Source organism: Solwaraspora sp. WMMA2065 (assembly GCF_030345075.1).
Classification (GTDB): domain Bacteria; phylum Actinomycetota; class Actinomycetes; order Mycobacteriales; family Micromonosporaceae; genus Micromonospora_E.
The window spans coordinates 2,990,527-3,047,306 of the sequence record NZ_CP128361.1; the positions used below are offsets into that span (position 1 = coordinate 2,990,527).

56 protein-coding genes (2 of these 56 only partly in view) are annotated in these 56,780 nt (G+C 71.6%); 13 read left to right on the top strand and 43 right to left on the bottom strand.

Going from position 1 to position 56,780, the window contains the following annotated elements:
* The 6 genes from O7610_RS13475 to O7610_RS13500 form a co-directional block, all read right to left on the bottom strand.
* A protein-coding gene (locus O7610_RS13475; protein ID WP_281551081.1) for a DUF397 domain-containing protein crosses the window boundary here: on the bottom strand, positions 1 to 128 show its 5' portion. The gene continues 73 nt to the left of window position 1, outside the view; only the first 128 of its 201 coding nucleotides appear in the window; the start codon lies at positions 126 to 128; the stop codon falls past the left edge of the window.
* Positions 115 to 888: a helix-turn-helix domain-containing protein gene (locus O7610_RS13480; RefSeq protein WP_289213421.1), complete on the bottom strand. Its 774-nt coding sequence runs from the start codon at positions 886 to 888 to the stop codon at positions 115 to 117. The genes O7610_RS13475 and O7610_RS13480 overlap by 14 nt, the downstream gene beginning before the upstream one ends.
* Positions 889 to 1,111: 223 nt before the next feature.
* Entirely contained in the window at positions 1,112 to 2,005 is an 894-nt protein-coding gene (locus tag O7610_RS13485; protein WP_289213422.1) for a VOC family protein, read from the bottom strand.
* A 21-nt stretch (positions 2,006 to 2,026) separates the two neighbouring features.
* Positions 2,027 to 2,332, bottom strand: coding sequence for a Dabb family protein (locus O7610_RS13490; protein WP_289213423.1), 306 nt, complete (start codon positions 2,330 to 2,332; stop codon positions 2,027 to 2,029).
* A gap of 14 nt (positions 2,333 to 2,346) precedes the next feature.
* On the bottom strand, positions 2,347 to 2,868 hold the full coding sequence (locus O7610_RS13495; RefSeq protein WP_281551084.1) for an aromatic-ring-hydroxylating dioxygenase subunit beta: 522 nt from the start codon (positions 2,866 to 2,868) through the stop codon (positions 2,347 to 2,349).
* 4 nt (positions 2,869 to 2,872) lie between these two features.
* Positions 2,873 to 4,300 carry an aromatic ring-hydroxylating oxygenase subunit alpha gene (locus O7610_RS13500; protein WP_289213424.1) on the bottom strand — a complete coding sequence of 476 codons (1,428 nt, stop codon included), beginning with the start codon at positions 4,298 to 4,300 and terminating at the stop codon, positions 2,873 to 2,875.
* A gap of 275 nt (positions 4,301 to 4,575) precedes the next feature.
* Between O7610_RS13500 and O7610_RS13505 the strand changes: the two genes are divergently transcribed.
* On the top strand, positions 4,576 to 5,682 hold the full coding sequence (locus tag O7610_RS13505; RefSeq protein ID WP_289213425.1) for an acetamidase/formamidase family protein: 1,107 nt from the start codon (positions 4,576 to 4,578) through the stop codon (positions 5,680 to 5,682).
* A 146-nt stretch (positions 5,683 to 5,828) separates the two neighbouring features.
* Positions 5,829 to 6,284, top strand: a complete 456-nt coding sequence (locus O7610_RS13510) for a CehA/McbA family metallohydrolase (protein ID WP_348650050.1) — start codon at positions 5,829 to 5,831, stop codon at positions 6,282 to 6,284.
* Here O7610_RS13510 and O7610_RS13515 read toward each other — a convergent pair.
* The 7 genes from O7610_RS13515 to fdxA are packed head-to-tail and all read right to left on the bottom strand — an operon-like array spanning position 6,281 to position 11,798.
* Entirely contained in the window at positions 6,281 to 7,192 is a 912-nt protein-coding gene (locus O7610_RS13515; protein WP_289213426.1) for a ribokinase, read from the bottom strand. The genes O7610_RS13510 and O7610_RS13515 overlap by 4 nt on opposite strands.
* A gap of 4 nt (positions 7,193 to 7,196) precedes the next feature.
* A complete protein-coding gene (locus tag O7610_RS13520; RefSeq protein WP_289213427.1) occupies positions 7,197 to 7,574 on the bottom strand; it encodes a cupin domain-containing protein in 378 nt (125 codons plus the stop codon).
* A gap of 25 nt (positions 7,575 to 7,599) precedes the next feature.
* Positions 7,600 to 8,397 (bottom strand): HpcH/HpaI aldolase family protein, encoded by a 798-nt coding sequence (locus tag O7610_RS13525; RefSeq protein WP_281551089.1) that lies wholly within the window; start codon positions 8,395 to 8,397, stop codon positions 7,600 to 7,602.
* 11 nt (positions 8,398 to 8,408) lie between these two features.
* Complete coding sequence (locus tag O7610_RS13530; protein WP_289213428.1) at positions 8,409 to 9,605, bottom strand: amidohydrolase family protein; 1,197 nt, start codon at positions 9,603 to 9,605, stop codon at positions 8,409 to 8,411.
* Positions 9,602 to 10,510, bottom strand: coding sequence for a fumarylacetoacetate hydrolase family protein (locus O7610_RS13535; protein ID WP_281551091.1), 909 nt, complete (start codon positions 10,508 to 10,510; stop codon positions 9,602 to 9,604). Before O7610_RS13535 ends, O7610_RS13530 begins: the two co-directional genes overlap by 4 nt.
* Entirely contained in the window at positions 10,507 to 11,487 is a 981-nt protein-coding gene (locus tag O7610_RS13540) for an NAD(P)/FAD-dependent oxidoreductase (RefSeq protein WP_281551092.1), read from the bottom strand. The genes O7610_RS13535 and O7610_RS13540 overlap by 4 nt, the downstream gene beginning before the upstream one ends.
* Complete coding sequence (fdxA, locus tag O7610_RS13545; protein ID WP_278170791.1) at positions 11,484 to 11,798, bottom strand: ferredoxin; 315 nt, start codon at positions 11,796 to 11,798, stop codon at positions 11,484 to 11,486. Before fdxA ends, O7610_RS13540 begins: the two co-directional genes overlap by 4 nt.
* Positions 11,799 to 11,982: 184 nt before the next feature.
* On the opposite strand from fdxA, the gene O7610_RS13550 reads away from it, so the two are divergent.
* Entirely contained in the window at positions 11,983 to 13,332 is a 1,350-nt protein-coding gene (locus tag O7610_RS13550) for a hypothetical protein (RefSeq protein WP_289213429.1), read from the top strand.
* Positions 13,333 to 13,433: 101 nt separating this feature from the next.
* A complete protein-coding gene (locus O7610_RS13555) occupies positions 13,434 to 14,294 on the top strand; it encodes an IclR family transcriptional regulator (RefSeq protein ID WP_281551094.1) in 861 nt (286 codons plus the stop codon).
* Here the strand turns inward: O7610_RS13555 and O7610_RS13560 are convergent.
* The 3 genes from O7610_RS13560 to O7610_RS13570 all read right to left on the bottom strand — a co-directional run bounded on the left by O7610_RS13560 (position 14,291) and on the right by O7610_RS13570 (position 16,003).
* Entirely contained in the window at positions 14,291 to 15,070 is a 780-nt protein-coding gene (locus tag O7610_RS13560) for an IclR family transcriptional regulator (RefSeq protein ID WP_289213430.1), read from the bottom strand. The genes O7610_RS13555 and O7610_RS13560 overlap by 4 nt on opposite strands.
* Before the next feature lie 88 nt (positions 15,071 to 15,158).
* Positions 15,159 to 15,566, bottom strand: coding sequence for a nuclear transport factor 2 family protein (locus O7610_RS13565; protein WP_281551096.1), 408 nt, complete (start codon positions 15,564 to 15,566; stop codon positions 15,159 to 15,161).
* On the bottom strand, positions 15,554 to 16,003 hold the full coding sequence (locus O7610_RS13570; protein ID WP_278170800.1) for a VOC family protein: 450 nt from the start codon (positions 16,001 to 16,003) through the stop codon (positions 15,554 to 15,556). The genes O7610_RS13565 and O7610_RS13570 overlap by 13 nt, the downstream gene beginning before the upstream one ends.
* 167 nt (positions 16,004 to 16,170) lie before the next feature.
* Here O7610_RS13570 and O7610_RS13575 point away from each other — a divergent pair, with 167 nt between their 5' ends.
* Positions 16,171 to 17,199: an aldo/keto reductase gene (locus O7610_RS13575; RefSeq protein ID WP_289213431.1), complete on the top strand. Its 1,029-nt coding sequence runs from the start codon at positions 16,171 to 16,173 to the stop codon at positions 17,197 to 17,199.
* Between the two features lie 50 nt (positions 17,200 to 17,249).
* Here O7610_RS13575 and O7610_RS13580 read toward each other — a convergent pair whose 3' ends face one another.
* From O7610_RS13580 to O7610_RS13620, 9 genes are all read right to left on the bottom strand, one after another.
* Positions 17,250 to 18,287, bottom strand: a complete 1,038-nt coding sequence (locus O7610_RS13580) for a sodium:calcium antiporter (RefSeq protein ID WP_281551098.1) — start codon at positions 18,285 to 18,287, stop codon at positions 17,250 to 17,252.
* Between the two features lie 350 nt (positions 18,288 to 18,637).
* Complete coding sequence (locus O7610_RS13585; RefSeq protein WP_281551099.1) at positions 18,638 to 19,552, bottom strand: ABC transporter permease; 915 nt, start codon at positions 19,550 to 19,552, stop codon at positions 18,638 to 18,640.
* Complete coding sequence (locus O7610_RS13590) at positions 19,549 to 20,865, bottom strand: ABC transporter permease (protein WP_289213432.1); 1,317 nt, start codon at positions 20,863 to 20,865, stop codon at positions 19,549 to 19,551. Before O7610_RS13590 ends, O7610_RS13585 begins: the two co-directional genes overlap by 4 nt.
* Positions 20,865 to 22,460: an ABC transporter ATP-binding protein gene (locus tag O7610_RS13595; protein WP_281551101.1), complete on the bottom strand. Its 1,596-nt coding sequence runs from the start codon at positions 22,458 to 22,460 to the stop codon at positions 20,865 to 20,867. Before O7610_RS13595 ends, O7610_RS13590 begins: the two co-directional genes overlap by 1 nt.
* Positions 22,461 to 22,509: 49 nt before the next feature.
* Entirely contained in the window at positions 22,510 to 23,589 is a 1,080-nt protein-coding gene (locus tag O7610_RS13600) for a BMP family ABC transporter substrate-binding protein (protein WP_233606006.1), read from the bottom strand.
* Between the two features lie 11 nt (positions 23,590 to 23,600).
* Complete coding sequence (locus O7610_RS13605) at positions 23,601 to 25,070, bottom strand: amidohydrolase family protein (RefSeq protein ID WP_289213433.1); 1,470 nt, start codon at positions 25,068 to 25,070, stop codon at positions 23,601 to 23,603.
* Positions 25,067 to 26,086, bottom strand: a complete 1,020-nt coding sequence (locus O7610_RS13610; protein WP_289213434.1) for a zinc-binding dehydrogenase — start codon at positions 26,084 to 26,086, stop codon at positions 25,067 to 25,069. The genes O7610_RS13605 and O7610_RS13610 overlap by 4 nt, the downstream gene beginning before the upstream one ends.
* A gap of 190 nt (positions 26,087 to 26,276) precedes the next feature.
* Positions 26,277 to 27,461: a PucR family transcriptional regulator gene (locus O7610_RS13615; protein ID WP_281551104.1), complete on the bottom strand. Its 1,185-nt coding sequence runs from the start codon at positions 27,459 to 27,461 to the stop codon at positions 26,277 to 26,279.
* Entirely contained in the window at positions 27,458 to 28,927 is a 1,470-nt protein-coding gene (locus O7610_RS13620) for an aldehyde dehydrogenase family protein (RefSeq protein ID WP_289213435.1), read from the bottom strand. Before O7610_RS13620 ends, O7610_RS13615 begins: the two co-directional genes overlap by 4 nt.
* Before the next feature lie 75 nt (positions 28,928 to 29,002).
* Here O7610_RS13620 and O7610_RS13625 point away from each other — a divergent pair, with 75 nt between their 5' ends.
* Positions 29,003 to 30,085, top strand: coding sequence for an NAD(P)-dependent alcohol dehydrogenase (locus O7610_RS13625; RefSeq protein WP_281551106.1), 1,083 nt, complete (start codon positions 29,003 to 29,005; stop codon positions 30,083 to 30,085).
* Between the two features lie 125 nt (positions 30,086 to 30,210).
* Positions 30,211 to 32,457, top strand: a complete 2,247-nt coding sequence (locus tag O7610_RS13630) for a cytochrome P450/oxidoreductase (protein ID WP_281551107.1) — start codon at positions 30,211 to 30,213, stop codon at positions 32,455 to 32,457.
* Between the two features lie 140 nt (positions 32,458 to 32,597).
* Here O7610_RS13630 and O7610_RS13635 read toward each other — a convergent pair whose 3' ends face one another.
* The 3 genes from O7610_RS13635 to O7610_RS13645 all read right to left on the bottom strand — a co-directional run bounded on the left by O7610_RS13635 (position 32,598) and on the right by O7610_RS13645 (position 34,683).
* A complete protein-coding gene (locus O7610_RS13635; RefSeq protein ID WP_281551108.1) occupies positions 32,598 to 33,668 on the bottom strand; it encodes a TauD/TfdA family dioxygenase in 1,071 nt (356 codons plus the stop codon).
* A 168-nt stretch (positions 33,669 to 33,836) separates the two neighbouring features.
* A complete protein-coding gene (locus O7610_RS13640) occupies positions 33,837 to 33,962 on the bottom strand; it encodes a hypothetical protein (RefSeq protein ID WP_255500449.1) in 126 nt (41 codons plus the stop codon).
* A 118-nt stretch (positions 33,963 to 34,080) separates the two neighbouring features.
* A complete protein-coding gene (locus O7610_RS13645) occupies positions 34,081 to 34,683 on the bottom strand; it encodes a TetR/AcrR family transcriptional regulator (RefSeq protein WP_281551109.1) in 603 nt (200 codons plus the stop codon).
* 104 nt (positions 34,684 to 34,787) lie between these two features.
* Here O7610_RS13645 and O7610_RS13650 point away from each other — a divergent pair, with 104 nt between their 5' ends.
* The 5 genes from O7610_RS13650 (at position 34,788) to O7610_RS13670 (ending at position 38,372) form a co-directional block, all read left to right on the top strand.
* Positions 34,788 to 35,780 (top strand): alpha/beta fold hydrolase, encoded by a 993-nt coding sequence (locus O7610_RS13650; protein WP_289213436.1) that lies wholly within the window; start codon positions 34,788 to 34,790, stop codon positions 35,778 to 35,780.
* A 335-nt stretch (positions 35,781 to 36,115) separates the two neighbouring features.
* Positions 36,116 to 36,307, top strand: a complete 192-nt coding sequence (locus O7610_RS13655; RefSeq protein WP_289213437.1) for a hypothetical protein — start codon at positions 36,116 to 36,118, stop codon at positions 36,305 to 36,307.
* Between the two features lie 104 nt (positions 36,308 to 36,411).
* A complete protein-coding gene (locus tag O7610_RS13660; protein ID WP_281551645.1) occupies positions 36,412 to 37,245 on the top strand; it encodes a transposase family protein in 834 nt (277 codons plus the stop codon).
* Between the two features lie 146 nt (positions 37,246 to 37,391).
* On the top strand, positions 37,392 to 37,949 hold the full coding sequence (locus O7610_RS13665; RefSeq protein ID WP_289213438.1) for a hypothetical protein: 558 nt from the start codon (positions 37,392 to 37,394) through the stop codon (positions 37,947 to 37,949).
* A 201-nt stretch (positions 37,950 to 38,150) separates the two neighbouring features.
* Positions 38,151 to 38,372, top strand: a complete 222-nt coding sequence (locus tag O7610_RS13670) for an antitoxin VbhA family protein (protein WP_289213439.1) — start codon at positions 38,151 to 38,153, stop codon at positions 38,370 to 38,372.
* Between the two features lie 8 nt (positions 38,373 to 38,380).
* Here the strand turns inward: O7610_RS13670 and O7610_RS13675 are convergent, their stop codons facing one another.
* The 14 genes from O7610_RS13675 to O7610_RS13740 all read right to left on the bottom strand — a co-directional run bounded on the left by O7610_RS13675 (position 38,381) and on the right by O7610_RS13740 (position 54,820).
* Entirely contained in the window at positions 38,381 to 40,003 is a 1,623-nt protein-coding gene (locus O7610_RS13675) for an amidohydrolase (RefSeq protein WP_289213440.1), read from the bottom strand.
* Entirely contained in the window at positions 40,000 to 41,976 is a 1,977-nt protein-coding gene (locus O7610_RS13680; protein WP_289213441.1) for an oxidoreductase, read from the bottom strand. Before O7610_RS13680 ends, O7610_RS13675 begins: the two co-directional genes overlap by 4 nt.
* Positions 41,976 to 43,496: a gamma-glutamyltransferase gene (locus O7610_RS13685; protein ID WP_289213442.1), complete on the bottom strand. Its 1,521-nt coding sequence runs from the start codon at positions 43,494 to 43,496 to the stop codon at positions 41,976 to 41,978. The genes O7610_RS13680 and O7610_RS13685 overlap by 1 nt, the downstream gene beginning before the upstream one ends.
* Positions 43,497 to 43,515: 19 nt before the next feature.
* The gene (locus tag O7610_RS13690) at positions 43,516 to 44,148 is read right to left on the bottom strand and encodes a cyclase family protein (RefSeq protein ID WP_281551117.1); all 633 of its coding nucleotides are present in this window, start codon (positions 44,146 to 44,148) and stop codon (positions 43,516 to 43,518) included.
* Between the two features lie 32 nt (positions 44,149 to 44,180).
* Positions 44,181 to 44,993: a creatininase family protein gene (locus tag O7610_RS13695; RefSeq protein WP_281551118.1), complete on the bottom strand. Its 813-nt coding sequence runs from the start codon at positions 44,991 to 44,993 to the stop codon at positions 44,181 to 44,183.
* A gap of 62 nt (positions 44,994 to 45,055) precedes the next feature.
* On the bottom strand, positions 45,056 to 45,511 hold the full coding sequence (locus tag O7610_RS13700; RefSeq protein ID WP_281551119.1) for a cytidine/deoxycytidylate deaminase family protein: 456 nt from the start codon (positions 45,509 to 45,511) through the stop codon (positions 45,056 to 45,058).
* Positions 45,508 to 46,272 carry an amidohydrolase family protein gene (locus O7610_RS13705; RefSeq protein WP_281551120.1) on the bottom strand — a complete coding sequence of 255 codons (765 nt, stop codon included), beginning with the start codon at positions 46,270 to 46,272 and terminating at the stop codon, positions 45,508 to 45,510. The genes O7610_RS13700 and O7610_RS13705 overlap by 4 nt, the downstream gene beginning before the upstream one ends.
* On the bottom strand, positions 46,269 to 47,276 hold the full coding sequence (locus O7610_RS13710; protein ID WP_289213443.1) for an ABC transporter ATP-binding protein: 1,008 nt from the start codon (positions 47,274 to 47,276) through the stop codon (positions 46,269 to 46,271). Before O7610_RS13710 ends, O7610_RS13705 begins: the two co-directional genes overlap by 4 nt.
* Positions 47,273 to 48,331 carry an ABC transporter ATP-binding protein gene (locus O7610_RS13715; protein ID WP_289213444.1) on the bottom strand — a complete coding sequence of 353 codons (1,059 nt, stop codon included), beginning with the start codon at positions 48,329 to 48,331 and terminating at the stop codon, positions 47,273 to 47,275. Before O7610_RS13715 ends, O7610_RS13710 begins: the two co-directional genes overlap by 4 nt.
* Entirely contained in the window at positions 48,328 to 49,020 is a 693-nt protein-coding gene (locus O7610_RS13720) for an alpha/beta fold hydrolase (protein WP_281551123.1), read from the bottom strand. Before O7610_RS13720 ends, O7610_RS13715 begins: the two co-directional genes overlap by 4 nt.
* A 7-nt stretch (positions 49,021 to 49,027) precedes the next feature.
* Positions 49,028 to 50,080 carry an ABC transporter permease gene (locus O7610_RS13725; protein WP_281551124.1) on the bottom strand — a complete coding sequence of 351 codons (1,053 nt, stop codon included), beginning with the start codon at positions 50,078 to 50,080 and terminating at the stop codon, positions 49,028 to 49,030.
* Entirely contained in the window at positions 50,077 to 50,946 is an 870-nt protein-coding gene (locus O7610_RS13730) for an ABC transporter permease (protein WP_289213445.1), read from the bottom strand. The genes O7610_RS13725 and O7610_RS13730 overlap by 4 nt, the downstream gene beginning before the upstream one ends.
* 33 nt (positions 50,947 to 50,979) lie before the next feature.
* Positions 50,980 to 52,626 (bottom strand): ABC transporter substrate-binding protein, encoded by a 1,647-nt coding sequence (locus O7610_RS13735; RefSeq protein ID WP_289213446.1) that lies wholly within the window; start codon positions 52,624 to 52,626, stop codon positions 50,980 to 50,982.
* A 181-nt stretch (positions 52,627 to 52,807) separates the two neighbouring features.
* Positions 52,808 to 54,820: a primary-amine oxidase gene (locus O7610_RS13740; RefSeq protein WP_289213447.1), complete on the bottom strand. Its 2,013-nt coding sequence runs from the start codon at positions 54,818 to 54,820 to the stop codon at positions 52,808 to 52,810.
* A gap of 308 nt (positions 54,821 to 55,128) precedes the next feature.
* Between O7610_RS13740 and O7610_RS13745 the strand changes: the two genes are divergently transcribed.
* Positions 55,129 to 55,884, top strand: a complete 756-nt coding sequence (locus tag O7610_RS13745) for a GntR family transcriptional regulator (RefSeq protein ID WP_281551128.1) — start codon at positions 55,129 to 55,131, stop codon at positions 55,882 to 55,884.
* On the opposite strand, the gene O7610_RS13750 is transcribed toward O7610_RS13745, so the two are convergent.
* Positions 55,820 to 56,780, bottom strand: the 3' end of a protein-coding gene (locus O7610_RS13750; RefSeq protein WP_281551129.1) for an aminotransferase class V-fold PLP-dependent enzyme. The gene runs 1,613 nt beyond the window's last position; the window shows 961 of its 2,574 coding nt (coding positions 1,614–2,574); the start codon falls outside the window, past its right edge; the stop codon is at positions 55,820 to 55,822. The genes O7610_RS13745 and O7610_RS13750 overlap by 65 nt on opposite strands.

The window sequence follows — 56,780 nt, forward strand, 5'->3', positions numbered from 1 at the left end:
CCGCCGGCACGGTCCTTGGTGTCGCGCACCAGGACCCGACCGGGAAGGTTGTCGGCCACCTCGACGCAGCTGTTCCCGCCGTTGGCCGATCGGCTGGACTTCCGCCAGCGCGGTTCACTTGCGCTCATCGAGCATCCTCAGCATCAGATCCCGGGACTGCACCACCGGCAGCGCGAGTCCGTCCACGGATTCCCAGGCTAGTTCCAGCTCGGTCACATCGCCATGGCCGGACACCACGGTGCCCTTCAACTGGTTGTCCAGGTAGCCGCAGCGCCGGCCGTCCGGCAGGTTGGCCAGCACGAACGCGCCGCCGAGACCGAGGTGCAGCCCGGCGTCGTCCGGCAGCACCCGGACTTTGACCGACGGCCGGTGGCCGAGGTCCACCAGGTGGCCCAGTTGCTTCGTCATCACCTCGCGGGGGCCACGGCTGAGGGCGAACTCATTGACGATGGCTGAGATCACCACCGGGTTGTCCCGGCCGAGCGTCGCGGCCTGCCGCTCCAGCCGGGTGCGCACCAGCTCATCGACGCGCCCGTCGTTCATCGTGGAGGTCGCCAACACCGCCCGCATGTAGCCCTCGGACTGGAGCAGTCCGGGGACGAGCAGCGGCTCGTAGCTGCGCAGCAGCAGTGCCCGACGCTCGTGCTCGACCCACGGACGCATCCACGGGTACCGGTCCTCCCGCGCCTCCGCCGACAACTTGGCGAACTTGTCATCGGTGCCGAACACCCGGTCCAGGTTGGTGGCGGTGTCGGCCTGCGGAATGTGCCGCCCCGACTCGAATCCCGCGATGAGCGACTTGGACACCCGCAGCGCGGCGCCAAGCTGGCCCTGATTCATCCCTCCCGCGATGCGAAGTCGCCGGATCTCGACGCTGAGTTCACTCACGTTGGATCACCCCGGTTTCGTGATGTGGTGGTTGTCCACCGGGGGCCATCTTGCACTGATCCGGACAGATAGTCCAGGATGGAACAGAAACTCGTGCAGGTTCCTTGGCTGTGCAGAAATTCCAGCCGCCGAATTGATCAACAAGCAGATGCCGTCGCGCCACGAGAAACGACCCCCGGGGGGAAGATTCCCGAGGGTCGTTCACCTTTTCGAACGACGACGGTCAGAAACGGCCCCAGTCGTCGGCGGCCGGCCGCCACACGTCGATGTTGCGCGGGTCGACGGCCATCCGCCGAGCCCGGTGCGTGGCGTGCTCCTCCGGGGTGAACACCCGGTGGCGGTCACACAGCTCGTAGCGCGGGCCGTGCTTCGGGTCGTGCATGTAGAACGCGATCGACGTCGACGCCGAGTGGTTGACCAGGTCGGAGGCGATCGGCACCTTCTTGTACTGGGCCCGCGCCCGACCGCGCATCACGTGGTCGAAGCTCTTCATCTTGAAGCACAGATGCGCGACGTAGAACTCCTTGTTGCGCTGCAACGCCAGGCTGTGGTGATAGCGGTCCTCGCAGCGTAGGAAGACGGTCACGTCGCCGACGTAGTCGCTGGGCAGGAAGCCGAGGACCTTGGTGTAGAAGTCGAGTGACTCCTCGTACTTGTCGGTGGCCAGGAACGGGTGCACCAGGTCCTGTGGGCGCAGCTCGATCAACGGCGGTTCGGCGTACTCGACGAACTCGGTGAACAGTTCGACGATCAGCCCGTTGGGGTCGCGTACGGCGAATCCGCGCTGGCACAGGCCCTTCATCCGCTCGTGCAGTTCGAGCACCTCGTGGCCGGCGGCGACGACCCGCTCTCGCAGATCGTCGAGGACCTCGTCGGACTCGACGCTGAACCCGACCGCGGTGGTCCACGACTCGGTACGGTGCGGTGCCGCGATCAGCTCGATGCTGTGGTGTTCGATGTCGGCGCGCAGGAACGCGTACTCGTCGTCGTGCTGCTCCAACTGCAGCCCGACGTGGTACTGCAGGAACTCGATGGAGGCGGCCAGATCCGGCACCTCGATCCGGGCGTACTCCATGCCGTAGGGCCCGCGGCGGCGGGTGGCGGCCTCGGTGGACATCTGCGACCCCTTCATGGTGAATTACGCGTCCCCGGCGGTGGGGATGCTGACGATGACCTGGCGTTGCACGACCGGACGCCAGCGTTCCCGGACGAACCGCTCGTGCGACTCGCTGTGCAGGTAGTCGAGCAGGTCCTGCTCGGTGGCGAACTCCACGACGAAGCCGTGCGTCATGGTGGTGTCCCGGGTGCTGACGTTGACCCCGCTGCGCCAGTTGCGCATCGCCGGGTACTTCGCCGGGAAGGTGTCCAGCTCGGCGAGGACCGACTCGGCGACCCCGGCCGGCAGGTCGTCGCGGAACTTGAACGCCAGCATGTGGGTGATCACGGCGGCGGTCCCTTCTACAGGATGAAGCTGAGCCGGGCACCGGGGTCCATCGACTCCATCACCGGGATGGAGCGGCGGACCCGGAAGCGCAGCCCGTCGTCGTCGACCTTGAGCACGTGCTCGTAGCGGCCCACGTAGGTGTAGGCGCCGCCGTCGCGGTAGCGGTGGATGAGGAAGTTGGCGCTGATCCACACCGTCTCCGCGCCGGCCTCCAGCAGGATCACGTTGGAGACCATCCGGTGGGTACGCGAGTGCGGGTTCTCGGCGTGCGCCTTGCGGCTCTTGAGCCGCTTCACCCGGGCCCGGATCAGGTCGTAGTCGTCGCAGACGAAGAATCCGGCGGTGGTGGCGTCCCAGCCGGCCCAGTCGGTGGTCGGCACCTCCATCCGGCCGTCCGGCTCGAACATGGTGAACCACTCGTCGAGGCGCCACTCGTCGAGCAGTTGCGCCTCCCGGTAGAGGAAGTCCTCCACCTGCGCCCGGGTCACTTCGCGGGCGCCGACGTTGAGCACTGCTCCGCTGGTCGTCGAGGACATCGGGTCACTCCTTCCCGCTGGCGGTGGGCGCGGCGGAGCCGCTGGTGGCTGCGGATCCGGCCGCGAGGACGGCGGACGGGCCGGGTGCGCCGGGGTCGGCCGGCGGGTCGCCTGCGACGGCGGTGGCCGCCCCGACCCGGTCGGCCCAGTGTCGCCAGAAGCTGCGCATCGCACCCTCGTCGATGGAGCGGCCCTGGTTGCCCTGCTTCTCGTTGGCCATGCCGCGCGACATGTCGGACCAGTCGTGGGCGGGGTCGGCAGAGTCGGCGGTGGCGACGATGCCGCGCTGCACCGCCTCGTACGCCTCGATGTCGTCCGGGGTGGCCAGGCCGCCGGGGCCGACGAAGCTGACCATGGTCCTGATCCGCAGCGCGCGCACCGACTCCGGCTCACCGGTCTCGACGAACTGCCAGGCCCGCACGTCGGTACGGTCCGGGGCGACCGGTTCAAGCTGGCGGATGGTGAGCGCTTCCAGGTCGAACAGCAGCAGGTTGGGGAAGACGAAGAGGATCCGGCTGGCGTCGGCGATCTCGGCGGCGAGCTCCGGCCCGAGCCGGGCGATCATCTCGTTGCGCTTGGCGACGGTACGGGCCTTCTCCTCGTCGCCGAAGCGCGGCTCCCAGACCATGCCGATCCGGCCGTTGTGGCCGGTGAGCACCAGCAGCCCGTGTCCGCCGCCGAGGTCGTATGCGTACTGGTCGTCGTCGGTGACCGCGAACCCGGTCTCCCGCAGGTAGCCGACGAAGGTGTTGTGGGTGGGCGCGAAGTGGTAGCCGTCCATGGCGTTCTCGACGGCGAGTTTCCAGTTGCCCTTGACGCTGTAGAGCTGCACGCCGGGCAGGGTCTGCATGCCATGCTCGCCGATCTTGGCGGTCAGCGACATGTAGTGCGCGGCCGGACCGAGGTGGGTGAGCAGGTCGGGCACGTCGGGGTCGAACGCGATGAAGACGAAGCCCTCGTGGATCTGCAGCCGGGGCACCTGGCGCAGCCGCATCGACTCGCGGAAGCCGGGGTCGTCGGGGTAGCTCTCGTCGCCGGGCAGCGCGGCCAGGTCACCGGAGTTGCTGAACGCCCAGGCGTGGTAGAAGCACTGGAAGAACTTGGTGTTGCCCTCGTTGTGCCGGCACAGGATGGTGCCGCGGTGGGTGCAGGCGTTGAGGAAGACCTTGACCTCGCCGGCGGAGTCGCGGCAGAAGATCAGCGGACGGCCGCCGAGGGTGCGGGTCTTGAAGTCGCCGGCGTTGGGGATCTCGGTCTCGTGGCCGAGGTACAGCCAGGTGTGGCCCCAGATCCTCGCGATCTCGTCGCGGAACACGCCCGGGTCGCGGTACGCCGAGCGGTGCACCCGGAAGCGCATCGCCTCCCAGTCCTCGTCGATCAGCGCGCCACTGTCGGCTCCGCCGAGCGGTCGCACCGGCGTCTGCTGCGTCATCACCCACCGCCCTCTTTCGTCCCGTCCGCCCACCTCGGCGGTGCTACGTCATGCGAGACAGTGTCTCGCTCTCCGATGCTGCTATCAGAGCCCTCCACCTGTCAAGAGCAGGGCATTTTCCGTGATCGGGTTACTCACTGTTAACAGGACAGCAACATGTTCCTGCGGGTTCGGCGGAAACGATCCGGTCATCCACCCATCACCCGGCCCGCCAGCGGCACGCACCGCCGCGCGCCTCTGCGCCCGCCGGCCGGGTACCCCTTCCGGAGGAAGCGATGCTCCAGCCGCACCAGGGACCGATCGCCGGCGCCCACTACCTGCCGACCACGCCCGACACCTGCCTGTGGGGCCGGCTGCCCAACCGCAGCCACGCCCCGGTGCTGCGGGTCCGCTCCGGTGAGACCGTGACCATCGACACCCTCAGCCACGAAGGCATCCTCGAAGACCAGGGCCGCGACCCGGTCGGCTACCTCAAGCAGTACGACGTACCCGCCGACGGCGTCCTCGCCGACGCCCGCGACCTGGCCGCCTCCGACGTCGCCCACGACTACGACGACGACGGCCCGCACGTGGTCACCGGCCCGATCACCGTCGACGGCGCACAGCCCGGCGACCTGCTCCGGGTCGACGTGCTCAACCTGACGATCCGGGCCCCGTACGGCTTCGTCAGCAGCCGGCACGGCTACGGCGCGCTGCCCGGCGAGTTCCCGCTCACCCCGGTCGACACCGGGCCCGACAGCGACCCGCGCGCCTACGGCAGCGTCTGCCACTTCACCGAGGTCGTCTCCAGCGGCGGCCGGCTGTACGGCGTACTGCCGTTCGGCGCCGGCCGGGCCGCCCGGTTCCCCCTCGCCCCGTTCCTCGGCCTGATGGGCGTCGCCGTCGACACCGACGAGATGGTGCACTCGGTGCCGCCCGGCGGGCACGGCGGCAACCTGGACATCAACGAACTGCAGGTCGGCTCCAGCCTCTACCTGCCGGTGCAGCTGCCCGGTGCCGGCTTCTACGCCGGTGACCCGCACTACGCCCAGGGCGACGGCGAGGTGGCGCTGACCGCCCTGGAGGCGCCGCTGCGGGCCACTCTGCGGCTGAGTGTGATCCCGGCGGCGCAGGCCGCCCTGCTGGTCGGTGCCGGCGAGGCCCCGCTGGCCGAGACCGACACCCACTGGATCCCGGTCGGCCTGGACGCCGACCTGAACGAGGCGATGCGCCGGGCAGTCCGGGCCGCGGTCGACTTCCTGGCCCGCACCCAGGGAATGCCCCGCGACACCGCCCTGGCCTACCTGAGCGCCGCCGCCGACTTCGAGGTCAGTCAGGTCGTCGACGCGGTCAAGGGTGTGCACTGCCTGATCCGCAAGGCCGACTTCCCCGCCCAGATCTGACCCCGCCGCCACATCGCGGCACCTCGGCACTCCGCCGAGCGGCCCCTTCCCAAGATCATGTGAGCGCTATGGACGTCACGATGCGATTGTGGCGTACATAACGCTCACATGATCTTGAGCAACCGCAGTCTGGCAGGATCACCGGGGTGCGTCGAGCGTCAGCACCGCGAGCGGCAGCCAGGTGGTACCGGGGCGACTGCCACCTGCACTCGGTGCGGTCGACCGGCGGTGAGCTGACCCCGGCCCAGCTGACCGCCGCCGCCCGCGCGGCCGGGCTCGACTTCGTCGCCGTCACCGAGCACAACACGACCGATGGGTACGCCGACTGGGTCGACGGCGCCGGCGACCTGCTGGTGATCTGCGGCCAGGAGGTCGTCACCCGTACCGGGCACTGGCTGGCCCTCGGCCTGCCACCCGGGCACCTCGTCGACTGGCGGTACGGCAACGACAACAGCGACGGCGACGACCGGATCGGCCGACAGCTCGACGAAGTGCACCGGGCCGGTGGACTGCGCGTCGCCGGAGTCATCCTCGCGCTGTGCCGACCACCCCGCGCCGACGGGCGGCGGGCCGCCGACGACCGACCGGGTCTGGCCAGCTAGCCGACGGTGAGCACCTCCGCCCGGCGCGGGGCGCTGGCCATCGCGCCGGGCCGGGTCACTGTCACCGCCGCCGCCCGGCTCGCCCAGCGGGCCGCGTCTTCGATCGCCGCACCGTCGAGCAGCGCGTCGGCCAGCGCCGCGCAGAACGTGTCCCCGGCACCGGTGGCGTCCACCGCGTCGACCCGCTCGGCCGGCACCAGATGCTCCCGGTCGGCGGTCACTACCAGGGCACCGTCGACGCCGAGGGTCACCACCACCGGCCCCCGGGTACCCAGCGACCGGGCCATCGTGGCGAGCGCGGCGACATCGCCGGTCCCGCCACCGGCCGGCACGGCCGCACCGGCCAGCGCCGCGAGTTCACCCCGGTTGGGCACCAGCACGTCGACCCGGGCCAGGGTTTCCGCGTCGATCGGCCGGGCCGGGGCCGGGTTCACCACGACCAGGCCGCGGGCGGCGGCCACCACCGCAGCCACCACCGCCGCGTCGACCTCCTGCTGCAGCAGTACGGCCGCAGCGTCGCCGATCAGGTCTGCGTACGGCCGCAGGTGCTCCGGGGCGAGCCACATGTTGGCCCCGGAGCTGACCGCGATGGTGCTGTCGCCGTCGGCGGTGACCAGCACGATCGCCTGCCCGGTGGGGCGGGGTGCGCGCAGCACCGCCGAGGTGTCGACGCCCTCGGCGGCCAGCAGCCCGGTCAGCCACTCCCCCTCGGGGTCTTCGCCGACCGCGCCGACCATGGCCACCGACCGGCCCAGTCGGGCGGCGGCCACCGCCTGGTTGGCGCCCTTGCCGCCACCGGCCCGGGAATGGTCGGCGGCGCTGAGCACCGTCTGCCCGACGGCGGGCAGCTCGTCGAGGGGCACCACCACGTCGACGTTGAGGCTGCCCACCACCACAATGTCAGTCATCGGCTCACCCCTGAGCGGCGGGACGCCAGGCATGCGCCAGGAAGTCGGGGCGCGGCGGGGCGAACACGTCCAGGTTGATGCACGGGCCCTCGGTCGGCTCGATGTAGTGCTCGGCGCCGCGCGGCACCAGCAGCATCGACCCCGGACCCATGTCGTGCGGTACACCGTCGACGTAGTAGTTGCACCGCCCGCCGAGGATCATCACCAGCTGGTCGAAGTCGTCGTGGGTGTGCGGGTTGAGCGCCATGCCGACGGCGAGTTCGTGCCAGGCGAGGACCACCTCGTCGGTGGCGTACACCTTGCGTCGCACGCCGGGGCGCACGTCAGTGGCGGGGATGTCGTCCCAGTTGACCGAGGTGCGGTAGAGCTGCGGGTTCAGCACGTCCGGGCTCCCTTCGAGGGCTGGCTCAATTGTCGGTGGCGAGGTGGCGCAGGCCGGCGCCGAGCAGCTGCAGGTCGGAGCCGGCGACCAGGTAGTTGGCGCCGGTCAGCCCGTACCGGCGCAGAATGCCGTCGGCCCGGCCCGGCGCCCACCCACCCAGGGTGACCCCGGCGACGCGGGCAGCGTCGGCGATCTCACCGACCCGGCGCAGCAGCGGCGCCTGGTCGTCGGTGGTGGCCAGGCCGAGGCTGACGGCCAGGTCGGTGGTGCCGGCGAACGCCACGTCGACGCTGGAGTTGCCGTCCGGGCTGGCAAGCAGGTCGGGTAGCGGGTCGTCGGTGTCGGCGGTCTCGATCTGGGCGACCAGCAGCGGCGGGTCGGCGGCCTCGGCGGCCAGGTAGGCGTCCAGCCCGGCGGCCCCGTAGCTGGCGGCCGGGTGGGCGAGGCTGATGCTGCGCCGGCCGGTCGGCGCGTACCGCACGGCGGTGTGCAGCGCGGCGAGCTGCGCACGGGCGCGGACGGTGGACAGCTGCACCCCGGCGGCTCCGGCCTCCAGCAGCCGGTTGACCTGCGCCGGGTCGACCGCTGCCAGCCGTACCAGGGCCGGCAGGCCGAGCAGTGCGGCGTGCCGCAGCTGCCCGGCGGCGGTCCGCTCGTCCAACCCGGAGTGCTCCAGGTCGACCACGACGAAGTCGAGGCCGGCCTGGGCGGCCAGCTCGACCGCGTCGGTGCCGGGCAGTTTCAGGAAGGTGCCGACCACCCGCCGGCCGCGCCGCAGCCGCTCACGCAGCGCGGCCCGGCCGGTGTGCACCCCGGTGCGCATCGGGTCGGTCCTCAGCTGGCCCGGCCGGCGGCACCGGCCTGGTCGGTGGGCAGGCCGCGCCACGGTACGGTCGGCACCCGCTCGCCGGCCAGCAGCACCACTTCCGGCTCCAGCCGGGGCGCGGTGATCTGGTTGCCGGCCGCGTCGGGCAGCACCGCCTCGTCTGCGTCGGCGAGCACGGTGACGTGCGCCGGGCCGCCTTCGACGAGGCTGCCGTAGCCTTCGGCGTCCAGGCCGGTCAGCCGGGCCGGGGCGCTGGTCACCCGGGGCACGATCTGCTCCATGGTCATGCCCAGCGCGCGTAGCTTGGCCATGCTCGTGACCAGGTCGAACACCGGGCCGCGCCAGTTGCGGGCCGAGGTGTCCGAGGTGATCACGTCGGGGTAGAAGCCCTGCGCGATCGCCGGTTCGGCCACCTTGAAGCTGAGGTTGCTCTTGCCGTGCGCCGACTCGAACAGCACACCGCGCTCACGGGCGGCGTACACCTCGGGCAGCACCGTGCCGTCGGCCAGGATGCCGTACGGCTTGCCGGTGTAGCAGTGCGCGACCACGTCGCCGGGGCGCAGCATCTCCAGTACGGCCGGCAACGGCTCCGGGGTCTCCCCGATGTGGATCATCAGCGGCAGGCCGGCCTCGGCGGACAGCTCCAGCGAACGCTTGAGCAGCGGCCGCCAGTTGTGCCCGACGACGTCCTCGGAGAGCCGGATCTTGAAGCCGCGGACCCGGTGCGGGTTGGCGGCGGCGACCGCGAGCGCGTCCTCGGGGACCAGGGTGTCCGGGTTCATCAGCTCGCCGAACCGGAAGTCGATCAGCCCGAGCACGCTGACGTTGAGGAAGTTGACCAGCCGCAGCTTGGCCGGGGCGGCGACGTACCGCTCGAAGGCGGCGAAGGTGGACGCGCCGACGGTGCCGGCGTCGCAGGCGGCGACGACGCCCCGGTGCAGGTGCGCCTCGTCCGGCGGGGCACCGACCTTGGACACCTCGGCGAAGATGTGGGTGTGTCCCTCGACCAGGCCGGGCAGCACGTACCGGCCGGCGCAGTCGACCACCTCGCGGGCGTCGGCGGCCAGGCCGGGGGCGATCCGGGCGATCCGGGCGATCCGGGCGCCGGTCACCGCGACGTCGGCGACCTGGCTGGCACCGGTGGTGGAGTCGAAGACCTCACCACCGGCCAGCACCAGGTCGTACCGGGGAGCATTCTCAGTCATCGGTCAGCGGACTTTCTGTGCGAAGGAGAGGACGGTGCCACCACGTCGGGGGTGCCGTCGGCGGTTTCGGCGCAGAACCGGGTACGCAGCGGCAGCACCCCGCCGACCGAGACCTCGACCAGGTCACCGGGGCGCAGGAAGCAGCCCCGGTCCTGGCCGGTGCCGGCCGGGGTGCCGGTGAGCACCACGTCGCCCGGTTCCAGCACCACGTACCGGGTGATCCAGGCGAGCAGCTGCGGCACCGGGAAGATCAGGTCGGCGCTGGTGGCCTGCTGGCGTACCTCGCCGTTGACGGTGGTCCGCACCTCGATGGCGTCGCGGTCGGCGACGGCGGCGATGTCCAGCACCGACGTGCCCAGCGCGCCGAAGCCGGGGAAGCTCTTGGCCAGCGTCGGGTTGCCCGACGCGGTCATCACGTCGCGGGCGGTCAGGTCGTTGGCGGCGGTGATGGCCGCGACGTGCGACCAGGCCTGCTCGGCCGGCGTACGGTGCATCCGGGCCCCGATGACCAGCGCGATCTCGCCTTCGTAGTCAGGCTGGGCGCTGATCGAGCTGGGCAGCGCCACGGTGGCGTCCGGACCGGAGCCGGCGCTGGCCGACTTGAGGTAGAGCACCGGTTCGGTGGGCAGTGCCCGGCCGGCGGCGCGGGCCTTGCAGTGGTAGTTGAGGCCGACTCCCCAGACCGCCCGGGTGCTGCCCAGCGGGGCGACCAGCTCAGCGGTGAGGGTGTCCAGCGGCAGCCGCTCACGTGTGGGTGCGGTCGCCGCGGGGTCGAGCCCGGTGCCGGCGCGCAGGAGGTCGGCGACGTCGCGGTACGGCAGGTCGAGCAGTTCGGCGGTGCCGTCGCCACAGATCCGGGCCAGCCCGTGCCGGGTGGCCAGCAGCTGCAGTCCGGGGGCGCTCACGCGGCGTCCGACGAGTGGCCGGGCACGGTGCTCAGCGCCGGGTTGACCAGCGGTGCCAGGTTGTTGACGGCGGCGGCGGCCTCACCGAAGCCGACCGAGATCAGCCGCACCTTGCCCGGGTAGTCGGTGACGTCCCCGGCGGCGTAGACCCGGGGCAGGTTGGTACGCATCGACCGGTCGACGGTGATGTGCCGTTTGGTCATCTCCAGCCCCCACTGCTGCATCGGGCCGAGGTCGGCGATGAAGCCGAGGGCGGCCACCACCGCCTGGGCGGGCAGCTCCTCGCGCCCGTCGCCGCGTACCTCGCTGATCGTGACCGAGGTGAGCTGTGGGTCGCCGGCGATGCCGCTGACCTCGTACGGGGTGACCACCCGCACGCTCGACGCGTGCAGCTGCTCGACGCTGCGTTCGTGGGCGCGGAACTGCGGCCGGCGGTGCACCAGGGTGACGCTGGCGGCGTACGGCTCCAGGGCGAGCGCCCAGTCGACGGCGGAGTCGCCGCCGCCGACCACGACGACCTGCTGTCCGGCGAGTTCCTCCAGCCGGGGCACGAAGTAGCGCAGCCCACGGCCGAGGTAGTCGCTGCCGACCGGCAGCTCGCGCGGGGTGAAGGTGCCGATCCCGGCGGTCAGCAGGACCGCCTTGGCGCGCACCCGGCTGCCGGTGTCGGTGCCGAGCTGCACGTGGTCGGCGGCGTTGGTCAGCTCCACGGCGCTCTCGCCCAGCAGGAAGGTGGGTTTGGCAGTGGCGGCCTGGGTGAGCAGGTCGTCGACGAGCTGCTGGCCTTTGATCGACGGTAGGCCGGCGATGTCGTAGATGTCCTTCTCCGGGTAGAGGGCAGCGATCTGTCCGCCCGGTTCGGGCAGCGAGTCGATGATCGCCACGGTCATCCCACGGAAGCCGGCGTAGTAGGCGGCGTAGAGGCCGGCCGGGCCGGCGCCGATGACAGCCAGGTCGACGTCGTGTTCGGCGGTCATGAGCCGGTGCTCCCGGCGACGGCCGGGTGGTCGCGACCGACCCGGCCGATCTTGCGGGCACCGCCGGGGGCGCCGAGCTCGCTGAAGAACTCGGCGTTGATCGGGCCGAAGTGTGCCTGGTCGGCCGGCAGGTCGTCCAGGTGGAAGATCGAGGTGACCGGGCAGACCGGTTCGCACCGGCCGCACTCGACGCACTCGTCGGGGTTGATGTACATCATCCGGTCGCCCTCGTAGATGCAGTCCACGGGGCATTCCTCGACGCAGGAGCGGTCCTGTACGTCCACGCATTCGTCGGTGACCACGTAGGTCATCGGTCCTCCCGCATCAGTGGGCCTCTTCGCCGTCCTGCTCGCGTCTCGCGCCTCTGCGACCTGCGGTTATCTGGTTGGACAGCGGCGTCGTTGATGTGACGTCACGCTAGAGACCCCACCCTGGCTATGTCAACATGCGAGACGTCATCTTGGATAACTGTCACGGGAGTGATGGGATGAGGCAATGAGCGAGGACCGGATCGTCGACGCCCTGACGGTGCTGACCGCCGGGCCGACCCCGTACGGGCAGGAACTGGCCACCGCCGAGCGGCTGGCCGGCTGGGGCACCAGCCGTTGGCCGGACCTGGCCTGGCGGGTCGACCGGCTGCCGGCGACCGCCGAGATGCCCCGCAGCGCCAATCTCGTCGTCACCGCCGGCCGCGACGTCACCGCCGGCCACAACGTCACCGCCGGCTGCGGCGACGCGCCGGAGCTGCTGATCTGCTCCCACCTCGACACCTCCCTCACCGGTGAGCCGGGCTTCGACGAGCCGATCACCGGCGTGTCCGGTCCGACGGGTGGACTGCGCCGCTCGGCCGGACCGGCCGGCGACGCCCTGGTCGACGGCTTCGGCCTCGGGGTCGCCCGGGCCGCCGCCGCGACCGCGCTGGTCGGTTTCGTCGCCGCCGCCGAGGCGCTGCGGGCGGCCGACCGGCCACACCGGCTGACCCTGCTGCTGGCCGCCACCGGAACCCACCGGTACCACCTGTCGCAACCGCCGGAGACTCCTGCGCGCGTGGTCCGGCAGCAGCCCGGCGGTGTCGCCCGACACCTGGACCGGTACCCACCGCCGGCGGCGGCGGTGCTGGCCAAGTCCAGTCCGCCGGGCGTGCTGACCGCCGAACCTGGCGCCCTCTACCTGCGGGTGCGGCTGACCGGCCGGTTCCATCCGGTGCTGGCCCGCGAGCGCGCGGTGCCGCCCGGCGGTCTGATCACCCATCTCGGTGTGGTGATCGAGGCACTGGAGGCCTTCCGGCGGCGGCACCTGGCCGCCCGCGCCGATCCGACCGCTGCGGTCGGCGCCGAAGTCGGCATCGGTGCGGTACGCGCCGGGCAGCCGGCCAAGCCGGATCTGCTGCCGGGCCGGCTTGACCTGCACCTGTACCTGGTGACGGTGCCCGGTGACGATCCGTCGCGGATCCGCGACGAGGTGCAGGCCGCCGTCACCGCCGCGACCGCCGGCACTCCGCTGGCCGAGTGCCCGGTCTCGGTGGACGGGCAACTGGTCCACCCAGCCGCGGCGACGGCACCGGACGCGCCGATCGCCCGGCACGCGTGCGACGCCTGGACAGCGGCGTACGGCGAACAGGCACCGCCGGTCCTCGGCTGGACCGGTTCGACCGACGGGGTGGTGCTGCGCGGCCGGGGCGTGCCGACGGTACGGCTGGGACCGCCCGGCCGGGGTGCCGATCCCGCTGATCCCCGCCGGGACCGGTACGCGCTGGCCGATCTGCGGATGTTCGCCGGCATCTATGCGGACATCGCGGTACGGCACACCGGCACCATCGACAGCGCAGGGTACCGTATGGCATGATGCTGTCTCACTTTCCGTACGCGTCCCGGCCGCTCGCACCCACCCCCGTCCGGTGCGCACGCCCCGCCGCTTCCGACCAGGAAGCCAGATAAGGAAGCCAGATGGCGGACGACAGCTCTCCCGCCGAGGTGAGCCCCCCGGTGCTCGCCGAGCCGAGCACCCCGGCGATCCAGACCGTGCAGCGCGCCGCGGTGATCCTCAACGCGTTCACCGCAGCCCGACCCCGGCTGAGCCTCAACGAGCTCACCGCCAGCCTCGGCACCAGCAAAGCCACCGCGCACCGCTACACCAAGGCGCTGCGGGAGAGCAACCTGTTGCGCTACGACGAACGTGAGGGCCTCTACTCCCTCGGCCCGCAGATCCTCACCCTGTCCGCCGCCGCCCGTGCCGCCATGCCGGTGATCAGCATCGCCGGCCCGCACATGCAGCAGCTGGTCCGCGAGGTCGACGAGACCGTGGTGCTCAGCGTCTGGGACGGCGACACGGCGGTGGTGGTCCGCGCCGACGACAACACCGACCGGGTGATCCGGGTCAGCGTCCGCACCGGATCCCGGCTGTCGCGCACCGAGTCCGCCCAGGGCCGGGTGTTCTGCGCGTTCCTGCCGGCGGAGGACGTCACCGGGCTGGCCGCCGACCTGGCGGCCTCGGCCGAGCTGCGCCACGAGGTCGACAAGATCCGCCGCACCGGCATCTCCGCCAACACGCCGTCGGTCAACGGGGTACGCAGCATCGCCGCGCCGATCTTCCGGGGCCAGACGCTGATCGCCGCCATGGCGATCGTCGGCACCACCACATCGGTGCCGGAGGGCACCGACAGCCCGCTGGCCACCGCGCTGCAGCGCGCCGCCGCTGTGGTCACCGCCGAACTGGGCAGCGTCGCAGGCAACGGCCACCAGCAGCCGGGCGACACCGGGCGCAACGGCCACCGGCCGGGCGGCAACGGCCGGACCAGCCGGAGTTAACCGGCGATCGCCCCCAACGTCTCGGACAACTCCCCCGCGACCTGCCGCAGCTGGTCCGCCGCCGCGGTCTGCGCCGCACCGGCCAGCGCCACGCTGGTGCCGAGCACCGCGAGCGCGGCCACCACCTGGGTACGCTCGAACACCGGTGCGGCGATCACCCGTACCCCGAAATCCTCCGGTGAGTTGACCGCGACGCCGTCGCGGCGCACCTGCGCGACCACCTCCCGCAGCGCGGCGGACAGCCGCAGCTGCCGGGCCACCACCGGATTCTCGGCGGGCGGCAGGTAGGCGCAGAACACCCGGCCCTGGGCCGAGCGGGTCAGCTCCAACGGCGAGCCGGTACGCACGCTGAGCCGCACGTCACCGCTGGTGTTGTCCATGCACCGGACCACCGTCGGCGCCTCGCCGTTCCAGATGCTCAGCACCGAGGTCTGGTTGGTGTCGCGGGTCAGCCGGTCGAGGTAGGGCTCGGCGACCGTGACGATCGGCAGCGCGGCGCGGGCCGCCGCCTCCATCGCCAGGATCTGCGGGCCGAGCGTGTAGGTGGCGGTGGCGACGTCGAACCGCAGCAGATTGGCGGTGCGCAGCGCCCGCGCGTACCGGTGCGCGGTGGCCCGGCTGATCGCCAGGTCGGCGGTCAGCTCGGCCAGGGTGAGCCGGGGCCGTTCCACGGTGAACGCCCGCAGGATCGTCGCGGCGCGCTGCACCGTCTGGATGGCCGGCCCGTCGCCGGCCACCTCGCTCGTCTCACCCGCCGCCCGACCCGTGACCACCACGGCGCCACTCTACCGAGCCCTACGCCACCGGCGGGATAAGCCGGCCGACGGGACCAGCCAGCCGATAGGGACCAGCCAGCCGACAGGATCAGCCGGCGGCGATCTGTCGGTGCACCTCGGCGCTGTCCCAGTAGTCGACCCGGCGGGCGATCAGCCCGTCGGCGTCCACCTCGAAGCGGAACATGCCCCGGATGCGTACCGGCGCGCGGCCGGCCGACACCAGCCGAAACGACATCCGGTACGCCACCGCCGCCCGGTCGCCCTCGACCAGCAGATCCTCGACCTCGTAGTGCAGGTCGGCGAACTCGGCGAGAAAGCCGTCCAGCCGGGCGCGGTACGCGGCCCGGCCGGTGACGGTTCGGCCGAGCGCCGCGGTGTGCTCGTTGACGAACCCGGGACTGACGCAGCCGGCGACCGCGTCGGCGTCCCGGGCGTTGAGCGCGGCCAGGTACCGCCGCACCGCGTCGCGGGTGCGTCCGCCGGTCAGCTCCCCCACAGCCGCCGTACGGTGTCGAACACCTGCTGGTCGTGGGAGATCTCGATGACGTTGCCGTCCGGGTCCTTCAACGCGCAGATGTAGCCGACCGGCGGCGGCATCTGCCGTGGCTCCCAGTGCAGGCAGCCCATCTCCCGGGCCCGTTCGGCGATCTCGTCGACGTCGGACCGGTTCGGCACCTCGATGCCGATGTGCGCGAACGGGTGCAGCAGCCCCAACTGGCCGCCCTTGTCCTTGTTGAACGAGACCAGCACCAGCACGAACGGCGTCTCGACCTGCTTGTCGTTGGAGAGCCAGACGCTCTCGCCGTCGGCGTCGGCGAAGCGCTCCACCACCACCAGCGGGGTGAGCGAAGTATAGAACGAGATGGCCTTGTCAAGGTCGCCGGTGGGCAGTGCCACGTGCGTCCATCGGGCGTGGGTAAGGCCGGTCGCCACGGGAACCTCCAGTTGCCGAAATGTCTGTTGCAGCGCGTCTACCAGGCTATTCGGCACCGTAGCCGGGATCCATGTGCCGGGGACACAAACCCGGCGATCGGCCTTCGAGCCGCTGCGACGGTGCCGCCGTCGGTGGTCGGCTGACAGGCTGGCGGCGGGAGGTTCTGATGCAGTACCGCAGGCTTGGCGGCACCGGCGTCGAGGTGAGCACGCTATGCCTCGGCACGATGATGTTCGGTGCCTGGGGCAACACCGACGAGCAGGAATGCCGGCGGATCGTCGGGGAGGCGCTCGACGCCGGGATCAACGTCGTGGACACCGCCGACGTGTACGCGCACGGCGAATCCGAGCAGATCCTCGGCCGGGCGCTGCGTGGGCGGCGCGACGACGTCGTGCTGGCCACCAAGTTCCACGAACCGATGGGGGACGACCGCAACCGGCGGGGCAACTCGCGGCGCTGGATCCGTCAGGCGGTCGAAGCCAGCCTGCGCCGGCTCGGCACCGACCGAATCGACCTCTACCAGGTGCACCGGCCCGACCCGGGCACCGACATCGACGAGACCCTCGGTGCGCTGTCCGACCTGGTCCGCGAGGGCAAGGTGCTGATGGTCGGCTCCTCGGCGTTCCCCGCCGAGGAGATCGTCGAGGCGCAGTGGGTCGCCCAGCTGCGGCAACGGGAACGGTTCACCACCGAACAGCTGCCGTACTCAATCATGGCGCGGGGTGTGGAGGCCGGGGTGCTGCCGACCTGCCAGCGGCACCGACTCGGGGTGCTCGCCTTCAGCCCGCTCAACGGCGGCTGGCTGACCGGCAAGTACCGCTCCGCCGAGGTCCCCGCCGACTCACGGGCCGGACGCAACGCCGACCACTTCGACTTCCGCGATACCGCCGCCCGGCAGCGCAAACTCGACATTCTCGGCGAGCTGGAGAAGCTGGCCGCGCAGGCCGGGCTGAGCCTGATCGAGCTGGCCCTCGGTTTCGTACTGAGCCATCCGGCGGTGACCAGCGCCATCGTCGGCCCGCGCACCCTGCCCCAGCTGCGCAGTCAGCTCGGTGCCGGTGAGCTGACCGGGCTACCCGCCGCAGTGCTGGACCGCATCGACGAACTGGTGCCCCCAGGACACAACGTCAACCCGGCCGACGCCGGCTACCGGCCGCCGGCGCTCACCGACCCGGCGCTGCGCCGCCGGGACTGACCGGACCGGCGCTGCACCACCCTGTCCGACCGCCGCCCAGGGCGGCGGAGTCAGGCGGCGCGGACCAGCAGCAGCACCACCGTGACCAGGTAGACCACCGGGATGGCGACGCCCTCGAAGCCGACCCCCCGGCGTTCGCGCAGGAGCAGGCCGGCGGCGAGAGTCACGGTGAGCAGCGTGGTCGACCCGGCGAGGAGCAGACCGGCGGAAGCCGCGTCGGCGTATACCGACCCCGGCCGGTACGCCGCGTCGGCGAGGAAGATCATCAGTGAGTCGAACGCGTTACCGCCGAGAATGTTGCCGATCCCCAGCGTCAACGCCCCGATCCGGACTGCCGCGATCAGGGTGACCAGTTCCGGCAACGACGTGATCGCGGTGGTGACGGTGAACCCGACGAAACCGCTGGGCAGACCCGTCGCCGCGATCACCCCCAGGCCGCCCTGCCCGATGAGGTAGCCGGTGCCGCCGACGGCAGCGGCGAGTGCGGCCAGCCGCCACCACAGTCGGCGGGTGCTGGGCGCACCGTCGGCGTCGCCGTCGGGGTCGTCCGGGACGTCCTGCCGGGTGTCCGAGGTCTGCTCCGCCCGCCACATCGGGTTCTGCCGCAGCCGGCGGACCAGGTGCAGTCCGTACAGGTAGAGGACCGGGATCAGCAGGCTCGCCGGATGCACCCAGCCGAGAGTCAGGCCGGGCGTGGCGTAGGCGACGATCGGCAGGCAGAGCAGCGCCACCAGCACCAGCGCCTGCATGATGTTCTCCAGCGAGGCGGCCGCGTGTTCGATGTTCGACCGCCGGTAGAGCAGATCGGCGATGGCCAGCCAGACCGTCTGTACAGCGATGCCGCCAATCGGGTTGGCGATGGCGAACTGCGCGTCGCCCTGCCAGGCGCCGATCGCGGTGGTGGCGATCCCCGGTAGCGAGGTGACCGCGCCGAGCAGCAGCGCTCCGGCGACGGCCTCGCCCATTCCGGTCCGGTCGGCGAGGGTGTCGGCGGTCGCCGCCAGCGACTTGCCGGCGAAGACGATGACGAGCAGGGCGACCGCGAGCGCAGCGATGCTCGGTGCCAGCGGCCAGGTCGACCCGGTCACCGTCGCCCACCGTCGCCTCGTGACGGATGGCCCGTTGACGGTGGGCACAGCCGAGCCGTCTTCGTCCGTTCAGGTCCCATGACCGACCTCGCTACCCGATCACTGTCACGGCGAATCATCCGCCCGTGATCCGGTCGCCGGATAGCCGGGAGCCGTCGCGGGTATTTGAGCAGGATGTTACTCGACAACCCACATCATCTGTGGCGAGTCACCGCTGTCGGTGTCCTGATCTACGTCCTTCTCGTCGGCGTACTCAGGGCGTCCGGCAAACGGACCCTGCGCTGAGCCGGGCGGTGACGCCGAGCCCGGCGGTGACGCTGAGCCGGGCGCGCCGGTAGTCAGGTAGCCGACTAGGTGGTGCCGCGCTGGAACGGTTTGGCCAGCGCTCTCGGTTCTCGGTGCTGGGTGGCGAAGACCAGCATGGCCAGCAGCGCCAACAGGTACGGCGCGGCGATGAGCAGCTGCGAGTTGATGGTCACCCCGAGCGCCGGCAGCGCCAGCCGCATCGCATCGGCGAGACCGAACACCGCACAGCCGACCATGGTCCGACCGAGCCGCCAGGCACCGAAGATCACCGCGGCGATCACCAGGTAGCCACGACCGGCGGTCATGTTCTGGTTGAACGAGCCGACCTCACCCACCGCCAGGTAGGCACCGCCGAGCCCGGCGAGCAGACCACAGAACAGCAGCGCCTGCCGGCGCCGGTGGTTGACCCGGATCCCGCTGACGTCGGCGGCCTGCGGGTTTTCCCCGACCGCCCGCAGCTCCAGGCCCCACCGGCTGCGCTCCACCAGCCACCAGGTGAGCGGTACCGCGATCAGCAGCAGGTACGCCGGCCAACGCTGTACGAACAGCATCGGTCCGATGATCGGGATGTCGCGCAGCACCGGGATGTCCACCCGCCACACCTGGTGCCCGGTGAAGCTGCTGATGGTGATCAGATAACTGGTCAGGCCGAGCACCAGGGCGTTGAGCACCAGACCGACGACGAACGTGTTGATCTGGGCCCGGTGCGACAGGTTGGCGTGCAGCACGGCGACCAGCACGCCGACGAGGGCACCGGCGGCCAGCCCGATGGTGGCGCTGCCGGTGGCGCTGGCCACGGCGATCGAGCCGAACGCCGCGCCGAGCATCATGCCCTCGACCGAGATGTTCAGCGTGCCGGCGCGCTGCGCCACGTACTCGCCGCAGGCGGCGAAGGCCAACGGGATGGTCAGCCGCGCCCCGCTGGACAGAATGGTGGCGATGTTGTCGGCGGCGCTCATGCCGGCCTGCCTTCCATGGTGGTCTTCTCGCTACCGGTCGACCCGCTACCGGTCGACCCGCTACCGGTCGACCCGCTACCGGCCGCCGCCTCCGGGACGTCGATCGCCGGCACCTCGGTGCCGGGCGCCGCCGGCTCCCCCGTCGACGGGGTCGGGGTCGGCAGGCCACCGGTCGGCGGCGGAGTGCCCGCCGGTTCACCGCCGGCCCGCCGCCGGCGTAGCAGGGCGATCACCGCAGGCGGCGCCACGAACGCCAGCACCAGCAGCGCCTTGACCACGTCGACCAGGAACGACGGCACCCCGGTGGCGGCCAGAAAGCTGGATCCGGCGCGCAGCACGCCGAACAGCACCGCCACCGGAATGGCCAGCAGCGGATTGTTCCGGCCGACCAGGGCGACCAGCAGGCCGTCCCAGCCGAGGTTCAACGACATTCCCGGCTGCAGCCGGTGGCTGCCGATCGGGCTGGTCAGCAGCAGCGCGCCGGCCAGGCCGGCGAAGGCTCCCGAGATGGCCAGCGCCATCCCACCGAGGGCGCCGACCCGGACCCCGGCGTGCTGGGCGGTGACCGGGTTGAGCCCGAGCATCTTGAGCCGGAACCCCCACCGGGTCCGGGTCATCGCCAGGCTGATCGCCACCGCGATCAGGACGGCCAGGATCAGCCCTCCGTTGACCTGCAGGTTCGGGTACTCACCGAGGGAGGCGAGCCGGGCGTTCTCCGGCAGCGGGTTGGACTGTGGCGAGACCACCCCGGTGCCCAGCCGGGACTCCTGCAGCAGCCACGGGGTGTTGACCGCGAACGCCACCAACTGCTGGGCCAGGAAGGTCATCAGCAGCGTGCTGACCACCACGTTGACCCCTCGGAAGCGGTACATCAGCGCGCTCAGCCCGGCCCAGCCGCCGGCGGCGAGCAGCGCCGCGAGCAGCACGACGACCAGCAGCAACGGCCCGGGCAGGGCGAGTCGCAGGCCGACCCAGGCACCGGCCAGCGCCCCGATCAGCACCTGGCCCTCCTGGCCGATGTTGAAGAAGCCGGACCGGGCGCTGACGCAGGCACCGACCGCGACCAGCAGCAGCGGTGCGACGTAGAGCAGCGAGTTGCTCCAGGCTCGCGGGCTGGCCATGCTGCCCTGGTAGAGCGCCTGCACCGAGGCGCTCGGCGAGCCGCCGGTGACCGCGATCAGCAACGCGGACAGACCGAGGGCGACGGCGACCGTCACCACGGTCGCCGCGGTGACCTGCCGGCCGCCGGGGCCGGGGGTGAGCCGGGCCAGCAGCCGCCGGCCGGCCGGGTCCGCACCGGTCAACGTGGCCATCAGTGGCTCACCCCGCCGACCAGCATGCCGAGGCGTTCCGCGGTGGCCTCGGCGGGATCGAGCACGCCGACGATCCGACCCGAGGAGATCACCGCCACCCGGTCGGACAGGGCCATCACCTCTTCGAGTTCGGTGGAGATCAGCAAAACCGCCACCCCTTCCGCGGCGGCCTGCCGCAGCCGCACGTACATGTCTTCGATCGCGCCGACGTCCAGCCCGTGGGTGGGCTGGGCGGCGATCAGCACCCTCGGTCCGGCGGACAACTCCCGGGCCAGCACCACCCGCTGCTGGTTGCCGCCGGACAGGCTGCGCACCGGGGTGTCCGGGGACGGGGCGATGATGTTGAACTCGGTCATCCGCTGCCGGGCGATCTGCTGGATCCGTCGCCGGCTGAGCACCCCGCCGGCGCCGGAGACCCCGGCCAGCGACTTCATCACCAGGTTCTCGGCGATCGTCATGTCCAGCACCACGCCGGACCGGTGCCGGTCCTCGGGCACGATGCCGAGTCCGGCGGTGTGCAGCGCGCCGGCCCGGTCGAGGTCGACCGGCTCGCCACCGATCTCGACCGTGCCGGAGTCGGGCACCAGCAGCCCGGAAAGCAGATCACCGAGGGTGGCCTGGCCATTGCCTTCGACGCCGTACAGGCCGACGATTTCCCCCGGTGCGACGTCGAGGTTGAGGGCGTCGAGAATCCGCAGCTCACCGAGGAGCACGGTGACGTCGCGCAGCCGCAACGCCGGCGGGGAGCCGGCGGCCGGCTGGCCGCTGGCAGACGGCTGGTCGCCTGCTGGCTGGTCGCCGGAACGATCGACCGGCAGCATGCCCAGCGCGGCGCTCTCCGCCCGCAGCGACACCTCCCGACCGACCATCTGCCGGGCCAGCAGCTGCGGGGTGGTCTGCGCGGTCGGCCCGTGGAAGACCACCGCGCCCCGGCGCAGCACGGTGACCCGGTCGGTGGCCGCGATGATCTCGGCCAGCTTGTGGCTGATCAGGATGACCGCCCGGTTCTCCGCCTGCACCACCCGGCGCAGCACGGTGAACAGTTCGGCCGACTCGGCCTGGGTGAGCACCGACGTCGGTTCATCGAGGATCAGCACCGACGGGTCGCGGCGCAGACACTTGATCAGCTCGACCCGCTGCCGTTCCCCGGCGGAGAGCCGGTCCACCCGGGCCATCGGGTCGATCGGCAGGCCGTACCGCTGGGCGACCTGCTCGACCTGGGCGCAGGCCGCGCCCTTGTCGACCCGGCCGCTGTCGCCCATGATCACGTTTTCCCAGACGGTGAGTGGGTCGATCAGGCTGAAGTGCTGGTGCACCATGCCCAGCCCCAGATCGGCCGCCCGCTGCGGAGTGTCGATCTCGACCGGCTCGCCGTCGCGCAGGATGCTGCCGGCGTCCCGGTGCACCAGCCCGAGCAGGATCTTCATCAGGGTCGACTTGCCGGCCCCGTTCTCGCCGAGGAGGCCGTGGATCTCGCCGGGTCGGACGGCGAGATCCACGGCGTCGCAGGCGACGACCGGACCGTAGCGCTTGCTCACTCCGCGCAGGGTGAGCGCCGGCGCCGTGTGGCCGTCGGTGTGCACAGTCCGTTCCACCTCGATAGTCGGGTCAGCAAGTGGTTTCCGATGTGCGGTCGGTGGCGGGTCAGCCGCCGAGCCGCTCCACCTCGGCGGCGGTGTCGATGTTGCCCTCGGCCACGTCGGTGACGAAAGCCTCCATCCGCTCGGTCTGCTCCGCCGTCGGGTCGCAGATCTTGATCGCCGGGTACGGGTCGATACCGATCTGCCACACCTTGGTGGTGCCCATCTCCAGCTCGCCCTCGGCGAACAGGGTCAGCGCGGCGGCGAAGTAGGCACCCGGGTCGAAGATGACCGAGATGTCGAACTCCGGCTCGGTCGAGTCGCACCGGTCGGTGCCCGGGGTCAGGGTGATCGCGCCGCCCTCGTTGGCCAGTTCGGTTGCGGCGTCGGTGGCCCCACCGAGGTACGGGTAGACCACACTGACGCCCTGGTCGATCTGCGCCTGCACGGCCTCCCGGGCCTTTGCGGAGTCGTTGAAGTCACCGGTATAGGTGATCACCAGCTCGGCCTCGGGGACCACCATCCGGATCCCGGCCTTGAAAGCCCGGGCGGCGTTGATCGCGAAGTCGACCTCCATGCCGGTGACGAAGCCGGCCTTGGTGTCACCGTTCTCCTCCATCAGCAGACCGGTGGCGTATCCGGCGGCGAGCATGCTCTGGTTCGGGTCGTCGCTGGAAATGACGATCTCCGGGGTCTGCGGGATGTTCTCCGACGACGGCACGTACCAGGCAACGTTCTCGCAGGCCGGCTCCTCGGAGGCGGGGATGGCGTCCTTGAGCTCGGAAGCGCCCAGCGCCACCATGTCGACGCCCTGCTGGCACAGCGCCCGGGCCGAGCTGAGCGCCTCGGTCGGCGGCACCGAACCCCGCTTGATGACCTCCCAGCCCTGCTCGTTGGCGAACCGCTCGGCTTCGGCGACAAAGCTCTCGTAGTAGCCGTTGTCGTTGATGTCACCGGGGCTGAGCACCCCGATCAGCACCTTGCCGTCGCCGTTGACGTCCGGCTGGCCGGCGATGACGGTGCCGCCGCCCTCGGAGCCGGCGGGGTCCGGCGCGGTGGCGTCGTTGTCGGCGCAGCCGACCAGGGCGAGGCTGACGGCGCCGGCGAGCAGCGCCGCCGCACCCTTTCCGATCCTTATTGTCACAGCTGTTCCTTTCACCTTGGGGGCGTCGCGCCGGCCGGTCCGGTCCGGTGCGCGCGGTACTCGGTCGCCGGCACGACAGGCCAGCGATGCGGGATGTCGATGCCGGCCCGGCGGAGCAGGTCCGCGCCGCGCGACGCGACCTCGGCCCGCAGGGCGTCGACGTCGACGGTGGTGATCCGTCGGTCCCGGACCACCGGCCGGCCGTCGACCAGTACGTCCCGCACGGTGTGGCTGGCCGCGCCCCAGACGAGCTGGGTGGCCAGGTCCCCGCGCGGGGTCCACGCGATGGTGCGGGTGTCCAGTACGACCAGGTCGGCGGCCTTGCCGACCTCGATCGAACCGGTCAGCCACCCCAGCCCGACGGCGTCGGCGCCGTCGACGGTGGCCAGGGCGAAGATCTCGTCGGCGGGCAGCGGCTCGGCCGCGCCACGGTCACGGTCCAGCCCGGCGAAGAGCCGGGCCGCCCGCCACACGTCCGGGGTGTCGCCGGCATTGTGCGAGTCGCAGCCCAACGCCAGCCGGCCACCGGCCCGCCGCAGCTCGGTGTGCCGGCCCGCCCGGGTGAAGCCCTGTCCGAGCCGCAGGTAGGCGCCGGGGCAGGAGGCGACAGAGGCACCGCTGCCGGCGAGCGCGTCGAGCTCGTCGTCATCGAGCCAGACGGCGTGCCCGAGCAGCAGGCGGGGGCCGAGCACACCGAGGTCACGCAGGTGCAACACGGGCCGGGGGCGGCCGGCGACGGCGTACCCGGCCGGGTCCTCGGCGCTGGGCGACAGGTGCCAGGTCATCGGCACGTCGAGTCGCTCGGCCAGCTCGGCGGCGCCGGTGAACAGCTCGTCGCTGACCAGATCGTGGCCGACCAGGGTGACCCAGCCGGTGACCAGCCGGTCGCCGGCCAGCGCGGTGACCGTCTCAGCCTGGGCGGCGAGGGTCTCGCCGGCCGGCATCGAGTACGGGGCATCGGCGGTGTCCCAGCCCCAGCGGCCGACCCGGCCCCGGATGCCGGCGGCGCGCAGCCCGGCAGCGACCCGCAGCGGATGCGCCACGGTGCCCGGTTCGAGCAGGGTGGTGACGCCGTAGCTGAGCGCCTCGACGGCGGTGAGGGTGGCCGAAAGTTCGTCGTCGTCGCCGGTGACGGCGGCGTGCAGCGGCACGATCCAGTCGAAGATCGCCTGCTGGGCGGGGACGTCGTCGGGGATGCTGCTGCGGATCAGCGGGTCGGCGGTGGTGTGCTGGTGGGCGTTGACCAGGCCGGGGACGACCAGGCAGCCGGCCGCGTCGAGCTCCGGGGTGTGCGGGTACGCGACCCGCAGCGCACCGGTCGGGCCGATGTCGGCGATCCGGCCGTCGACCACCGCGATCGCACCGCCGGTGACCACCTCCCGGCCGGGGGCCATGGTGACGATGTCGGCGTCGACGACCAGCAGGTCGGCGCGGGCGGTGCCGGGTCCGGAGTCGGCGGTCGGGGCCGCGAGCGTGGTCATGGCCGGATCAGGATCTTGCCGACGAGGTCACCGGACTCCAGCCGGGCGTACGCCGCAGGCAGGTCGGCGAGCGGATATTCGGCTCCTCGGACCGCCCGCAGCCCGCCAGCGAAGTACGCATCGAGCATGGCGGCGAAGTCGGCCGGGGCGTACGCGCCGGCGCCGAGCAGGCGCAGACCCTGGTGGTACACCTGGGCCAGCGACAGACTGACCTGGTCGCCGCTGGTGTTGCCGAGCAGCACCAGCCGGCCGCCGGTGCGCAGGCTGGCCAGGGAGCTGTGCCAGGTGGCCGCACCGACGTGGTCCAGCACCAGGTCGGCGCCGTGCCCGCCGGTGTGCTCCCGGACCCCGGCGGCGGTCCGGTCGTCCAGGTCGAGCGCCACGTCGGCGCCGAGGGAGACGGCTGCGGCCCGTTTGGCTTCGCTGCGGGCCACCGCGATCACCCAGGCGCCGCGGGCGCGGGCGAGCTGGATGGCGGCGATGCTGACCGCGCTGGTGGCTGCCTGGATCACCACGGATTCGCCGGGGTGCAGGGTGCCGACCCGGTGCAGGGCGTGCCAGGCGACGCTCCAGGCGGTGGGCAGTGCGGCGGCGTCGGCGAGGTCGACGTGGTCGGGGACCCGGTGGGCCACGGCGGCCGGTACGGCGACGTACTCGGCGAAGCCGCCGGGTCGGTTGCCGCCGACGACGCGCAGCGTTCGGCAGTAGCCGGGGTTGCCGCCGACGCAGGCGGCGCAGTGCCCGCAGCCGATGGTGGGGTCGAGCACGACCCGGTCGCCGGTGCGCAGCGTGCCGACCTCGGCACCGGTGGCGACCACCTGCCCGGCGACGTCCATGCCGGCGACGTGCGGCAGCGTGAAGCCGGGGAGCAGGCCGGGCCCGCGCAGCTGGAGCAGGTCGAGACGGTTCAGCGCGGCGGCGGTGACGCCGACGACGACGTCGGCCGGGCCGGGCTCGGGGTCCGGCAGGGCGCGCGGCCGTACGACTTCGGGGCCACCGAAGTCGGTCTGAACCATCGCCCGCACCCTTACCTCCACCGGTCTACCAAACAATATGCCGTCTTGCATTGTGATCCGTGCTGCTTAGCGACGTACTCTGCCTGCGCTCCGGCAACCTGTCAACGCCTCGACCGAAACTGGCTCAGCTACGTAACGTGCCCGTGATCCAGGCCGGCACAACCGGGCGGAAGTCGCCATCGACCTGCGGTTATCCGCCGTCTGCGACGACGATCAGCAGCTCCCGCGCGACCAGCGCGGTACGCAGCACCGCAGCAGTCGACGGATGCAAAGGATCCACCCCCAGTAGCCGCTTGATCAGACCCACCCGGTAGCCGACGGAGTTACGGTGCAGATGTAGTTGTTCACTCACAGCTTGCCTGCTCCCACCGGTCGCCAGCCAGTGGTCCAGGGTGCGGAGCAGGTCGTCGCGCTGCGCGATCGGCCCCAGGTGCCGGTCCACGTACCAGCGCAGCCGGTCCGGCGGCACGGCCAGCAGCAGCTGCGCCAGACCAGCCCGCTCGAACGGCAGCTCGGCCGGCTCCGCAGCCGCCGGACTGTTGCGCAGCAGCAGCCGCAGCAGCAGCCGGGCGTCCCGGAACGAGTCCGGGGTCGCGGCCGGGCCGGTCACCGACCGGCCGCCGGCCACCCGGACCTGGCCGGCACCGACGATCTGTTCCAACCGGCCGCGCAGCCGGACCACCTCCCGCTCGGCGTCACCCTGCAGCAGGGTCCAGCCCAGCCCTCCGTCGGCCAGCACCGGCCGGTCCAGCCAGGTCAACGCGGACGCCCACCGGCGCCGCTGGGTGCCGGTGTAGCCGAGCGCCACGGCCGCGTGCGGTTGGTCCAGCCGCCACCGGTACGCCGCCGCGGCCCGCACCAGGTCCGCCTGGCCGGCCGGGGACCGGTCACCGGTGCCGTCGCGCAGCGCCCGCAGCAGCCCGTCAGCGCCCACCGGCGGTGGCGGCTGCGGCGGCTCCCGACGTACCGCCTCGATGAGCAGTGCGGTGACCGCGGCCCGGGCGTAGTCGAGCTGGCCGGCCCCGACCGGCTCGGCCAGCAGCAGGGCACCGAGCCGACGGCTGCCGGACCCGACCGGCACCGACCGGCCGAGCCAGCCGTCGACGCAGCGCACCCGGTCGCCGCGTAGCTCGACCGGGTCGGCGACCGCGCTGCCGCTGGTGCTGTCGCTGGTGGCCAGCAGCTCGCCGGTCTCGGCGACCAGCCGGCAGTCCCGGCCGATGGCCTCGGCCAGCCGGGCCAGCAGCACCGGCCAGCCAGCACCGCCGAACGCGAGGTCGGTCAGCCACTGGGCGAACTGGGCCGGCGTCGGTTCGGCAGCCACGGCCAGCCGGGGCCGGACGGCCGGCACCGGACGGTCGGCCGCCCCGGTCACGTCGGCGATCGATCGAGCAGCCGGACCGCGACGGCCTTCTCCTGGGTGTACTCGCGCAGCGCCGCGTACCCGCCGCCCCGGCTGAACCCACTCTCCTTCTGCATGTTGAACGGGAACCCGATCACCCCGGCGTCGTGGAACTGGTTGACCGCCACCTGACCGCTGCGGGCCTGGCCGGCCACCCGCAACGCCCGGGACACGTCGGAGGTCCAGACGCAGGTGAGCAGGCCGAAGTCGGTGCCGTTCATGATCGACACCGCTTCCTCGGTGCTCCGAAACCCCTGCACGGCCAGGACCGGGCCGAAAATCTCCTCGCGAGCCAGCCGCATCGTCTCGTCGACGCCGTCGAACACGGTCGGGGCCACGTACCAGCCGTCGCCGAACGCGGCCGTGGCCGGCTCCCCGCCGGTGACCAGCCGCGCCCCGGAGCCCGGCGCCTCGGCCAGGAACCCCCGGACCCGCTCGTACTGGGCCTGGCTGACCAGTGGGCCCATGTCCAGGTCCTGTTCCCACGACCCGACCCGGACCTCGGCCATCGCGGCGGCCACCCGCTCGACCACCTCCGCCCGGATCGACTCCTCGACCACCAGCCGGGAGCCGGCGTAGCAGTTCTGGCCGGCGTTCTCGGTGATCGAGGCGACGATCGCCGGTACGGCGGTGTCCAGGTCCGCGTCGGCGAAGACCACGTTCGGCGACTTGCCGCCGAGTTCGAGTTTCACCGGGACCAGGTGCTCGGCGGCGGCCCGCATCACCGCCCGGCCGGTGACGGTCGAACCGACGAAACTGATGTGGTCGACGTCTGGATGGCCGGTCAGCGCCACGCCGGCCTCCGGGCCGAGCCCGGTCACCACGTTGAGCACCCCGGGCGGCAGCCCGGCCCGCCGGGCCAGCTCGGCCAGGGCGAACGGGGCGAGCGGGGCGATCTCGGACGGCTTGAGCACCACGGTGTTGCCGGCGGCCAGCGCCGGGGCGACGTTCGCGGCGGTGAGCACGGCCGGCACGTTCCACGGGATCACCACCGCGCAGACGCCGTACGGCTCCGGGCGGGTGTAACCGAAGTAGTCAGGGGTACGGGTGGGCAGGGTGACCCCGGTCAGCTTGTCGGCCGCGCCGGCGAAGTAGTCGACGATGCCCTGCGCGATGTAGATGTTGAGCCGGCCGCCGGAGCGGGGTTTGCCCACGTCACGGGCCTCATAGACGGCAAGTTCCTCGACGTGGGCGGCGATCAGGTCGACCCACCGGCGCAACGCCGCGCCGCGTTCGCTCGACGAGGTCGCGGCCCAGCCGGGGGCGGCCCGGCGGGCGGCGGCGACGGCACGGTCCACGTCGACGGCGCGGGCCCGGGCGACCGGCTGGATGCTCTGCCGGGTCGCCGGGTCGAGCACCGGAAGTTCGCCACCGTCGGCGGCTGCCTCCCAGGCACCGTCGATCAGCTGGCGGGCAGCGGGAATGTCCAGGTCAGCCATGGTGGAATCCTTGACCCTCCATGTTCCGCATGTCAAGATGCAGTCTCGCTTCGTGAGTACACCGGGAGGATTTGCGTGCGGGTCACGGCGGCGGTACTGGACAGCGCGGGTGGACCGTTCACCCTGCAGGAGCTCGACCTGGCCGGACCCGGCCCGGACGAGGTGCTGGTACGCGTACACAGCGTCGGTATCTGCGGCACCGACCTGGAGTTCGCCAACTTCTTCCCCACCCCGGCGGTGCTCGGCCACGAGGGTGCCGGCGTGGTCGAGCAGGTCGGCGAGCGGGTCACCGGTGTCTCGGCCGGCGACCACGTGGCGATGAGCTTCACCTCGTGCGGCACCTGCCCGCTCTGTCTGACCGGCAGCCCGGCGTACTGCCGCAGCTTCGACGCGGTCAACTTCGCCGGCCGCCGCCCGGACGGCAGCAGCGCGCTGTCGCGCGACGGCGAACCGGTCAACGGGCACTTTCTCGGCCAGTCGTCGTTCGCCAGCCACGTGGTCGCCCCGGCCCGCGCCGTGGTGCCGATCAGCAAGGAGATCGACCTGCGGCTGGTCGGGCCGTTCGGCTGCGGCTTCGGCACCGGGGCCGGCGCGGTGCTCAAGGTGCTCCGCCCGCCGGTCGGGTCGTCGATCGTCGTCTTCGGTGCCGGCTCGGTCGGCGTGGCGGCGATCCTCGCCGCCCGGATCGCCGGCTGCACCACGATCGCCGCGGTCGACGTCAACGCCGACAAGCTGGACACGGCCCGGCTGCTCGGCGCCACCCACGGCGTCGACTCGCGCACCGGGGACGCGAAGGAGCTGCTCGCCGCGATCGCCCCGCACGGATTCGACTTCGCGATCGACGCCACCGGGCGCGAGGAGGTGCTGCGGACCGCGGTCGAGTCGCTCGGCCCGCTGGGTCGGTGCGGCGTCGTCGGGGTCGGCCCCAGCGAGCGGATGAGCTTCGACTGGCGCAGCATCCTCAACGGGCGCAGCGTCACCGGGATCATCGGCGGCGCCAGCCTGCCCCAGGTGTTCCTGCCGAAGTTGCTGGACCTGCACACCGCCGGCCGCTTCCCGGTGGACCGGCTGCTCAGCTACTACCCGTTCGAGCAGATCAACGAGGCGGTGGCGGCGGTACGCTCCGGCACCGTCGGCAAGGCCGTCCTGACGCTCTGACCCGAGCGTGTCCCATTGCGAAACGTTGTCTCGCCATGTGAGTGGGATTACCCTCGGCTCCAGACACCCAGTGGCGCGGCTGGGAAACACCGCGCGGCAGTCAGCACATGTGGAGCTCGCCCGCCATGACTGAATCTCGTATCGCGGGTCCGTCCGACCCGCATTCCGCGGCACCGTTCGACCACCACTCCGCCGAGTGCAACGCCGACCCGGTCGGCTACTACCGGGCGTACCGCGACAGATGTCCGGTCGGCCGGACCGACGCGCACGGTGGCTTCGTCTACACCACCCGGTACGCCGACGTGGTCCGCGTCGCCCGCGACGACGACACCTTCTCCTCGGCCCGCGCCGCCGCCGGTGGCGACGGCACCGCCATCGTCATCCCCCGCGGGCCGGGTCTGGAGCAGTACCCGATCGAGCTGGACCCGCCGGCCGCCGGCGACTACCGCGACCTGATCAACCCGCTGCTCACCCAGGACGCGGTCGCGAAACTCGCCCCGATGATCGCCCGGCACACCACCCGGATCATCGACGACTTCGTCACCGAAGGCTCGGTCGACTTCGTCCGTGACCTGACCAACCCGCTGCCGGCCGCCGTCACCCTGGACTGGCTCGGCTTTCCCGAAGCGGAATGGCCCAAGCTGGCCAAGCCGATCCACGACATCTTCGCCGCCCTGCCCGGCAGCGAACGCGCCATCCGGGGCGGCCAGGGCCTGGCGTACATGGACGAACGGATCCGGGAACTCATCCACGCCCGGCGCGCCGAACCGGCCGACGACGCGGTCAGCTACCTGGTCGCCCAGCGCCGACCCGACGGCGAACTGTTCGGCGTCGACGAACTGGTCTCCGTCATCGGCCTGCTGATCGCCGGCGGGGTCGACACCACCACCTCGCTGACCGGCTCCACCCTGGTGCACCTGAGTCGCCACCCGGAACAGCGGCAACGGCTGATCGACTCACCCGACCTGCTCGACGGCGCCACCGAGGAGTTCCTGCGGGTCTTCGCGCCGTCCCAGTCGATGGCCCGTACCGCCCGCGCCGACGCCGAGGTCGGCGGCTGCCCGGTCAGCGCCGGCGAACGGATCCTGATCCCCTGGGTCGCCGCCAACCACGACCCGGCGGTCTTCCCCGAGCCGGAGCAGGTCCGGCTGGACCGCGACGCCACCCGGCACCTCAGTTTCGGCATCGGCAGCCACCGGTGCGCCGGCGCCCACCTGGCCCGGCTGATGTTCCGCGAAATGATCACCCAGGTGCTGACCCGGCTGCCGGACTACCGGGTCGTCGAAGACGGCCTCGTCGGCTACCCCACCAAGGGGAACCAGACCGGTTGGGACGCCATCCCGGCCGTGTTCACCTCCGGCCGCCGCGCCGCCGACGCGGCGGCCGGAGGTGCCCCGGCGCTCACCCGCCCCGGCGGCGACCGGGAACTGGTCGTCGGGGCGGTCACCCGGGCCGCCGACGAGGTGCTGGAGGTACGGCTGACCGCCGCCGACGGCGCACCGCTGCCGGCCTGGGCACCCGGCGCCCACCTGGAGGTGCGGCTGCCGTCCGGCCGGGTCCGGCAGTACTCGCTCTGCGGCGATCCCGCCGACACCAGCGGCTACCGGCTCGGCGTGCTGCGGGAGGCCGCCGGGCGCGGCGGCTCTGTCGAGCTGCACACCGTCGCCGCCGCCGGCGCGACCCTGACGGTACGCGGCCCGCGTAACCACTTCCCGCTGGTCGACGCCGACGAGTACCTCTTCCTGGCCGGCGGGATCGGGATCACCCCGATCCTCGCCATGGTCCGCGAAGCCGTCCGGCGCGGTACGCCGTACCGGGTCGTCTACGGCGGCCGCAGCCGGGCCTCGATGGCCTTCGCCGACGAACTGGGCGCCCTCGCCGGCGACCGGGCCGCGCTGCTACCGCAGGACGAGGCCGGGCTGCCCGACCTGGCCGGGCTGATCGGTGGCGTCGGCGACGGCACCGCCGTCTACTGCTGCGGACCCGGCGCGATGATCAACGCGGTGGAGCGGGTGTGTGCCGACGCCGGACGCACCGGGCAGCTGCACGTGGAGCGCTTCGCCGCTGGCGACGACCTGGAGGTGGCGTTCGACCCGGCGGCCAACACCGAGTTCGACGTCCAGTTGGCCCGCACCGGGGTCACCCTGCGGGTGCCGAAGGACAAGCGGATGATCGAGGTGCTGCGCGAGGCCGTACCCGGCCTGACCTACGACTGCGAGAAGGGCTACTGCGGGGCCTGCGAGACCCGGGTGCTGGCCGGCACGCCGGAGCACCGCGACTCGCTGCTCACCGCCGACGAACGGGCCGCCGGGCGCAGCATGATGATCTGCGTCGGCCGGTGCAGCTCCGACCGCCTGGTGCTCGACCTCTGACCGCAGTGGTACGACGAAGGGCGGGACCGGTCGACCGGTCCCGCCCTTCTGCCATGTCACCGGCGCCGGTCAGCTGAATGCGGGCGGCCCGCTGCGCTACGACTTTGGAGCGCGGCGGGCCGTCCACGTACCGGGAGTGGTCAGTTACCCCACTCAATGTTCACCTCGGCCGCCTCGGCGATCTGGAACCGGCCGCCCGGGACCACGTCCGCCGCGCCCCGGTCGCTGACGACGTTCTTGCCGAAGCCGTCCACCAGCGGGCGGCCGACGTCGCGCTTGAGCCACAGCCGCAGCAGGTGACGGCGACGCTCCGGCTCGGGGTAGTCGACGTAGCCGGTCCGCGAGTGCAGGGCGGCGTAGTTCAGCAGCCACTGCACGTCGCCGGGCTGGAAGTTCATGTCCAGCGCCAGGCCCGGCTCCTGGGAGATCTCGTCGTAGAGGTGCAGCAGCTCGATCTGCGCCTCGGTGAGTCGGGGCACCTCGGGGTAGTCCTGCGCCGAGAAGATCATCGAACTGCCGGCGTAGGTGCTGAAGATGCCGTCGACGTAGCTGCAGATCGGCGACAGGTAGGTCTTCGCCGGGGCGTCGTGGTCCTGCTTGTACCAGTCCCAGTGCCACGGCTCGAACAGCAGCGGCGCCAGGTCCGGCCGGCGGCGCAGGATCTCGTTGTAGATGGTGGTACCGCTGACCAGGCTGCTCGCCCCGCCCTCCTTCGCCGCGCGCAGGCACATCAGCGCGACGACGTCGGAGCTGTCGGAGTGGAACGGCAGCCGGTCACGCACCCGCGACGGCAGCGCCGACGGGTCGTCGAGGGTCTTGTTGGAGGTGGCGATGACGTGGTCGAGCACGTCACCCATCTGGTTCTGCCCCATCGGTACGCCGAGGTGCAGCCCCATCAGGAAGAAGATCGCTCCGGCGAGGGTGTCGCCGTACTCCTCGGTGCGCAGCCCGCGGACCAAGATGAAGCCGCGGCCGGAGTCCATCTGCTGGGCACATTCGGCGTTGAGGCCGGCGCAGACCGGCAGCGGGTAGTCGGCAGCGGTGACCGTACGCAGGTCGGGGTCGTCGGCGACGAACTTGCGCCCGACGGTCTCCAACTCGGTCCGCTCGGCGTCGCTGAGGTGGTAGATCCATTCGGTGGACTTGCTCAGCTCGTCGCCGCGCCAGGCGGACGGGCCGGAGATCGGGGCCAGGTCGATTGCGGTCGTCATGATGATGCGCTCCGAGGGTCGTCGGTTCTGATGGATGAGTCGGCCGGTGTCCCGGATGCGACGCGCGGTGGCGTGCGCGGACCGGTTCGGTCAGGACAGGTGTGGCGAGCCCGCCGTGTCGCCCGGCGTGTCAGGTGCCGGGGTGCGACAGACGGGCGTACTCGACAATCAGAACGGGGTCTGCGGATCCCCGGCGGCGGTCCCGGGGCGCATGCCCTCACGCGGCGGGTGGACCCGCAGCGGCTCCTCGTAACCGCGCACCAGCAATCCAGCACCTTGCGGAACTCGGATCATGGCGTTCTCCTGCGGCTGGGTGGTCGTGTCCGCCAGCCTAGGCCAGCACAAGTCGACCGTCAACAGAGACGCCGTCTCGCAATACGATCATTCCCGGGGCTCTCGGTAGGGGTACCGACTAACGGAGCGCCCGGTCGAGCAGGTTGGCAAGCGTGTCGGCGGCCCCGGCCGCGTCGAAGCCGGGGTCGGCGAGGCGCTGCGCCACGATCGCGTCGATCGCCCCGTTGACGATGACGGCCGTACCACGGGAATCGACGTCGGCGCGGTAGTCGCCGGCCGCCGTCGCCGCGTCGATCAACCCCGCGACCGCCGCCCGGCGACCCTCGTCGTCCGGGCTGTCGGTGATCCCGGCGTCGGCGGTGATCGCCTCGATGATCATGCGAGCGTGATCGGGACGGGCGTCGAGGTGGCCGACCAGCGCCCGGATGTACGCGTACAGCGCGGCGGCACCCGACTGGTCGGCGACGGCCGCGCCGACCGCAGTGGTGAGCGCGTCGATCACCGTCTGGTAGGCGGCCCGGAGCACGGCGTCCTTGGTCGGGAAGTGGTAGAGCACGGCCGCCTTGGAGACCTCGGCGGCCTCGGCGATCCGGGCCAGCGAGGCCCCTCGGTACCCGTGCTCGGCAACGAGGTCGATGGTCACCTGGACGAACTGCGCCCGCCGCGCCCGCTCGGTGATCGTCAGCGGCTTGCCTGCCAGGTCCGGGCCGGTCGATGACATGAGTCCGAGCCTACCTGTCGGGCAGAAATTCCACCGCGTGGTTAGACTTCTGACCGTACGGTAGATCGACGACAGCCGGAGCGCACGCCCGCAGAGGAGCCCAGATGCGCCGCCTACTCCCCCGCCTGCGCCGCCGACGCTGGCTTGTCGTCGGCATCGCCGCCCTGATCACCACCATCGCGCTACTGACCGGCTGCTTCGCTGTCCGCACCCCCACGCCGGTCGGCCACTTCACCTCGGCCGCCGCCGCAGACCGCTTTCTCGCCGCGTACGACCGGGCCATGGCGGACCTGCCGAGCGCCGACCGGACCTTGGACGTACGGACCAGCTACGGCGTGGTACGGCTCTACCACTTCGCCGGCGCCGAGCCGGACGCCGATCCGCTGCTGCTGTTGCCGGGTCGAGCCGCGGCCTCGCCGGTCTGGGCCGACAACCTGCCCGCACTGCTGCGACTGCGCAGCGTCTACACCATCGACCTGCTCGGCGAGCCGGGGATGAGCATCCAGCAGCGGCCGATCGAGACCCCCACCGACCACGCCCAGTGGCTGCACGAGGTGCTGATCGAGTTGCCGGAGCCGGCCATCCACCTGGTCGGGCTCTCGATCGGCGGTTGGACCGCGATGAACCTGGCGGTGCACCGACCGGAGAAGGTCGCCAGTGTCACCCTGCTCGACCCGGTCCTGGTCTTCGCCGACCTGTCCTGGCAGGCGATCCTCCGGTCGATCCCGGCCAGTGTCCGCTGGTTTCCCAGGTCCTGGCGGGACGACTTCGCCAGCTGGACCGCCAACGGCGCCCCGGTCGAGGACGTACCGGTGGCCCGGATGATCGAGGCCGGCATGCAGACGTACGCGCTGAAGCTCTCCGCACCGCACCGGGTCACGCCTGAGGATCTGTCCGGGGTAGGGACACCGACGCTGGCGCTGCTCGCCGGCGAGTCCCGGATGCACGACACGGCCGAAGCGGCCGAGGTCGCCGAGCGGGCAGTACCCGAGGCGACGGTGATCGTCTACCCGGACGCCTCGCACGCAATCAACGGCGAGTACCCGGACCGGATCGCCGCCGACATTGCAACCTTCCTCGCAGCGTCCGGCCCTTAGCCGCCCAGGCTCGGCCCTGGAGCCACCCGCACGAAGGATTCGCGCTCACCACCAGCAAAAACGTTGATCAGATAAGTAGTGAATTCGGAAGCATTCTCACGATAGCCGCCAAGCAGCGGACGACTCTGGAAAGACACCGAAACGACCGGCTTGGATAGCCCAGTCGGAGGAGTCAGCGCTGGTCACGACATGATCATTTCTGCTGCCGTACCGCACATCAGCTCAGATCGTTTCATCTGGCGTGTCAGGTAGGTTACGACGGGTAGCGCAGATGGGTGGATGCATCTAAGATGAGCCATGCCCAACCAGACGATGATCAACTCTGGGAGGTCACAATGACTGCCGCCAACCTTCCCGGGCCAACTGTCACCGAACTCAATGCCTCCGAGTGGAAGCAAGCAGTCCAGGAGGCGTTGGATAAACTGCATATCACATACCAGCAACTCGTCGAGATGGCGAGGGCACGGCAGTTCGATTCACTGGAAGCACAGAAGCTGTGGATCTCCATTGGCGAATTCGACAAATAAGGCGCTCATCGAGCAGTCCCGACAGTTTGCCGAGAACCTGCGGATACTTCTCAACAACACAGAGGCTTATTCAGCAGGGCCCAGTAACCCACAGTGGACCCCCGATGAATGAGACGGCCCGCCCTCCCATAGGATGGAGTTTCCACACAACAACCAAAGAAAGCGGACCGCCGAGCATGTATCATACCACCGGCTTCACGACCGATCAGATCCGCGACCTCTGCGTGCTGGTCCGCGCCGAATGCCGGAACCTGGGCATGGAACCGTGGCCCCCGGTCCTCGGCCTCTACCGTGCCCTCGTGGTCGCGTTGACCTACATGCGTCGTAACCGTGTCCAAGCGGAGATCGCCGAGGCGCACGGCGTCTCCCAGTCGACGATCTCACGGGCGGTCACCGCCATCACCCCGGTCCTCGACCGCGTGCTGGCGGGGTTCGTGCCGACCGCCGACGAGCTCGACCCGACCGCCCAGTACATCGTCGACGGCACTCTGTTCCCCTGCTGGTCATGGCGCACGGACCGCTGTCTGTACTCCGGCAAGCACAAGACCACGGGCATGAGCGTCCAGGTCGCCTGTACCCTCGACGGCGCGCTCGCCTGGGTCTCCGATCCCGTCACCGGCAACCACCACGACTCGTACGCGATCAACGACACCGGTGTTCTCGTCAGCCTGAATCCCGGAGACTGGATCGGCGACAAGGGCTACGTCGGCAACGGCATGATCACTCCGTACAAGAAGCCCAAGGGCGGCGAGCTCACAGAGTGGCAGAAGGAATACAACAGGCAGGTCAACAAGATCCGCTGGGTCGTCGAACAGGTCATCGCAAACCTGAAGACCTGGAGAATCCTGCACACCGACTACCGCAGACCGCTCGCGACCTTCACGGAAACGATCTCCTGTGTCATCGGGCTGCACTTCTACAGGATTGCCTGTGAATAGACCTCACAGTCTGCGACTCAGCGACGATCGCAGCCAGGATCGCACCCGATCAACACCATGCGATCGTCGGCACCCAACTAACCGGCATCACCGCCCAACCGGTCAGGATGAGGTCGGCCGCAGCGTCCCCCATCTGGCTCGACGTTATGTGCCGACTCAATCTCGACGAGGACGAGGGCACGTTTCTGACCGTCCAGGCCTCGGTATGCAGCCTGCTGGTAGGCGACGAGAAAATCGAGTTGTTACACTACGACTACGAACGAAACAAGGCCCGTTACACGGAAGCACATATCCAGGTCAACGCACGCCACGAGGCATTCGAACGCTACCTTGCCGAGACCCGAAAAAAGGGGATAAACGGGCTGAACAAAATCCACCTCCCAGTTGGTGGACGCCGGTTCCGCCCCGCCCTGGAAGACCTTCTTGAGTGTCTTATCGTCGAAGATCTCGTGGCACCGAAGAATGACTGGGAGACTACCCTCAACCAGAGCCGGGACCGGTACCGTCGCAAACAAGCAGCCGCCGTGGTCCGGCGCGATCCCACATGCGCTGTTGAGGAACTCGAACGACTTGGCTACCAGGTCAGCCCACCGGGCGACGCCAACCGTCGGACGCTGCTGGACCGGCTGGTGCGGCCACGACAGCGCGGCGATGTTCCCGATGGAGAGCGTCAGAAGCCCCGAAATTCCCGCCGCAGACGCTGAATGCGTTCCGGTAGCGTCCAGGAAGGTACGCCACACAATCGCCTGGCGGTGGTGTTCATCAGTCGTGACGCAATGTGGCGACCCACCGCAGTCACCACCGCGATGCCACCCATCTCCGGGCCGGCGAGTTCCTCGATCTCCGGCGGCACCAGCGCGGCCTTACCGACGGTAAGTGTGTAGACAATCGGGCACACTCGGGAAGTGCTGGTTGAGACGTTGTCGGTTCGCGAAACCCGTGAGCAACTACCCGGCGAGACGGCTGCCGAGCGTACCCGGTCGTTTATGCAGGCAGCAGCCTCGGTAAGGGCTGAAGGGTTGACGGCGAGCGCCCACGTCGAGACTGTCATGGAGCGGTGGACTGGCGGCGAGATCAGCACTGAGCAGATGCGTAATCTCGTCCGGCGGCTCTATGGCGCGGCGTGACCGTCGATTCATACCTCGGCGTACCGGACCTCGCCGGCGACCACGGTGGCCAGGACCGTGCCGGCGAGCAGCGCGTCAGGGTCCGGGGTGAGTGGGTCGACGTCGAGCAGGGTCAGGTCCGCCGGCTCGCCGACCCGCAGCACCCCGGCGCCCCAGCCGGCCCGCCGGTTGCCGGCCACCTCGGCAGCGCCGGTGGTGAACAGCGCCAGCGCCTCAGGCGCGGTGATCGCCTGGTCCGGCCCGAGCGGCTCGTCGCGGCCCCGGACCCGACGGGTACGGGCCTGCCAGATGCCGTGCAGCACCGACATCGGCGGCCCCGGCCCGTCCGAGCCGCCACCGACCGTCACCCCGGCGTCCAACCAGGACCGAAGCGGGTTCGCGGCGGCCGCGGCCGGCTCGCCGAGTCGGTCGATCAGGTTGAGCCCGAACGCCCACTGCAGCGCCGGATGCGCCGACACCGGCACGCCGAGCCGCCGGGCGGTGGCCATCGCCGCCGGCCCAGGGCCGAGGTAGGCGTGGATCAGGTGGAAGCCCAGTCCGGCGATCGGCTTGCCGGCCGCGACCTCGGCGAAGACCGACAGGGTGAGGTCGATCGCGGCGTCGCCGACGGCATGCACGCCGACGCCCCGCCCGTGCGCCGCCGCTGCCGCGCAGTGCGCCCGCACCGTGTCGGTACGCAGGCTCTGGTTGCCGTGGTAGCCGTCGGTGCCCGGCCAGGGTGACGACAGCAGCGCGGTGCCGAGCGAGCCGCCGCCGTCGAGGAACAGCTTCGTCGGCCCGGCGCGCAGCAGACCCGGCGCGGCCCGGTCAAGATCACAACCATCGAGGGTACGGCGAAGCTGCGCGTCGTCGACGTCGTCGCCGCCCAACGGCATCGCCACGGTACGCAGCCGCAGCGCACCGGCCCGGCCGGCCGCCGCGTACGCGGCCAGTTCGGCGGCCGGCACCGCCGGGTCGACGGCGGTGGTGATCCCGTGGGCGAGCAGTTCCGCCTGCCCGGCGGTGATCCAGTCGATCCTCGTCTGCTGGTCCGGCTCCGGGACCACCGCACGGACCAGGGCGACCGCCGGATGTTCGACGAGCAGCCCGGTCGGGGTGCCGTCGGGGTACCGGTCGATCCGCCCACCGGGCGGGTCCGGGGTGCCGGCGGAGATCCCGGCCAGCCGCAGCGCGGTCAGATTGGCGATGCCGTCGTGGCCCTTACGGTCCAGCAGCACCGGCCGGCCAGGAGCGGCGGCCTCCAGCTCGGCGGCGCTGGGTAGCCGGCGTTCGGCCAGGTCACCGGGGTCGAAGCCGGCGTCGGCCTCGATCCACCGGCGGGTGGGATGCCGGCGGGCGTGCCCGCTGATCCGGTCGCAGATGTCGCGGACGCTGACCGCATCGTCCAGCCCGACCCGGGCGGCGGCCCGGCCGGCCCAGATCAGATGGACATGGCTGTCGACGAAGCCGGGTAGCACCACCGCGCCGGGCGGGGCGAGCTCCGGCGTACCGGTGGGGACGGCGGCGCGGGCGGCGCGCAGGTCGCCGACGGCGGCTATCCGCCCGGCGCGCACGGCGACCGCTTCGGCCCGCGGGCCGGCCGGGTCCATCGTCCGCACGTCGCCGACAACGAGCAGATCACCGCCGGTCACCGGGTCACCTGCCGGAAGGCGAGGGCCTCGTGCACGGTACGGGCGGCCCGCGCCCCGGCGTGCACCGCGTCGTGCAGCCGTCCCGGGCGCAGCGCGTCGCCGCAGCGCAGCACCGGCCGGCCGGCGGCCACCTCGGCGCCGGCCTCGTACAGGTCCTGGTGGGGTTCGCGACCGACCGCAGCGACGATCAGCCTGGCCCGCAACACCGTCCCGTCCACCTGCACCTCCTGGTCGTTGGTAACCCTGGCCCGGTGGCCGAGCACGGTCCGCACCCCGACCGACGCGAGCAGGTCGACCCAGGTCGGTGGGTCGTCGGGGGGTTCATCGTCGAGCACCCGGGTGGTGTCGCCGAGCAGCGTGACATCCGCACCGCGCCGGGCCAGCGCGGCGGCCGTGCTGGTGCCGGTCCGGCCGGCGCCGATCACCAGCACCGGACCGTCGGCGGGCAGCGGCACCAGCCCGCGCAGCACGTCGAGCGCAGGCACCGCGCCGGGCAGCGACCGCGCCACGCCGCCGGTGGCGACCAGCAGCCCGGCCCACTCTGCGCCGAGGTCCGTCGGGTGCAGCGCAGTGTCGACCACCTCGACGGGGCTGGCCGCGAGCCGGTCGGTCAACCAGCGCAGGTACGGGGCGAAGCTGTCGTGCACCCCGCTGTCCACCGCGTCCCGCAGGGCACCGCCGGGCCGGCCGCCGGTGTAGAGCCGGACCCGGTGTCCATGCTCGGCGAGCCGGTGTGCGGCTTCCAGACCGGCCGGACCGGCCCCGGCGACGAGCACCGGGGCGTCCGACGGCACCAGGTGAGGCGACCGGTTGGCCGGTCGCACCGGGCCGGACGACGCTGAGGCCGGCGGCAGGCTCAGCGATGGGTTGACGGTGCAGGCGACCGGCCGGCCGATCAGGGCGGCGCGGGCGTGGCAGCCGTCGTTGCCGCGTACGCAGGGTCGGATCCGCCTGGCGGCGCCGGCGAGCGCCTTCTCCGCCCAGTCCGGGTCGGCGAGGAAGGCCCGGCCGAGCGCGACCAGGTCGGCGGTGCCGTCGCGCAGCAGCCCGGCCGCCTGTGCCGGTTCGGTGATCCCGCCGCAGGCGATGGTAGGCAGACCGGCGGCCCGCAGGGTCCGGGCCGATCGCCAGACGGCCCCGGGTGGCACGGCGGCCGGCGGCACCTGGCGTACCCGCGTGGCGTGGTTGCCGGACGACACGTGTACCGCGTCGACCTGGCCGGTGGCGGCCAGGGCCGCGACCAGCTCGGTGGTCTCGGCCAGCTCCTGCCCACCAGTTTCGTGGTCGCGGTCGGACAGCCGTACGGTGAGCGCCACCTCGGCCGGCAGCGCGGCCCGGCAGCGGGCGACGACCTCCAGCAGGACACGACGTCGCCGGGCCGGATCGCCGCCGTAGTCGTCGTCGCGCCGGTTGGTGTGTGGGGAGAGGAACCCGGCGAGCAGGTAGCCGTTGGACGCCTGGATCTCTACCACCTGGAAGCCGGCCTGGGCCGCGCGGCCTGCCGCCCGGCCGAAGCCGTCGACGACCGCGGCGATCTCGTCGACGGTGATGGCGCGGGGCCGCAGCCCGAGTCGGCGTTCGATGGCGGGCCAGGGCACCGCCGACGCGGCGAGCGCCTCCCCCGGCAGGGTGCGTTGTCGTCCGGCGTGGGCGATCTGCAGCCCGGCGACGCGACCGTCGGCCCGGATCCGCTCGGCGACCGGGGCCAACGCGGCGGCGTGGTCGTCGCTGGCGATGCTGAGATGGCCGGGGAAGCCGAGGGCGGCGCCGTCATCGATCGCGGTGAACTCGACGATGGTCAACGCGCTCCCCCGGCCGACCCGCGCATAGTGGTCCCGGTGCCACGGCCGGGCGTACCCGCCCGTGTCGGCCGCACCGGTCGAGGTGGGTGCCTTGACGATCCGGGACCGCAGCGTGACCGGCCCGAGCCGGTACGGGTCGGCGAGCAGCGTGGCCGCTTCGGCGGAGTCCATCAACGGCCCCGCAGCACCCGGGCGGCGCCGTCGGCGCGGGGGTCGCTGGCCGCGTCGAGGCCGGCCGGGGTGAGCCGGGACAGTTGGACGTGCCCGGCGTCGTCGTGACGCCGCGGCAGCTGCACCACCCGCAGGCCGAGGTCGGTGGCGGCGGCCCGCAGCGCGTCGGTGGCCGGGGTGTCGGGTTCGAGCAGCAGGCTGGGCCGGTCCTGGCCGACGTCGCGGGCGCCGATCACCCAGCGGGGGCGGGCCAGCAGGTTGGCCGGGTCGGCGGTGGTCAGCGCGTCGGCGGCGACCTGGGCCAGGATCCACGGCTGGGCCCGGCCGCCCTGGCAGCCGAGCGCGACGACCCGGTCCGGGCCGGTGGCTATCGCCGGGCAGAGGGTGTGCGGTGGGCGGGCACCGGGGCGCAGCCGGCCGGGGTGGGTCGGGTCGAGGCTGAACACCGATCCCCGGTTGTGCAGCACCAGGCCGGTGCCGGGTTCGCAGATGCCGGCACCGAAGGTCTGGAAGACGCTCTGGATCAGGGTGACGGCGGTGCCGTCGTTGCCGACGGCGGTGACCGCGACGGTGTCGCCGGCCGGTTTCGGGCCGGCCGGCGGCGCCGGCCCGGTCGGTGGGTCGGTGCGAAGCAGCAGCCCGTCGAGGTCGACCGGGCCGACCCGGGGGTCACCGAGGAGGGTGTCGCGGCGCTGTTCGGCGGTCCGGGCGGTGGCCAACGCGGCGTTGGCGTTGGCGTTGGCGTTGGCGGCGAGCATGGCCAGCAGGGTGGCGCCCTGGCTGGGTGGCGGCGCGACGGACCAGGTCACCTGGGAGCCGGCGGCGGCGTACCGCAGTGGATCGGTCAGCTCGGCGGCGTGCCCGGCGAGGTCGGCGGTGGTCAGCGGGCTGCCCAGCGCGGCCAGTCCGGCGGCCAGCGCCTCGGCGAGTTCGCCCTGGTAGTAGTCGCGCCAGTCGGCGCCGATGGTGCCGAGGGTGCGGGCCAGCGCCGGCTGGCGCAGCACCGCTCCGGGCGGCAGCGGCGTACCGTCGCCGTCGAGCAGCAACGCGGCCAGGCCGGGATCGGCGCGTACCACGTCGAGCCGGCGCAGGATCGCCGCAGCCAGGCCGGGGCTGACCGGTACGCCGCCGGCGGCCAACTCGACGGCGGGTGCCAGCACCCGGGCCAGCGGCAGCCGGCCGCCGAGTCCGGCGAGCGCGGCCCAGCCGGCGACGACACCGGGCACGGTGACGGTCAGCGGTCCGCCGGGCGGCATCCGGTCGGCGGCTGCGCGCAGCGCAGCGACGTCCACGCCGCCGGCGGCGGCGCCGACCGACAACACCGCGCGTACCTCGTCGTCGGGGGTGCGGACCAGAGCGATCAGATCACCGCCGGCCGAGCACTGGTGCGGGTAGGCGACGGTGAGCGCGGCGGCGGCGGCGAGGGCGGCGTCAACGACGCCACCGCCGGCCGCTACCACGTCGGCGGCGGCGTCCAACGCGGCCGGATGTGGTGCGGCGAGCGCGATCTCGATCGACATGCGGATCAGTCTCGCCGGGTCAGTCGCGCTGGACCAGGATGGTACGGGCGAACGCCCCGTCTGCGCCGACCAGTTTCGTCGGCAGGCAGACCAGTTCGTACTCTCCCGGCGGCACGGCGTCCAGGTCGGCGTTCTCCAGGATGATCACGCCGGAGCCGAGCAGGGCGTGGTGGGCGTCCCAGGTGTCGGTGCGCCGGTGGCTCTCGATGGTCAGGTAGTCGATGCCGATCAGCGCGACCCGCTGGTCGATCAGCCAGCGGGCGGCCTCCGGGGAGAGTCCGACCCAGGATTCGGCGCGTTCGGTCTCACGCAGCGGGCCGGCCGAGTTGCTGGTCTTCAGCAGCACCCGGGTGGCACCGGCGACGCCGGCAGCGACCAGGTCAGCGACGGTCACGTCCCCGTCGACGGCGGTCAGGTCGGCGACCACGGCCGGGCCGACCAAGGTCTCCAGGGCGACCTCGTCGATCGGGGTGGCACCGTCGACAAAGTGCGCCGGTGCGTCGACATGGGTGCCAGTGTGTGCGCCGAGCCGCCACCGGGTGACGTTGGAGGCGTCGCCGTTGGCCAGCGACTCGACGATCTCCACCTCAGGTTTGCGGCCCCAGTGCAGCATCTTCGGATGGATCGGCAGGGTGATGTCGTAGATCTTCACGCGGGTCCTCCGGGCGGGGCGTGGCGGGACGGTCAGGGCCGGTGAGTGGGGTCAGGCCAGGGTTCGCGCACGGCGGCGGCGACGGCCCGGGAGGTGGTGGCCACACAGCGGTCGTACTCGGCCCGGCCGTGCTCGGCGGTGGCGTCGGCGACGTCGCGACCCCACACGCCGGTGTCGCTGACCTGGTCCATTCGGTAGTCCCAGAACGAGTCGACGTCGCGGTGCGAGGTGGCCTTGTCCATCCGGACCAGGTCCGGATACAGGTGCAGCATCACCGAGGTCTCGAAGTAGTTGGCGTGCATCAGCCCGCGCCCGTGGTAGACGTGGCCATCGACCTCCGGTCCGGGGTACATGGTCACGTAGGCCAACGCCCGTACCCGTGAGTCGCGGTGGCGGACCCGTAGCTTCTCGGCGGAGACGTCGAGCGAGCCGTTGTTCCAGATATGCCCGTTGAGGAGGATGAATTGCCGTACGCCGCTGGCGTGCAGCGAGTCGATGACGTCCTCGACGACGGCGATCAGGGTCTCCGGGCGCAGCGCGATGGTGCCGGCAAAGTCGCCGTGTGAGGCGGAGACGCCGAACCCGATGGGGGGCACCACCGGCACGCCGGTGAGCGCGGAGACGTCGCGGGCGACCGCGTCGCAGATCAGCGTGTCGACAGCGAGCGGCAGGTGCGGGCCGTGCTGTTCGGTGGCACCGACCGGGATGATCACCGAGTCGACAGCGGTTGCCGTCTGGCCGGCCTCCGGCCAGGTCAGGTCGGCCCAGGCGACCGGGGTGCCGGGGCCGCCGAGCTCGGCGGCGAGCGCCGCCCGGTCAAGGTCGGTGCGGGACGGTTCAGACACGGTGTTCCTCTCTCGGTACGTGGACGGAGTCGGGCACGGCGCGGTACGTGTACGGGGCCGGGTCACCAGGCCCGGCGGGTCTTCTCCGGTAGCAGGTCGATGGCCTCCGTCGCGGTGACGGCGCCGTCGACGGTGGTGATCCAGACCCGGGCCTGCGGGCTGTAGTCGCTGATCAGCTCGCGGCACACCCCGCACGGGGCGATGACCCGGAACCGGCCGGCCGGCTTGATCTGCACCGAGACAACGCTGTCGACGGTGAGCGGCGTCCCGGCGGGCAACGCGGCGCGGGCCACGCCGAGGGCGACACCTTCGGCACAGATCGAGCTGCGCCGGCAGGACCCTTCCAGGTGCACGCCGGTGTGGATGGTGCCGTCCGGGGTGCGCAGCGCGGTGGCGACCTCGTGCCGGCCGGTGACCCAGACCTTCGCCAGCAGCCGCTGGGCGACGTCGAGCAGCTCGACCTCGCCCGGGGTCATCCCGTCCGGTGCCGGCACCGGCGCGACATCCTCGGCGGTCATGCGGCGATCCCGAGCAGCCTGGCCATGTTGCCGCCCTCGACGAGCGCCCGGTCCGCGGCCTCCGGGATCGCCTTGGCAATCTTCATCCGTTCCAGGTCGAAGTCGGAGCCGGGCCACTCGCTGCCCAGCAGGATCTGCCCCGGACCGAGCCGGGCGTACGCCCGCTTGACGTCACTGATCAGGGTGGCTGAGGTCTCCAGGTAGATGTGCGGGTTCCGTTCGGCGACGATGATCGCCTCGGGAACGTTCCAGACCGCTCCCATGTGGGCGATGATCGTCGGCACCTGCGGGTGGCCCTTGGCGATCTCCTCGATCGCCAGCGGCGCGCAGAACGCGTCGTCGAGGGCGTTGATCAGCACCATCAGGCCGTGTTCGGCGCAGGCGGCGAAGACCGGGTCGAGCAGTCCGTGGTCGGCGACGTGGTAGCCGTGCAGGCTGGGGTGCAGTTTGAGCCCTTTGAGGCCGGCGTCGGCGATCCGGGCGATCTCGTCGAGCGCGTCGTCGTCGGCCGGGCGGACCTGCCCGAAGCCGAACAGCCGGTCCGGGTGGGCCTTGGCCAGGCCGATGATGAAGTCGTTCTCGATCCGCTGGGCCAGGGAGCAGACCATAGCCATGTCGACCCCGGCGGCGTCCATCCGGTCCAGGATCCGCCGCGGGTCGAACGGCGTGTACGGCGGCGGCGCCTGCCCCGGCCGGGCGCCGGTGAGGTAGTCGGATCGGCCCCGCACGTCCTGGGTGGTGTTGTACGCGTCGATGATCACTGTGCTGTGCCTCCGGTGGTGACGGTCGACGGTGCCGGGATGTCCTGCGGCACCAGGGGAAGATGGCAGCGGACCGTGCGGCCCGGTTGGATCGATCGCAGTGCCGGCGCCTCGGTGCGGCAGCGTTCGACGGCGTACCGGCACCGGGTGTGGAACAGGCATCCGGCCGGTGGGTGGGCGGGGTCGGGCAACTCGCCGGCGAGCACGATCCGTTCCCGGTCGGACTCCCGGTCCAGGGTGGGTACGGCGGAGAGCAGTGCCTCGCTGTAGGGGTGTGCCGGCACGTCGAAGAAGGTGTCCCGGTCGGCGACCTCGATGATCTGGCCGAGGTACATGACGGCGATCCGGTCGGCGATGTGCCGCACCACGCCCAGGTCGTGCGAGATGAACAACATGGTCAGGCCGCGCTCCCGGGTCAGGTCGGCGAGCAGGTTCACCACCTGGGCCTGGATGGAGACGTCGAGGGCGGAGACCGGCTCGTCGGCGACGATGAACCGGGGTGACGGGGCGAGCGCCCGGGCGATGCCGATGCGTTGCCGCTGGCCGCCGGAGAACTCGTGCGGCCGGCGTCGGCCGGCGTCGCGGCCGAGCCCGACGAGGTCGAGCAGTTCGTCGACGGCCCGGCCGGCGTCGGCCCGGCTGACCCCCCGACCGCGCAGCAGCGGCTCGGCGACGCTGTCGGCGATCCGCCGCCGCGGGTTGAGTGAGCTGAACGGGTCCTGGAAGACCATCTGCAGGTCGGCGCGGATCTGTCGGAAGACGGTGCCGCGCAGTCCGGTGATCTCCCGGCCGAGCAGTCGGATGCTGCCGGCGGTGGGTTCGGTGATCCGCAGGATGGCCCGACCGAGGGTGGACTTGCCGCAGCCGGACTCGCCGACCAGCCCGAGGGTCTCGCCCTCGCGGATCTCCAGGTCGACGTCGCGCACGGCGCGGACCGGATCACCGCCGCGCCCCGGGTACTCCACCCGCAGTCCGGTCAGCTCGATCAGTGGCACGCTGGTCACGGTCGACCTCCGACCGCTGCCGGAGTGCGGGCGGCGTGCCGGGCCGACGCGTCGAGCAGGCAGGCGTCAACGTGGCCGGGTTCGCCGTGCCGGTGGGTCAACTCGGGCGGCGCGCTGTCGCAGTCGCTGTGGGCGAACGCGCAGCGTGGGGCGAAGCCGCAGCCGGGTGGTCGGTCGACGCCGGTGAGCGGACTGCCGGGGATCGCCGGCAGCCGGTCGGCGACCGGCCCGTCGACCCGGGGCACCGAGTCGAGCAGCCCCATCGTGTACGGGTGCTGCGGTGAGTACAGCACCTGGTCGCGGGTGCCCTGCTCGACGATGCGGCCGCCGTACATGACGGCGACCCGGTCGGCGACCTCGGCGACCACGCCGAGGTCGTGGGTGATCAGGACGATGGAGGTGCCGTGTTCGGCCTGCAGCCGGTTGAGGGTGGCCAGCACCTGGGCCTGGATGGTGACGTCCAGGGCGGTGGTGGGCTCGTCGGCGATCAGCACGGTCGGGTCGTTCGCCAGCCCGATCGCGATCATGACGCGTTGCCGCATGCCGCCGGAGAGCTGGTGCGGGTAGGCGCGGGCGTTGCGCGCCGGGTTGGCGATCCCGACGTCGGCGAGTAGCTCCTCGGCCCGCTGCCAGGCCCGCGCCCGGCTGATCCGTTGATGGGTACGGATCATCTCGGCAACCTGCGCCCCGGCCCGTTGCAACGGGTTGAGTGCGGCGAGGGCGTCCTGGAACACCACCGAGATGTCCCTGCCCCGGACCCGGCGCAGGTCGGCCTCGCTGGCGGTGGCCAGGTTCCGGCCGGCGAAGTCCACCCGGCCGCTGATGTGCGTGCCGGGTGCCCGGTTGAGTCCGACCAGGCTCATCGCCAGGGCGGACTTGCCGGAGCCGGACTCGCCGACCAGGGCGAGGATCTCACCGGGGTGCAGGTCGAGGTCGACGCCGGCGACGGCGGGCAGCCGACCGGCGGGCACGTCGAACTCGACCCGCAGCCCGCGTACGGACAGCACCGGCGCCGGCGGGCCGGCGGGGGCCGGGCCGGTCGGGGCGGAGGTCACCGGGGCGCTCCGGTGACGCTGGCGACGGCCTGCTCGACCAGGTCGGCGACGTCGCGGGGCCGGACCCGGGGGGTGAAGTGACTGCCGCCGACCTCGGAAATGGTGGCACCGGCACGGGCGGCCATGTCCCGTTGGGTGTCCGGCCGCAGTGTCCTGTCCTCGGCCGCGACCAGATACCAGGACGGCTTGTCGCGCCAGGCGGGCACCCCGGTGGGCTGCGCGAAGATGGCGTCGGCGCTGGGGCGCGAGTCGGCGTCGAAGTTGTCCCGTTCGGCTTCCGGCACGTCCCAGCCGATCTCCGCCCAGTACTCGGGGCTGTGTTCCGAGGCCCATTCGCCGTTGGGGCCACGCCGCATGTGCCGGCTGACCTCGGCCGGCGGGTAGCGGCCGATGATGTCCTGCACCGACTCGTCCTCGTCGGGGGCGAACGCGCAGACGTAGACGAGCCCGACGACCCGGATGTCGCGCCCGACGTTGGTGATCACGACGCCGCCGTAGGAGTGCCCGACCAGCAGCACCGGCCCGGCGCAGTCAGCCAGCACGGCGGTGGTGTTGGCGACGTCCTCGACGAGCGAGTTCATCGGATTGGTGACCAGGTGGACCCGGTGCCCGGCGGCGCGCAGCAACGGTGCCACGCGGGCCCAGGTGCTCGGGGTGCCGCCGGCGCCGTGCACCAGCACGATATCCATGATGGACTCATCCTTTCCGTAGGCGCGGGTCCAGGACCAGGTAGAACAGGTCGACCGCTGCGTTGACCAGCACGAACAGCAGTGCGATCGCCAGCGCGGCGCCCTGCACCACCGGGTAGTCGCGTTGCAGCACCGAGCTGACCAGCAGGTTGCCGACGCCGGGATAGGAGAAGACGGTCTCGGTGATCACCGAACCGCCGAGCAGCGAGCCGAATTGCAGACCGAGCACGGTCACGATGGGCAGGCCGGCGTTGCGCAGCACGTGGCGGCGCAGGATGGTCCGCTCCCGCAGCCCTTTCATCCGGGCGGTCCGCACGAAGTCGTCGCTGAGTACCTCCAGCACCGAGGCCCGCACGATCCGGGTGATGAAGCCGGCCATCGCCAGCGCGAGGGTGGTGGCCGGCAGGATCAGGTACTGCAGCCACGGCCCGACCAGCTCCGGCCGGTCCTGCAGGATCGCGTCGAGCAGCACGAAGTTGGTGGTGGGCTGGTAGTCGAGCTGGCTGGGCAGCCGACCGATCACCGGCATCCAGCGCAGCCACACCCCGAAGATCACGATGCTCAGTACGCCGAGGGCGAACCAGGGCAGCGAGAAGCTGACCGTGGCGATGGACCGGGTGGTCGTGTCGACCCAGGTGTCCTTGCGCAGCGCGGCGATCACCCCGGTGACGACCCCGATCAGGACGGCGATCAGCATCGCCGCGACGGTCAGCTCGATCGTCGCCGGTAGTGCCCCGCCGAGCAGGTCCAGCACGCTGTTGCCGCCGTAGAAGGAGCGCCCGAGATCGAGGCCGAGCAGGTCGCCGAGGTAGCGCAGGTACTGCTCCCAGATCGGCCGGTCCAGACCGAGCGCTTCGTTGATCCGGGCCTCGTTGGCCGAGATCTGCTCGGCGCTGAGCCCTTGGGTACCGCTGGCCGCGAGGGTGGACGACGGCGAGCCGGGTAGCTGGCGGATGGCCAGGAACACCAGGGAGGCCAGGACGAACAGCACCACCGGCACGCTGGCCAGCCGGCGCATCGTGAGCATCGGCAGCGATCTGCCGCGCAGCAGCCGCATCATCGGCGGCTCCTCGGGTCCAGCGCGTCACGCAGGTCGTCGCCGACGAAGTTGCTGGCGACCACGAAGATCAGCGTCAACGCGGCGGGCAGCACCGCCATCCGGGGTGCCGAGTAGATGAACTCCTGCCCGGCCTGCACCATGTAGCCCCAGTCCGGGGTGGGTGGCTGGATGCCCAGGCCCAGGTAGGACAGGCCGGCGGCGAATCCGGCCGCCACCGACAGGGTCATGACGACCTGGGCGAGCAACGGGCCGACGATGTTGGGCAGGATCTCCTGGACCATGATCCGGGGCGACCGGGTGCCGCCGAGCCGGGCGGCGAGCACGTAGTCGCGGGCTGCTTCCCGGGCGGTCAACGCCCGGGCCAGCCGGGCCAGGCCGGGCGACAGCGCGACACCGACACCGACCACCAGGCTGCGTACGCCCGGTCCGCTGGCCGCCACGACCAGGATGATCAGCAACATGGACGGGAAGGCGAGCCCGACGTCGGTGATCCGCATCAGGATCTGCTCGCCCCAGCCGCCGAGGTAGCCGGCGAGCATGCCGACGGTGGTGCCGATGGCCGCGGCGACGGCGGTGGCGAGGAAGGCGACCAGCAGCAGCGGGCGGGCGCCGTACACGAGCCTGGCAAGGAAGTCTCGGCCGAGGTCGTCGGTGCCGAGCGGATGCCCGGCGGTGCCGAACCCGGCGAGGGTGACGTTGCTCTGTCGCTCCGGGTCGGCGCCGACCAGCAGCGGTCCGATGGTCGCCATCAGCACGAAGCCGACGACCACCAGCCAGGAGACGGTGGCCAGCCAGGACCGGGCGATGGAGCGCCGCGCGTAGGCGGCTCTCCATCGCCCGACCGGCCGCGCCCCTGCGACCGTCACTGGTCCCCCGGACGGGCCGACGTGGGGGTCGGGTCAGACACTGGCGTTCTCCATGAAGCAGCGGTGGTTGCCGAGCGCGGCGACGTTGGCGCCTTCGACGTTCGCCCCGGTGACCACCGGGTTCGCCGAGTAGCAGAGCATGGACAGCACCATGTACTGCTCGGCGAAGCGGCGCTGGACGTCGGTGTACGCGGCGGTGCGCTCGTCACCGTTGGGCAGGTTCTTCGCGGCGGCCAGGTCGTCGGCGAACGCCTCCGAGCCGGGCAGCGTGTTGAGTCCGGAGGTGAAGTCGCCGTACACCCCGGACGGCAGGCCCATCGCCCCGATCATGTTGTCCGGGTCCGGGATGTAGGAGTTGCGCTCCCAGATCATCACCTCGTGGAACTCGTCCTCCGGGTCGAGCAGCCGGCTGAAGTAGGTGGCCGGGTCGACCGAGTCGCTCACGACGGTCAACCCGATGTCGGTGAGGTTCTGCGCGACGATCTGCGCCGCGCGGGGATGCCAGGAGTCGCTTGCCGCCATCAGCGCCACCTGCCGGCCGGTGGCGCCGGCCGCCTCGATCAGCCGCCGGGCCTCGTCCGGATCGAACCGACTCAGATCGGCCAGGCTCGGGTCGTAGCCGTCCTGCGACGGCGGGATCGTGTAGCCGTCGGGCAGCGCGCCGATGCCGAAGAACGCCTGGGCGATGATCGCTTCCCGGTCGATCGCCAGGTTGATCGCCTGGCGCACCTCCAGCTCCGGGATCCGCCGGGCGTCGATCATCATCATCGCGTCGAAGCTGTACGGCGTCTCGTGGAAGGTCACCGCGTCGTCGGCCTTGAGCTGCTCGACCGCCGAGTACGGGGTGAACTGGGTGGCGGACAGGTCGCCGCTGAGCAGCGAGCTGACGATGGTGGAGGGGTCCTGGACCTGTTGCATCACCAGCCGGTCGACCTTGGGCCGGCCGGCGCGGTAGTCCTCGAACGCGGTCAGCACCACCTGCTGCCCGGCGGTCGCCGAGGAGAACTGGAACGGGCCGGTGCCGACCAGGTTCTTGCCGATGTCAGCGCCGTACTCGGCGAGTGCAGCGGAGGAGATGATCCGGCCGCCGATGTCGGAGAGCCGGTTGAGCACGGTGGCGTCAGGGCTGTTGAGCACCATCACCACGGTGTACTCGTCCGGAGCGTCCAGCGAGGCGACGTTGGCGCCGAGGCTGCGCAGCGGCCGGGAAGACCCCTCAGGCAGCGTCGGGTCGTCCTCGTTGAACTGCCGACCGAGGCTGGCCAGCACGTCCGCCGAGGTGAAGGTGGTGCCGTCGTGGAAGGTCACACCTTGACGCAGAGTGAAGGTGTAGGTCAGCCCGTCGTCGGAGATCTCCCAGCTCTCGGCGAGGTCAGCCTGCGGCTCGTTGGTCTCGAAAGAGATGAAGGTCAGTCCACGGCAGATGCAGTCGACCGCCATCCAGTCGCCCAGTGACGTGTAGAAAGCGGGGTCGTTGACGGCGCTGGTGGCGTCGATGCCGAGCGTGAGAGTGCCGCCGCTGCTCGTGCCGTCGTCGCCGTCTTCGCTGCCATCGGAGGCGACGCCGCAGGCGGCGAGGAGGTTGCTGGCGCCGAAGCCGAGACCGAGCAGACCGGTGCCGCGCAGCATCGCGCGACGGCTTATCAGATTCTGCGGGAGTTTGCGGGGATCGTCCGACATAGTGCGCTCCTCGGCGGGGTATGGGACGAAGATGGATTAAATTTCATTTGGATTGGATCCAAAATCATCATCTGCGGTACCCAATTCGGGTCCGTGTCGCGATTGTGAACGTCTGGTGTCGGGATATCGAGAGTGGACAGGGGTCCCCGTGGCCGGCGCGCTGGCCGACGCACCGGCCGGGTCAGTCGGCCGGCACCACGTCATTTCCAGTGGAGCAGCAGGCACTGCCCGCACTGCGGGCGGCAGCCAAATCCGGCACGTCCATCGCCGGATTGCGGTCGAAGAAGCCGTCCGGTTCGAGGATCATGTGGATCGCGTCCACCGGCATCACCGGCCACTGCTCCGGGCGCGGGAAATGGTGGGTGCCGAGCACCGGCCACAGCACCAGCTCCGCACCGTCGATCGACCGGTCCTGGCGCTGCCAGACCTGCACACCGTCGTCGCCCGGCTCGGCATGGTTGGGATAGCGACCACCGAGGAACTGCTCCTGCGGATCGTACGGGGTGGCCCACAGGTGCTGGTGGATGAACGGTGCCCGACGGGCCATCACCGAGTCCGGCCGGGCGAACGGTCGAGTGGTGTTCGGCAGCAGCAGCCGGTAGGCCGTCGGCTCACCGTACCGGTTGGTCCGGGTGGTGCTCTCCACCCGCCAGCGGCGAGCCGACGCCGGGTCGGTGCGGCGCGCGGCCTGGGACTCACGCAGCAACGGGGTACGCACGTTGCGTACCGCGTTGCCGTACGGGTCGAGCGTCGGGTCGGTCTCGCCCTCGGCATGCTCCTCGACCAGCCGGTTGCGCGATCCGTCCACCGCCATGTCCAGGCGTAGCCCGAAGTAGTGCTGGTGGGTCGGGGTCTGCACGTTCGACGCGACGATCCGGCCGTAGCGCACCTCGTCGCCGTCGGCGATACCGGAGGCCGACAGCATCCCGGTCAACTTGACCTCCAGCTCGATCCGGCCATCCTGATAGAGCGACCAGTAGAAGCCGTAGTCGTAGTTGGCCACGGTCTGAAAGTTGGAGATGACCAACCGCCGCGAGCGACGCACCTGGCTGACTCCGCGGCGCAGGTCGTTGTGCTTCCAGAGGATGCTGTGGTCCTCCTCGTGCATGCAGATCGCGTTCGGGATGGTCACCGGGTCCCCGTCGCCACCGAGATAGGCGGTGTCGAAGTAGTAGATGACGCCGAGGCAGTCGCAGCCGAGGGCGAGCGAGTTGGTCAGCGGCCCGGCCCCGTACTCGCCCCAGTCGAAGAAGTTCTTGCGGTACTGGGTGGAGTTGGGGTCGAGGTACGGCACGTACATCTCGTTGCAGGCGGCCCGCTTGACCACCGGCCGCCCCTGGAACTCCAGGTCGTACAGGACCAGGCCCTCGCGGTGGGTGAAGCCGACCCGCAACTGCCAGCCCTGCCAGCTGACCTGCCAGCCGTCGACGTCGAAACTCGGACCGTCGGGCTGCACGACATCCAACGGCCGCAGGCCCGGCCGGGTCGGCCAGGCGTCGGCCTCCAGCGGGCCGGCCTCTTCGGAAATCGGCACCACGCCGTGGTCCTCGACCTCCAGGACCTCCATGGTCGCCATGTCGATGATTGGCACCACGCCCTGCACCGGGCGGACGTAGCCGTTGTCGCCCTCGTCGACACGGTGCCAGACGGTGCCCCAGGTCAGCCGCCGGTCGGCGTAGCGCTTCGGCTCGAAGCCGCCCATCGACTCGGCGTCGACCATCACCAGTGAGACGTCGTGGATGCCCCGCTTGGCGAGCACCTCGCGGAACAGTGGGCTCTGCCGGCAGGCCTGGGCGGCCGCGCGAGCCTCCTCGGAGGTGATGCCGGGCCGACGCGGGTCGAGTGGACGCCAGTCCAGGCAGCGGTCCGCAACGTCCTCGTCTCCAGCGTGGTCCGACGGCGCACCGTCGGCCCGGCTCCCGGCGGCCAGCGCGACGTCGATCTCCCAGGCAGTGCCGGCGGCGTGGTCCATGGCCACCAGTCCGAGTCGGACCTCCCCGGCCGCCGCCGCGCCGGCCACGACGGCGCGGGCGTGTGCCTCGTCCAGCGTGGCCCCCCAGAACCGGGTCCGCTCGCCGAGGCGACCGTCGGCACGCGCGACGGCGACGGCACGGGCGATCTCGGCCGGGCTGGGCGGATCGAGCGGATGACTGCGGTGGTTGCGCCCGTCCGGGCTGGGGTGGCACGCGCTCACGATTGCTCCTGTCGCCGTCGCGGGAGTCGTTCCGATGCGGTCCGGCTCGTCTGGGGTCGGTCTGTGTCGCGTCGTGGTGGCTGCGGCGGGCCGGTGCTTCCTAAGAACTCCCTGGCCAAGGTAGTCTCGGATACTACCTCAGGATCTTTGGATCCAAAACCGGGATCCAAAGCGAAATGTACGGGACCCGCAGGGTCGACGGCCGGCTTGCTATCGTGACATCCACATCGCACCACTGTGGAGAAGACCGCAGCCGGGCCGGCACCCGGCCGGCTGCGCCGCACACCGATCAGACAGGGGCACCGGGCATGCCAGTCAGCTCGACGGAAAACACCAGCAGTGCCCTCGTCGACGCCACCGCCGCGAAGATCCGCGCCAAGATCATGTCCGGCGAGATCCCGATCGGTGCCCAACTGCGCCAGGCCGAGCTGGCCAAGCTGCTCGGGGTCAGCCGCACCCCGGTCCGGGAGGCGCTGCGCCAACTGCAGACCGGTGGGCTGATCGAGGTGGTGCCGCACCGTGGCGCGGTGGTCCGGGTGCCGGCGCCGTGGGAGGTCCGGGAAGCCTACGAGGTCCGTGCGGAGCTGGAGGCGCTGGCCTGCGAACGGGCGGTCAGCCGGATCACCGACGACGTCCTGCACGAGCTGCGGGAGGCCAACTCGCTGCTGCGACGTACCGAGCAGGCCGCCCGGGGCAGCATCCCGCAGCGACGGGTCGAGGACGACCCGGGGGTCGCCCGCGCCCGGGTCGCCCTGGCCGGCTCCACCAACGCCGCCAACGACCGGTTCCACACCCTCATTCACCAGGTGGCCGGCAACGACTGGCTGGCCAGGGTGATCAAGGAGATCAACGAGGCATTCCCGCGTAACGTCTCGGCGCTGGTGTTGCAGGACAACCCTCGCCACCGCGACGACAACTTCCACGAGCACGAGCGGATCGTCGCCGCGCTCACCGCGGAGGACGGCGAACGCGCGCGGCGTGAGATGCAGGCCCATGTGATCAGCGCCGGTGAGCAGTTGGCTCGCTGGTACGAGCGGCGTTCGGCAACGGTGTTCCGGGGTTGACCCGGTCGCCGGCCCAGTCCCCGGGCGGCACCCCGTCGACCCCCATCGCCGCCGGAGCGAGAAACTCCAGGTCCGGCCGGGGCATCCCGGTCGCCAGGTCGGCCAACGCGGCACCGATCGCCGGGCCGAACTTGAACCCGTGCCCGGAGCAGGCCGCCGCGACCAGCGCCTGCGGATGCGCCGGCAACGCCCCGACCGCGAACCGGTTGCCCGGCGCCATGGTGTAGCGGCAGGCCAGTTCTGCGGTGACCGGGCCGTCGGCGGCCGGCAGGAAACGACGGGCGACGGAGAGCAACTCGGCCCGCTCGGTGGCGGTCACCGGACCGGGCGGCCGGCTCAGGTCGTCGACCGGACCATGGTCGAATCCCACCTTGACGGCGTCCGGACCGTGCGCCGGGATGCCGTAGAGCAGACCGACGCCGGGGACGTCGACCGAGAACGGGCCGAGCGCCGGCGGGGCCAGCAGCGCCGGGGTGGACGAGCCGATGTGGATGTTGACGATCCGCACGGTGGTCAACCGGCTGGCGAACTCCGGCACCAGGTCGGCGGTCCACGGTCCGGCACAGATGACCAGCCGGTCGGCGAGCAGGTCACCGGAGTCGGTATGTACCCGGACCCCGGCACCGTCCGGGTGCCAACCGGTCACCCGGCAGCCGTCGCGACGGTGCACCCCGGCGGCCCTACCGAGCCCGGTCAGCGCGTCCATCGCGGCGGCGGCGTCGATCACGCCGGCCGCCGGATCGTGTACGGCCACCATGTCGGCCCCGAGCACCAGGCCCGGCGCGATGCCGGCGGCCTGGTTGGCGTCGACCAGGACACAGTCCGGCCCGCGCAGGGTGCCGCTGGTCCGGGCCGGTCGGGCGTACAGGCCGCCGACAGTGCTGACCAACCGGCGA

Excerpts from the sequence above, each read along its gene's own strand:
- O7610_RS13575 (WP_289213431.1), top strand. The coding sequence starts at position 16,171 with ATGCAGTACCGCAGGCTTGGCGGCACCGGCGTCGAGGTGAGCACGCTA.
- O7610_RS13650 (WP_289213436.1), top strand. The coding sequence starts at position 34,788 with ATGCGCCGCCTACTCCCCCGCCTGCGCCGCCGACGCTGGCTTGTCGTC.
- O7610_RS13725 (WP_281551124.1), bottom strand. The coding sequence starts at position 50,080 with ATGATGCGGCTGCTGCGCGGCAGATCGCTGCCGATGCTCACGATGCGC.
- O7610_RS13685 (WP_289213442.1), bottom strand. The coding sequence starts at position 43,496 with ATGTCGATCGAGATCGCGCTCGCCGCACCACATCCGGCCGCGTTGGAC.
- O7610_RS13655 (WP_289213437.1), top strand. The coding sequence starts at position 36,116 with ATGACTGCCGCCAACCTTCCCGGGCCAACTGTCACCGAACTCAATGCC.
- O7610_RS13620 (WP_289213435.1), bottom strand. The coding sequence starts at position 28,927 with ATGGCTGACCTGGACATTCCCGCTGCCCGCCAGCTGATCGACGGTGCC.
- O7610_RS13745 (WP_281551128.1), top strand. The coding sequence starts at position 55,129 with ATGCCAGTCAGCTCGACGGAAAACACCAGCAGTGCCCTCGTCGACGCC.
- O7610_RS13590 (WP_289213432.1), bottom strand. The coding sequence starts at position 20,865 with ATGGCCACGTTGACCGGTGCGGACCCGGCCGGCCGGCGGCTGCTGGCC.
- O7610_RS13495 (WP_281551084.1), bottom strand. The coding sequence starts at position 2,868 with ATGTCCTCGACGACCAGCGGAGCAGTGCTCAACGTCGGCGCCCGCGAA.
- O7610_RS13680 (WP_289213441.1), bottom strand. The coding sequence starts at position 41,976 with ATGGACTCCGCCGAAGCGGCCACGCTGCTCGCCGACCCGTACCGGCTC.
- O7610_RS13700 (WP_281551119.1), bottom strand. The coding sequence starts at position 45,511 with ATGACCGCCGAGGATGTCGCGCCGGTGCCGGCACCGGACGGGATGACC.
- O7610_RS13525 (WP_281551089.1), bottom strand. The coding sequence starts at position 8,397 with ATGCGCACCGGGGTGCACACCGGCCGGGCCGCGCTGCGTGAGCGGCTG.
- O7610_RS13635 (WP_281551108.1), bottom strand. The coding sequence starts at position 33,668 with ATGACGACCGCAATCGACCTGGCCCCGATCTCCGGCCCGTCCGCCTGG.
- O7610_RS13555 (WP_281551094.1), top strand. The coding sequence starts at position 13,434 with ATGGCGGACGACAGCTCTCCCGCCGAGGTGAGCCCCCCGGTGCTCGCC.
- O7610_RS13585 (WP_281551099.1), bottom strand. The coding sequence starts at position 19,552 with ATGAGCGCCGCCGACAACATCGCCACCATTCTGTCCAGCGGGGCGCGG.
- O7610_RS13540 (WP_281551092.1), bottom strand. The coding sequence starts at position 11,487 with ATGACCGCCGAACACGACGTCGACCTGGCTGTCATCGGCGCCGGCCCG.
- O7610_RS13550 (WP_289213429.1), top strand. The coding sequence starts at position 11,983 with ATGAGCGAGGACCGGATCGTCGACGCCCTGACGGTGCTGACCGCCGGG.
- O7610_RS13610 (WP_289213434.1), bottom strand. The coding sequence starts at position 26,086 with ATGGTTCAGACCGACTTCGGTGGCCCCGAAGTCGTACGGCCGCGCGCC.
- O7610_RS13645 (WP_281551109.1), bottom strand. The coding sequence starts at position 34,683 with ATGTCATCGACCGGCCCGGACCTGGCAGGCAAGCCGCTGACGATCACC.
- O7610_RS13720 (WP_281551123.1), bottom strand. The coding sequence starts at position 49,020 with ATGGATATCGTGCTGGTGCACGGCGCCGGCGGCACCCCGAGCACCTGG.
- O7610_RS13660 (WP_281551645.1), top strand. The coding sequence starts at position 36,412 with ATGAATGAGACGGCCCGCCCTCCCATAGGATGGAGTTTCCACACAACA.
- O7610_RS13515 (WP_289213426.1), bottom strand. The coding sequence starts at position 7,192 with ATGACTGACATTGTGGTGGTGGGCAGCCTCAACGTCGACGTGGTGGTG.
- O7610_RS13485 (WP_289213422.1), bottom strand. The coding sequence starts at position 2,005 with ATGTCCACCGAGGCCGCCACCCGCCGCCGCGGGCCCTACGGCATGGAG.
- O7610_RS13630 (WP_281551107.1), top strand. The coding sequence starts at position 30,211 with ATGACTGAATCTCGTATCGCGGGTCCGTCCGACCCGCATTCCGCGGCA.
- O7610_RS13530 (WP_289213428.1), bottom strand. The coding sequence starts at position 9,605 with ATGACTGAGAATGCTCCCCGGTACGACCTGGTGCTGGCCGGTGGTGAG.
- O7610_RS13665 (WP_289213438.1), top strand. The coding sequence starts at position 37,392 with ATGTGCCGACTCAATCTCGACGAGGACGAGGGCACGTTTCTGACCGTC.
- O7610_RS13605 (WP_289213433.1), bottom strand. The coding sequence starts at position 25,070 with ATGACCACGCTCGCGGCCCCGACCGCCGACTCCGGACCCGGCACCGCC.
- O7610_RS13505 (WP_289213425.1), top strand. The coding sequence starts at position 4,576 with ATGCTCCAGCCGCACCAGGGACCGATCGCCGGCGCCCACTACCTGCCG.
- O7610_RS13640 (WP_255500449.1), bottom strand. The coding sequence starts at position 33,962 with ATGATCCGAGTTCCGCAAGGTGCTGGATTGCTGGTGCGCGGTTACGAG.
- O7610_RS13500 (WP_289213424.1), bottom strand. The coding sequence starts at position 4,300 with ATGACGCAGCAGACGCCGGTGCGACCGCTCGGCGGAGCCGACAGTGGC.
- O7610_RS13735 (WP_289213446.1), bottom strand. The coding sequence starts at position 52,626 with ATGTCGGACGATCCCCGCAAACTCCCGCAGAATCTGATAAGCCGTCGC.
- fdxA (WP_278170791.1), bottom strand. The coding sequence starts at position 11,798 with ATGACCTACGTGGTCACCGACGAATGCGTGGACGTACAGGACCGCTCC.